The organism is Actinomadura sp. NPDC049382, from assembly GCF_040677125.1.
Classification (GTDB): Bacteria; Actinomycetota; Actinomycetes; order Streptosporangiales; family Streptosporangiaceae; genus Spirillospora; species Spirillospora geliboluensis.
In genome coordinates, this window is the sequence record NZ_JBFARO010000055.1 from 1 (window position 1) to 51,430 (window position 51,430).

At 73.3% G+C, this 51,430-nt stretch carries 50 protein-coding genes; 37 read left to right on the forward strand and 13 right to left on the reverse strand.

Features of this window, described 5'->3' with window-relative positions:
* Positions 1 to 331: 331 nt before the first annotated feature.
* Together AB0K34_RS27290 and AB0K34_RS27295 are read left to right on the forward strand one after the other, a co-directional pair.
* Positions 332 to 958, forward strand: a complete 627-nt coding sequence (locus AB0K34_RS27290; protein ID WP_364551724.1) for an HIT domain-containing protein — start codon at positions 332 to 334, stop codon at positions 956 to 958.
* A gap of 14 nt (positions 959 to 972) precedes the next feature.
* Entirely contained in the window at positions 973 to 1,377 is a 405-nt protein-coding gene (locus AB0K34_RS27295; protein WP_364551726.1) for a DUF393 domain-containing protein, read from the forward strand.
* A gap of 23 nt (positions 1,378 to 1,400) precedes the next feature.
* Here the strand turns inward: AB0K34_RS27295 and AB0K34_RS27300 are convergent, their stop codons facing one another.
* The 3 genes from AB0K34_RS27300 to AB0K34_RS27310 form a co-directional block, all read right to left on the reverse strand.
* Entirely contained in the window at positions 1,401 to 2,342 is a 942-nt protein-coding gene (locus tag AB0K34_RS27300; RefSeq protein WP_364551728.1) for a hypothetical protein, read from the reverse strand.
* Positions 2,339 to 2,794, reverse strand: coding sequence for a hypothetical protein (locus AB0K34_RS27305; RefSeq protein WP_138635821.1), 456 nt, complete (start codon positions 2,792 to 2,794; stop codon positions 2,339 to 2,341). Before AB0K34_RS27305 ends, AB0K34_RS27300 begins: the two co-directional genes overlap by 4 nt.
* 93 nt (positions 2,795 to 2,887) lie before the next feature.
* Positions 2,888 to 5,056, reverse strand: a complete 2,169-nt coding sequence (locus AB0K34_RS27310; RefSeq protein WP_364551731.1) for an elongation factor G-like protein EF-G2 — start codon at positions 5,054 to 5,056, stop codon at positions 2,888 to 2,890.
* Positions 5,057 to 5,383: 327 nt separating this feature from the next.
* Between AB0K34_RS27310 and pgsA the strand changes: the two genes are divergently transcribed.
* From pgsA to AB0K34_RS27395, 17 genes are all read left to right on the forward strand, one after another.
* On the forward strand, positions 5,384 to 6,043 hold the full coding sequence (gene pgsA / locus AB0K34_RS27315) for a phosphatidylinositol phosphate synthase (protein WP_138635823.1): 660 nt from the start codon (positions 5,384 to 5,386) through the stop codon (positions 6,041 to 6,043).
* Positions 6,040 to 6,987, forward strand: a complete 948-nt coding sequence (locus tag AB0K34_RS27320; protein WP_364551734.1) for a phosphatidylinositol mannoside acyltransferase — start codon at positions 6,040 to 6,042, stop codon at positions 6,985 to 6,987. Before pgsA ends, AB0K34_RS27320 begins: the two co-directional genes overlap by 4 nt.
* A gap of 10 nt (positions 6,988 to 6,997) precedes the next feature.
* Positions 6,998 to 8,158: a glycosyltransferase family 4 protein gene (locus AB0K34_RS27325; protein ID WP_364551737.1), complete on the forward strand. Its 1,161-nt coding sequence runs from the start codon at positions 6,998 to 7,000 to the stop codon at positions 8,156 to 8,158.
* Between the two features lie 11 nt (positions 8,159 to 8,169).
* The gene (locus tag AB0K34_RS27330; RefSeq protein WP_138635826.1) at positions 8,170 to 8,712 is read left to right on the forward strand and encodes a LemA family protein; all 543 of its coding nucleotides are present in this window, start codon (positions 8,170 to 8,172) and stop codon (positions 8,710 to 8,712) included.
* A gap of 108 nt (positions 8,713 to 8,820) precedes the next feature.
* Positions 8,821 to 9,858, forward strand: a complete 1,038-nt coding sequence (locus AB0K34_RS27335; protein WP_364551740.1) for a DUF3048 domain-containing protein — start codon at positions 8,821 to 8,823, stop codon at positions 9,856 to 9,858.
* A 132-nt stretch (positions 9,859 to 9,990) separates the two neighbouring features.
* A complete protein-coding gene (gene pdxS / locus AB0K34_RS27340; protein WP_364551743.1) occupies positions 9,991 to 10,914 on the forward strand; it encodes a pyridoxal 5'-phosphate synthase lyase subunit PdxS in 924 nt (307 codons plus the stop codon).
* Between the two features lie 107 nt (positions 10,915 to 11,021).
* On the forward strand, positions 11,022 to 11,636 hold the full coding sequence (locus tag AB0K34_RS27345) for a hypothetical protein (RefSeq protein WP_138635829.1): 615 nt from the start codon (positions 11,022 to 11,024) through the stop codon (positions 11,634 to 11,636).
* 104 nt (positions 11,637 to 11,740) lie between these two features.
* Positions 11,741 to 12,358, forward strand: a complete 618-nt coding sequence (pdxT, locus tag AB0K34_RS27350; RefSeq protein ID WP_138635830.1) for a pyridoxal 5'-phosphate synthase glutaminase subunit PdxT — start codon at positions 11,741 to 11,743, stop codon at positions 12,356 to 12,358.
* Between the two features lie 3 nt (positions 12,359 to 12,361).
* Positions 12,362 to 13,117 carry a YebC/PmpR family DNA-binding transcriptional regulator gene (locus AB0K34_RS27355; RefSeq protein WP_138635831.1) on the forward strand — a complete coding sequence of 252 codons (756 nt, stop codon included), beginning with the start codon at positions 12,362 to 12,364 and terminating at the stop codon, positions 13,115 to 13,117.
* A gap of 178 nt (positions 13,118 to 13,295) precedes the next feature.
* Complete coding sequence (ruvC, locus tag AB0K34_RS27360; RefSeq protein ID WP_138635832.1) at positions 13,296 to 13,871, forward strand: crossover junction endodeoxyribonuclease RuvC; 576 nt, start codon at positions 13,296 to 13,298, stop codon at positions 13,869 to 13,871.
* Positions 13,868 to 14,470 carry a Holliday junction branch migration protein RuvA gene (gene ruvA / locus AB0K34_RS27365; protein ID WP_364551746.1) on the forward strand — a complete coding sequence of 201 codons (603 nt, stop codon included), beginning with the start codon at positions 13,868 to 13,870 and terminating at the stop codon, positions 14,468 to 14,470. The genes ruvC and ruvA overlap by 4 nt, the downstream gene beginning before the upstream one ends.
* Positions 14,470 to 15,588, forward strand: a complete 1,119-nt coding sequence (gene ruvB, locus AB0K34_RS27370) for a Holliday junction branch migration DNA helicase RuvB (RefSeq protein WP_364551778.1) — start codon at positions 14,470 to 14,472, stop codon at positions 15,586 to 15,588. Before ruvA ends, ruvB begins: the two co-directional genes overlap by 1 nt.
* A gap of 177 nt (positions 15,589 to 15,765) precedes the next feature.
* Positions 15,766 to 16,272 carry a preprotein translocase subunit YajC gene (gene yajC / locus AB0K34_RS27375; RefSeq protein ID WP_364551748.1) on the forward strand — a complete coding sequence of 169 codons (507 nt, stop codon included), beginning with the start codon at positions 15,766 to 15,768 and terminating at the stop codon, positions 16,270 to 16,272.
* A 42-nt stretch (positions 16,273 to 16,314) separates the two neighbouring features.
* Positions 16,315 to 18,108 (forward strand): protein translocase subunit SecD, encoded by a 1,794-nt coding sequence (secD, locus tag AB0K34_RS27380; protein WP_364551750.1) that lies wholly within the window; start codon positions 16,315 to 16,317, stop codon positions 18,106 to 18,108.
* Positions 18,109 to 18,111: 3 nt separating this feature from the next.
* Positions 18,112 to 19,299, forward strand: a complete 1,188-nt coding sequence (gene secF / locus AB0K34_RS27385) for a protein translocase subunit SecF (RefSeq protein ID WP_364551752.1) — start codon at positions 18,112 to 18,114, stop codon at positions 19,297 to 19,299.
* An 18-nt stretch (positions 19,300 to 19,317) separates the two neighbouring features.
* Positions 19,318 to 19,842: an adenine phosphoribosyltransferase gene (locus AB0K34_RS27390; RefSeq protein WP_138635836.1), complete on the forward strand. Its 525-nt coding sequence runs from the start codon at positions 19,318 to 19,320 to the stop codon at positions 19,840 to 19,842.
* 619 nt (positions 19,843 to 20,461) lie between these two features.
* A complete protein-coding gene (locus tag AB0K34_RS27395; protein ID WP_138642288.1) occupies positions 20,462 to 22,636 on the forward strand; it encodes a bifunctional (p)ppGpp synthetase/guanosine-3',5'-bis(diphosphate) 3'-pyrophosphohydrolase in 2,175 nt (724 codons plus the stop codon).
* Positions 22,637 to 22,697: 61 nt separating this feature from the next.
* Here the strand turns inward: AB0K34_RS27395 and aspS are convergent, their stop codons facing one another.
* From aspS to AB0K34_RS27410, 3 genes are read right to left on the reverse strand one after another with little or no spacing between them, the layout of a single operon-like run.
* Entirely contained in the window at positions 22,698 to 24,458 is a 1,761-nt protein-coding gene (gene aspS / locus AB0K34_RS27400) for an aspartate--tRNA ligase (RefSeq protein ID WP_364551754.1), read from the reverse strand.
* On the reverse strand, positions 24,455 to 25,735 hold the full coding sequence (gene hisS, locus AB0K34_RS27405) for a histidine--tRNA ligase (protein WP_364551756.1): 1,281 nt from the start codon (positions 25,733 to 25,735) through the stop codon (positions 24,455 to 24,457). The genes aspS and hisS overlap by 4 nt, the downstream gene beginning before the upstream one ends.
* Before the next feature lie 11 nt (positions 25,736 to 25,746).
* Positions 25,747 to 26,442: an MBL fold metallo-hydrolase gene (locus tag AB0K34_RS27410; RefSeq protein WP_138635413.1), complete on the reverse strand. Its 696-nt coding sequence runs from the start codon at positions 26,440 to 26,442 to the stop codon at positions 25,747 to 25,749.
* Positions 26,443 to 26,655: 213 nt separating this feature from the next.
* Here AB0K34_RS27410 and AB0K34_RS27415 point away from each other — a divergent pair, with 213 nt between their 5' ends.
* A complete protein-coding gene (locus AB0K34_RS27415) occupies positions 26,656 to 27,402 on the forward strand; it encodes a peptidylprolyl isomerase (RefSeq protein ID WP_364551759.1) in 747 nt (248 codons plus the stop codon).
* Positions 27,403 to 27,474: 72 nt separating this feature from the next.
* On the forward strand, positions 27,475 to 28,710 hold the full coding sequence (locus tag AB0K34_RS27420; RefSeq protein WP_364551761.1) for a DUF349 domain-containing protein: 1,236 nt from the start codon (positions 27,475 to 27,477) through the stop codon (positions 28,708 to 28,710).
* Between the two features lie 231 nt (positions 28,711 to 28,941).
* Here AB0K34_RS27420 and AB0K34_RS27425 read toward each other — a convergent pair whose 3' ends face one another.
* The 4 genes from AB0K34_RS27425 to AB0K34_RS27440 all read right to left on the reverse strand — a co-directional run bounded on the left by AB0K34_RS27425 (position 28,942) and on the right by AB0K34_RS27440 (position 31,319).
* On the reverse strand, positions 28,942 to 29,505 hold the full coding sequence (locus AB0K34_RS27425; RefSeq protein ID WP_364551763.1) for a TIGR03086 family metal-binding protein: 564 nt from the start codon (positions 29,503 to 29,505) through the stop codon (positions 28,942 to 28,944).
* Positions 29,506 to 29,570: 65 nt separating this feature from the next.
* Positions 29,571 to 30,197: a DUF305 domain-containing protein gene (locus AB0K34_RS27430; RefSeq protein ID WP_364551765.1), complete on the reverse strand. Its 627-nt coding sequence runs from the start codon at positions 30,195 to 30,197 to the stop codon at positions 29,571 to 29,573.
* Positions 30,194 to 30,811 carry a DUF3105 domain-containing protein gene (locus tag AB0K34_RS27435; protein ID WP_138635408.1) on the reverse strand — a complete coding sequence of 206 codons (618 nt, stop codon included), beginning with the start codon at positions 30,809 to 30,811 and terminating at the stop codon, positions 30,194 to 30,196. Before AB0K34_RS27435 ends, AB0K34_RS27430 begins: the two co-directional genes overlap by 4 nt.
* Before the next feature lie 103 nt (positions 30,812 to 30,914).
* Entirely contained in the window at positions 30,915 to 31,319 is a 405-nt protein-coding gene (locus tag AB0K34_RS27440; protein ID WP_138635407.1) for a hypothetical protein, read from the reverse strand.
* A gap of 179 nt (positions 31,320 to 31,498) precedes the next feature.
* On the opposite strand from AB0K34_RS27440, the gene AB0K34_RS27445 reads away from it, so the two are divergent.
* The 7 genes from AB0K34_RS27445 to AB0K34_RS27475 all read left to right on the forward strand — a co-directional run bounded on the left by AB0K34_RS27445 (position 31,499) and on the right by AB0K34_RS27475 (position 38,831).
* Entirely contained in the window at positions 31,499 to 32,827 is a 1,329-nt protein-coding gene (locus tag AB0K34_RS27445) for a replication-associated recombination protein A (protein ID WP_138635418.1), read from the forward strand.
* 103 nt (positions 32,828 to 32,930) lie between these two features.
* Positions 32,931 to 33,347, forward strand: a complete 417-nt coding sequence (locus AB0K34_RS27450) for a DUF948 domain-containing protein (protein ID WP_138635406.1) — start codon at positions 32,931 to 32,933, stop codon at positions 33,345 to 33,347.
* On the forward strand, positions 33,344 to 33,679 hold the full coding sequence (locus AB0K34_RS27455; protein WP_089327206.1) for a hypothetical protein: 336 nt from the start codon (positions 33,344 to 33,346) through the stop codon (positions 33,677 to 33,679). Before AB0K34_RS27450 ends, AB0K34_RS27455 begins: the two co-directional genes overlap by 4 nt.
* Before the next feature lie 2 nt (positions 33,680 to 33,681).
* Positions 33,682 to 36,351, forward strand: a complete 2,670-nt coding sequence (alaS, locus tag AB0K34_RS27460) for an alanine--tRNA ligase (protein ID WP_138635405.1) — start codon at positions 33,682 to 33,684, stop codon at positions 36,349 to 36,351.
* 40 nt (positions 36,352 to 36,391) lie between these two features.
* Positions 36,392 to 36,850 (forward strand): Holliday junction resolvase RuvX, encoded by a 459-nt coding sequence (ruvX, locus tag AB0K34_RS27465; RefSeq protein WP_138635404.1) that lies wholly within the window; start codon positions 36,392 to 36,394, stop codon positions 36,848 to 36,850.
* The gene (mltG, locus tag AB0K34_RS27470; RefSeq protein WP_138635403.1) at positions 36,847 to 38,016 is read left to right on the forward strand and encodes an endolytic transglycosylase MltG; all 1,170 of its coding nucleotides are present in this window, start codon (positions 36,847 to 36,849) and stop codon (positions 38,014 to 38,016) included. The genes ruvX and mltG overlap by 4 nt, the downstream gene beginning before the upstream one ends.
* Positions 37,989 to 38,831, forward strand: a complete 843-nt coding sequence (locus tag AB0K34_RS27475; protein ID WP_240807322.1) for a shikimate dehydrogenase — start codon at positions 37,989 to 37,991, stop codon at positions 38,829 to 38,831. The genes mltG and AB0K34_RS27475 overlap by 28 nt, the downstream gene beginning before the upstream one ends.
* 13 nt (positions 38,832 to 38,844) lie before the next feature.
* Here the strand turns inward: AB0K34_RS27475 and AB0K34_RS27480 are convergent, their stop codons facing one another.
* A complete protein-coding gene (locus tag AB0K34_RS27480; RefSeq protein WP_171068894.1) occupies positions 38,845 to 40,158 on the reverse strand; it encodes a prenyltransferase/squalene oxidase repeat-containing protein in 1,314 nt (437 codons plus the stop codon).
* A 230-nt stretch (positions 40,159 to 40,388) separates the two neighbouring features.
* Here AB0K34_RS27480 and AB0K34_RS27485 point away from each other — a divergent pair, with 230 nt between their 5' ends.
* Positions 40,389 to 41,108, forward strand: coding sequence for an HIT domain-containing protein (locus AB0K34_RS27485; RefSeq protein ID WP_138635401.1), 720 nt, complete (start codon positions 40,389 to 40,391; stop codon positions 41,106 to 41,108).
* Here the strand turns inward: AB0K34_RS27485 and AB0K34_RS27490 are convergent.
* The gene (locus tag AB0K34_RS27490; protein ID WP_364551768.1) at positions 41,084 to 42,022 is read right to left on the reverse strand and encodes a PfkB family carbohydrate kinase; all 939 of its coding nucleotides are present in this window, start codon (positions 42,020 to 42,022) and stop codon (positions 41,084 to 41,086) included. The two genes, AB0K34_RS27485 and AB0K34_RS27490, sit on opposite strands and share 25 nt — an antisense overlap.
* A gap of 7 nt (positions 42,023 to 42,029) precedes the next feature.
* Positions 42,030 to 42,524, reverse strand: a complete 495-nt coding sequence (locus AB0K34_RS27495) for an NUDIX hydrolase (protein ID WP_138635399.1) — start codon at positions 42,522 to 42,524, stop codon at positions 42,030 to 42,032.
* Between the two features lie 679 nt (positions 42,525 to 43,203).
* On the opposite strand from AB0K34_RS27495, the gene infC reads away from it, so the two are divergent.
* From infC to pheT, 8 genes are all read left to right on the forward strand, one after another.
* Positions 43,204 to 43,731, forward strand: coding sequence for a translation initiation factor IF-3 (gene infC / locus AB0K34_RS27500; RefSeq protein ID WP_364551780.1), 528 nt, complete (start codon positions 43,204 to 43,206; stop codon positions 43,729 to 43,731).
* A 180-nt stretch (positions 43,732 to 43,911) separates the two neighbouring features.
* Positions 43,912 to 44,106, forward strand: a complete 195-nt coding sequence (gene rpmI, locus AB0K34_RS27505) for a 50S ribosomal protein L35 (protein WP_067468638.1) — start codon at positions 43,912 to 43,914, stop codon at positions 44,104 to 44,106.
* A 70-nt stretch (positions 44,107 to 44,176) separates the two neighbouring features.
* The gene (rplT, locus tag AB0K34_RS27510; protein ID WP_089327197.1) at positions 44,177 to 44,554 is read left to right on the forward strand and encodes a 50S ribosomal protein L20; all 378 of its coding nucleotides are present in this window, start codon (positions 44,177 to 44,179) and stop codon (positions 44,552 to 44,554) included.
* Between the two features lie 34 nt (positions 44,555 to 44,588).
* Positions 44,589 to 45,404, forward strand: coding sequence for an RNA methyltransferase (locus AB0K34_RS27515; protein ID WP_138635398.1), 816 nt, complete (start codon positions 44,589 to 44,591; stop codon positions 45,402 to 45,404).
* Between the two features lie 307 nt (positions 45,405 to 45,711).
* Entirely contained in the window at positions 45,712 to 46,221 is a 510-nt protein-coding gene (locus tag AB0K34_RS27520) for an STAS domain-containing protein (protein ID WP_364551770.1), read from the forward strand.
* A 255-nt stretch (positions 46,222 to 46,476) separates the two neighbouring features.
* Positions 46,477 to 47,565 (forward strand): ATP-binding protein, encoded by a 1,089-nt coding sequence (locus AB0K34_RS27525; protein ID WP_240807318.1) that lies wholly within the window; start codon positions 46,477 to 46,479, stop codon positions 47,563 to 47,565.
* 134 nt (positions 47,566 to 47,699) lie between these two features.
* Positions 47,700 to 48,809 carry a phenylalanine--tRNA ligase subunit alpha gene (gene pheS, locus AB0K34_RS27530; protein WP_364551773.1) on the forward strand — a complete coding sequence of 370 codons (1,110 nt, stop codon included), beginning with the start codon at positions 47,700 to 47,702 and terminating at the stop codon, positions 48,807 to 48,809.
* Complete coding sequence (gene pheT / locus AB0K34_RS27535) at positions 48,809 to 51,301, forward strand: phenylalanine--tRNA ligase subunit beta (RefSeq protein WP_364551775.1); 2,493 nt, start codon at positions 48,809 to 48,811, stop codon at positions 51,299 to 51,301. The genes pheS and pheT overlap by 1 nt, the downstream gene beginning before the upstream one ends.
* Positions 51,302 to 51,430 lie beyond the last annotated feature (129 nt).

The window sequence follows — 51,430 nt, forward strand, 5'->3', positions numbered from 1 at the left end:
GCCCCGACCTGGGCCGTTCGTACGACGACACGAAGACCCGGTCGTCGGTGGGCCCTCGGGACGCCGGGCGGCGGCACGGTCGTCGCGCGGTCCGGCGCCCCCGGGAAGAACGGTTTCGCGCCGGGGTCCGGCCTCGACTCGCCGCCGCCGCTCTGCCGCCTGTCGAGCCCGGTCATGATCGCTCCCATGGTGAGTTGAGATGACCATGGTGTCGGAGTCACCGGCAAACGTCACGCGCGAACCCGTGCCCTGGAGGGGATCCCGGCTACAGCCCCGGCCGCTTCTCTCTCTATGCTGCTGGTCAGGCCGTGAACAAAAGGAGACCACCGCCTTGACCGCAGAGCCGGAGGAGTCCGTGGTGCAGCAGGGGCGCGAGGACGCGCCCGGGGCCGGCGCCGGGAATGCGCGCACGCCCCGCTTCGAGGAGGAGAGAGGCGGCGCGGGCACGCCCGACAACTTCCAGCGGCTCTGGACCCCGCACCGGATGGCCTACATCAAGGGGGAGGGCAAGCCGAGCGGCGCGGGCGCGGGCGACGGCTGCCCCTTCTGCGAGATCCCCCAGATGGACGACGACGAGGGCCTCGTCGTGGCCCGCGGCGAGTCGGTGTTCGCGGTGCTGAACCTCTACCCGTACAACTCCGGGCACCTGATGGTCGTCCCCTACCGGCACGTCGCCGACTACACCGAGCTGGAGGAGCCGGAGTACGTGGAGCTGGCGACGTACACCCAGCGCGCCCTCACCGCGCTGCGCAAGGCCAGCGGCGCGCAGGGCTTCAACGTCGGCATGAACCTCGGCCTCGTCGCGGGCGCCGGGATCGCGGCGCACCTGCACCAGCACGTCGTCCCGCGCTGGGGCGGCGACACCAACTTCATGCCGGTGGTCGGGCACACGCGGGTGCTGCCCCAGCTGCTGCGCGACACCCGCCAGATGCTCGCCGACGCCTGGCCCGTCCAATGACGGGCGCGGCTCCCATGGCGGGCGGGGTGGAACTGCCGGTGCTGGTGTTCGACGGCGACTGCGGGTTCTGCACGTCGTCGGCGCGGTTCCTGGAGCGGCGCGTGCCCGTCCGGGCGGCGGTCGTCGCCTGGCAGTTCGCCGACCTGGACGCGCTCGGCACGACGGCTGAGCGGGCCCAGTACGAGGTGCTGTGGGTCGAGCGGGCCGGACGGGTCAGCGGCGGCGCCGAGGCCATCGGGCGGATGCTGACGGCCGCCGGCGGCCTGTGGCGGGTGCCCGGCGTGCTCCTGCGGGTTCCGCCGGTGAGCTGGCTCGCGCACGGCGTGTACCGGCTCGTCGCGAACAACCGGCACCGGATGCCCGGCGGGACGGCGGCGTGCATGCTGCCCGCCGACCGGCGTCCCGGCGCCGGGACCTGACCCGGCGCCGGTGCGCCCCCGTCTCAGGCGGCGGGCTCCGCGGCGGGCTCGGCGGCGGGCCTGCCGCCGCCCAGGCGCTCGGGCAGCAGCCCGGTCAGCCGCTCCAGCGGCAGGAACGCCGCGAGCCAGATTGCGTGCGGCAGGAAGTGGATCGTCATCAGCGCGTAGGTGACGACGTGGAAGCCGGCGAAGAACAGCACGAGCGCGTACAGCGGCCGGCCCCGGACGAACAGCATCACCGGAGACAGCGCCTCTGCGAGGAACATGAACCACTGGCTGGCCTTCAGCATCACCGGGTAGTCGATGAAGCTGCGGCCGAGCGGCGTCCCGCGCCGGCTCAGCGCCCACTGGACGGTCGACCCGTTCGGCCACGCCGGGAACCCGCCGATGCGCACCTTCGCCCATGCGGACAGGAAGTACGCCGCGACCACCCCGATCTGGACGCACCGCACCGACCACGCCGACGCCTCGCAGCGCCGCGAGTCGCCGATGGCCGCGCGGCCGACGCTCGGCAGCACGAACAGCGCCACGACGAGCGCCAGGTGGTCGTGGTCGACCTTGCCGTACGACATGCTGATCGTGACCCACCACAGGTACCCGCACGCGGCGACGTAGCCGCTCGCGCGCGGCAGCACCCGCCCGGTCATGGCGACGAGCCCGGCCGCGATCGTCACCACCAGCAGCGTGTACATCGACCACGGCGTGGGCGCGGGCAGGTGCAGCAGGCGGGCGAGCAGCACCGGCTGGTACAGGTCGGCGGGCAGCCGCGCGTGCGACAGCGAACTGCTGGTCAGCAGCAGCATGTCGAACGGCAGGAACACGTAGCCGAGGACCCGCAGCCAGGCGATCCGGGCGCGCGGCACCGGCCCGAACCACCAGCGGTCCCACGGGGTGCGGGCCGGTTCGGGCGCGTCCCCGGCGGGCCGCACCGGCCGGGGCGCCTCCGGCGTCGCCGCGGCCGTCACCGGACGTCCCAGACGACGCGGTTCTGCCGCATGGTCGACACGACCTTGCCGCTCTTCAACTTCTTGATCTCCTGCACGACGTAGATCCGGGTGAGCCGGGGCTGCCCGGGGTGGAGCCTGCGCTGCCCGTCGGCGATGCCCTGCAGCAGCGACGGGTCGCGGACGATCCGCGACATCTGCCCTTCGATCTCGGCGCGCTTCATGCCCGTCCCGACGGCGTCGAAGGACAGCTTCACGTGCGCGCCGGCGGCGGTGTCGGCCTCCAGCCAGTAGGAGCTGATCGTGCCGCCGTCGTTCTTCACCGAGAACGCGAACTGCGTCATCGGGCCGAGCGGGAACGCGTCGTTGCTCCCGTACGCGCTGGTGTAGAACAGGGCGCCGACGACCACGGCGCCCGAGAGTGACCGCCAGAGCCGCGCGCGAGGCCCCAGCCGGAGGGCAGGAAGATCCACCCGGCAAGCCTAAAGCCCCGCCCGGCCAGTGCGGGCGGGGCTTTCGGCATGCGCGCGGGCCCGCGCGCGGCGCCCGAACGGGGCGCCGCGCCGCTAGTCGTCGCGGGACTCGGCGGCGACCTTGTCGGCCAGGTGGGCCGGGAGCGGCTCATAGCGCAGGAACGTGCGGTTGAACGTGCCGGTGCCCTGCGACATCGACCGCAGGTCGATCGCGTACCGGACGATCTCCAGCTGCGGCACCTCCGCCTTGATCATGGTGCGGCCGCCCGGCACCGCCTGGGAGCCGAGCACCCGGCCGCGCCGCGAGGTGAGGTCGGACATGATCGGCCCCACGTACTCGTCGGCGATCAGCACCTCCACCTCGTCGACCGGTTCCAGCAGCAGGATCGGCACCTGGCTCGCCGCGTCCTTCAGGGCCAGCGCCCCGGCGGCCTGGAACGCCATGTCGGACGAGTCGACCGAGTGCGCCTTGCCGTCGTGCAGGGTGACCTTGACGTCCACGAGCGGGTACCCGGCGGACACCCCGCGCGCCATCTGCTGCCGGACGCCCTTCTCGACCGACGGGATGAACTGCCGCGGCACCACCCCGCCGACGATCTTGTCGACGAACTCGAAGCCCTCACCGGACGGCAGCGGCTCCACGTCGATGTGGCAGATGCCGTACTGGCCGTGCCCGCCGCTCTGCTTGACGTGCCGGCCGAGCCCCCGGGCCGGCCCGCCGAACGTCTCGCGCAGCGGGACGCGCAGCTCCACCCGGTCGACCTCGACGCCGTACCGGGTCTTGAGCCGGTCGATGAGCACGTCGGCGTGGGCCTCGCCCATGCACCACAGCACCAGCTGCCGCGTCTCGGGGTTGTTCTCCAGGCGGAGCGTCGGGTCCTCGGCGACGAGCCGGCCGAGCGCCTGGCTGAGCTTGTCGTCGTCGGCCTTGGACTTGGCACGGATCGCCACCGGCAGCAGCGGGTCGGGCATCGACCAGGGCGCCATCAGCAGCGGCGCGCCGGGGTCGGAGAGGGTGTCGCCCGTCTCGGCGCGGCTCAGCTTCGCCACCGCGCAGATGTCGCCCGCCGAGCAGGACGCCGCGGTGCGCTGCGTCTTGCCGAGCGGGGAGGTGAGCGCGCCGACCCGCTCGTCGACGTCGTGGTCCTCGTGCCCGCGGTCGGCCATGCCGTGCCCGGACACGTGCACCGTCGTGTCGGGGCGCAGCGTCCCGGAGAACACCCGGACCAGCGAGATCCGGCCCACGTACGGGTCGGACGTGGTCTTGACGACCTCGGCGACCAGCGGGCCCTCCGGGTCGCAGGAGATCTCCTTCGGCGGCCCGCCGCTCACCGCCGTGACCGGGGGGATGCCGTGTTCGAGCGGGGAGGGGAACGCCTGGGTGACGACCTCCAGCAGCTCCAGCATCCCGATGACCGGGCCGGGGTGGTCGCCGTGCGGGACCGACGTCGCGAGGACGGGGTAGAAGCTGCCCCGCGCGACCGCGGTCTCCAGGTCCCCGATGAGCGCCTTGACGTCGATGTCCTCGCCGGACAGGTACCTGTCCATGAGGGTCTCGTCCTCGCTCTCCTGGATGATCCCCTCGATCAGCGACGCGCGCTGCTCGGCGATCTGCTCCAGGTACTCCGGGTCCGGATCGCACTCGGTGCGCCGCCCGGTGGAGTAGTCGAGGCAGCGCTGCGACAGCAGCCCGATCAGGCCCTTCAGCCCGCCGTCCCCGCCGGCCGCGGGGAAGTACAGCGGGGCGACGCCCTCACCGAAGACGTCCTGGCAGGTCATCACGACGTCGTCGAAGTCGCCGCGCTGCTGGTCGATCTTGGTGATGACGACCGCGCGGGGCATCCCCACCGCCGCGCACTCCTCCCACAGCATCCGGGTGAGGCCGTCGATGCCGTCCACCGCCGAGATCACGAACAGCGCCGCGTCGGCGGCGCGCAGCCCGGCCCGCAGGTCGCCGACGAAGTCGGCGTACCCCGGCGTGTCGATGAGGTTGACCTTCACGTCGCCGTGCATGAGCGGGGCGAGCGCCAGGTTCACCGAGCGCTGCTGGCGCACCTCGACCTCGTCGAAGTCGCTGACCGTCGTGCCGTCCTCGACCTTGCCCGCCCGCTGCACCGTGCCCGTCGCGGCGAGCAGCGCCTCCACGAGCGTGGTCTTGCCGGCTCCCGAATGGCCGACCAGCGCGACGTTGCGCACCCTGTCGCACCCGCCGGCCTCCGGTGCCCTGCCGGGGGCTCCCGGGTGGCCTCCCTTGTCCGCCATGACTACCTCCTCGGACGGGTCTCCGCGCGGAGGCCCGCGTGCGGCTTGGGCCCGGCCCGGCGGGCCCGGCCCCGACGTCCGAGTGCGGCGTCCGACCTCGTCCCATCGCGCGTGACCGACGTCACACCCGTACCACCACCCTTTCCCGTGATGGCCGGGACCACAAGGGGGGAACCGCAATCAACCGTCATCTGTCCGGGCCGCCCGGCCCCCAAACCCGGCGCCGACCACGTCTCCGCCCCGGCCGCACTACGATGGGCGCGCTGCGGAGGCCCGCCCCCGGCCGGAGCAGGGCCCGCACCCCGGAGACCACGAGAACGGACGGCGATGCTCAACAAGATCAGGCCCGCGCTGGGGCGCGTCCTCACCCCCGTCGGGCAGACGGTCGCGCGGACCGGAGTGTCGCCCAACGCCATCACCGTCATCGGCACGGTCGGCGTGGCCGCCGGCGCGCTCGTCCTCTTCCCGCGCGGGGAGTTCTTCTGGGGGACGATGGTCATCACCGCGTTCGTCCTGTTCGACATGCTGGACGGCGCGGTCGCCCGGGTCACCGGCAAGATCTCCAAGTTCGGCGCGTTCCTGGACTCCACCATGGACCGCGTCGCCGACGCCGCGATCTTCGCCGGGCTGATGATCGGCCTGTACCGGGACGGCCAGGAGCCGCTCGCCGGGGTCGCGCTGTACTGCCTCGTCGCCGGCGTCGTGGTGTCCTACGCCAAGGCCCGCGCCGAAGGGCTCGGCTACACCTGCAACGTGGGCATCGCCGAGCGCGCCGAGCGCCTCATCGTCGCGCTCGTCGCGGCCGGGTTCGACGGCCTCGGCGTCCCCTTCATCCTCGCCGTCGCCCTGTGGGCGCTCGCCGTGCTGAGCACCGTCACCGTCGGGCAGCGGTTCGCCACGGTGTACGTCCAGGCGAAGGACGCCCCGGCCGTGGACGGCGCCGAGAAGGAGAACGGCGCGGCGAAGACGCCGGAGCCGCGGCCGTGACCACGCCCCGCCGCCGCGGCGGCGCGCCGCCCTCGCTCCGCGACGAGGTGACCGACGCCGTCTACGCGCTGGGCTGGACGGTCGTCCGCAAGATGCCCGAGAGCATGGCCCGGCTGGCCTTCACCGCGATCGCCGACCGCACCTGGCACCGGTACGGGTCCGGGGTGCGGCAGCTGGAGAAGAACCTGTGCCGCGTCCTCGGCAAGGACGCCGTCGACGACGAGGTCCGCGTCCTCAGCAAGAAGGTGCTGCGCTCCTACCTGCGCTACTGGCTGGAGGTCTTCCGGCTGCCCGAGTACGACAAGGCCCGGATCCTCGGCCGGATGCGCGTCACCGGCGAGAAGAAGATCTTCACCAACCTCGACTCCGGGCGCGGCGTGATCCTCGCGCTGCCCCACATGGGCAACTACGAGCACGCGGGCGCGTGGCTCGTGCACTGCGGCTACCCGTTCACCACCGTCGCCGAGCGGCTGGAGCCGGCGTCGCTGTTCGACCGGTTCGTCGAGTTCCGCGAGAGCCTCGGAATGGAGGTCCTCGCCCACCGGGGCGCCTCCGCGTACGGGCGGATGGCGCAGCGGCTGCGCGCCGGGCGGCCGGTCTGCCTCGTCGTCGACCGCGACCTGACCGAGAGCGGCATCGACGTCGAGTTCTTCGGCGCCACCGCCCGGATGCCGGCCGTTTCCGCGGCGCTCGCGGTCCAGACCGGCGCCGCCCTCATTCCCGTGACACTCTGGTACGAGGGGGAGTACTGGGCGGCGCGCGTCCACGAGGAGATCCCCGTCCCGGACGCGGGCGCCAGACAGGAGAAGATCCAGGCCATGACCCAGGAGCTGGCGCGCGCCTTCGAGGAGGGCATCGCCGCGCACCCCGAGGACTGGCACATGCTGCAGAAGGTCTGGGTGGACGACCTGCCGGACCGCCGGGGAGCGGGCGGCGGGGGATGAGAGCCGGCCGATGAGGATCGGAATCGTCTGCCCGTACACCTGGAACGTCCCGGGCGGCGTGCAGCAGCACATCGGCGACCTCGCCGAGGCGCTGCTCGGGCTCGGCCACGACGTGTCGGTGATCACACCGGCCGACGACGACGCCGAGCTGCCGCCCTACGTCGTGTCCGCCGGGCGCGCCGTGCCCGTCCCCTACAACGGGTCCGTGGCGCGGCTGGCGTTCGGGTTCCTGTCCGCCGGGCGGGTCCGGCGGTGGATCCACGAGGGCGGGTTCGACGTCCTGCACGTCCACGAGCCCGCCGCGCCCTCCCTCGGGCTGCTCGCCTGCTGGGCCGCGGACGGGCCCATCGTCGGCACCTTCCACGCCTCCTACGAGAAGTCGCGGGCGCTGTCGGTCACCGCGCCGATCCTGCAGAGCGCGCTGGAGAAGATCACCGGCCGGATCGCGGTGTCGGAGGCGGCCCGCACCACCCTCGTCGAGCACCTCGGCGGCGACGCCGTGCTCATCCCCAACGGCGTCGCGACCGAGCGGTACGCGATGGCCGAGCCGCTGCCCGGCTGGCGCGGCCGCGCCGAGGCCCCGCACGGCGGCGACGACGGCGCGCTCGGGTTCCTCGGCCGGATGGACGAGCCCCGCAAGGGCCTGCAGGTGCTGCTGCGCGCCTTCGAGATCCTCGGCCGCCGCCGCCCCGGGCTGCGGCTGCTGCTCGCCGGGCCCGGCGACGCCGACGACGTGATCGCCCGGGTGTCGCCCGAGCTGCGCGACCGCGTCGCCGTGCTCGGCATGGTCAGCGAGGCCGACAAGGTCCGCGCCTACCACTCGGTGGACGTCTTCGTCGCGCCGAACCTCGGCGGCGAGAGCTTCGGCATCGTGCTCGCCGAGGCGATGTCGGCGGGGGCCCCGATCCTCGCCAGCGACATCGAGGCGTTCGACCGGGTGCTGCTCGGCGGCCGGGCCGGGGCGCTGTTCCCGGCCGGCGACCACGCGGCGCTCGCGGCGGCGGCCGGCGAGCTCCTCGACGACCCGGCGCGGCGCAAGCAGCTGTCCGCGGAGGCCCGCGCCGCCGTGCGCGCCTACGACTGGTCGGCCGTGGCGCGCGACGTGCTGCGGGTGTACGAGACCGTCACCGACGACGGCGCCGGGGTCGTCGAGTCCGGCCTCGGGCTGTAGGAGCGCACCCCATGTCCTACGACTGGATCATCGACGTCCTGTTCTGGATCGCCGTCGTCTTCCTGGTCGGCGTGTACGTGTCGTGGCGCGCCACGCGCCTCGACCGGCTGCACGTCCGGGTCGAGACCGCCCGCGCCGCGCTGGACGCCGCGCTCGTGCGGCGGGCCGCCGCCGCGCTGGAGCTGGCCGCGTCCCGGCTGCTGGACCCCGCCACCAGCCTCGTGCTGGCGACCGCCGCGCACGAGGCGCGCACCGCCGACGCCGAGCGCCGCGAGTTCGCCGAGAGCGACCTGTCCCGCGCGCTGCGCGCGGTCGTCGACCAGCCCGAGTTCGTCGGCACGATCAGCGCGCGGGGCGCGGGCGACGGCAAGGAGGTGCTGGACGAGCTGTCCTCCGCCGCCGCGAAGGTCGCCTACGCCCGCCGCTTCTACAACGACGCCGTCGCCCAGGCCAGGACCGCGCGCCGCAAGCTGCTCATCAGGGTGCTGCCGCTCGCCGGCCGCGCCGCGCTCCCCGACTTCTTCGAGATCGACGACGATCCGCCCGGAATCTGACCGTGCGACGTTGATCACACCGGGGCCCGGGATCCGTACCGCTGGACGGGCGGGCGCACCGGGCGGCGTTCGCTACCCTCTGGCAGACCGTCCAAGGAGGGGTACATCGTGCGATCCGCATGGACCGGCACCGCCTACGGCCGCACGGCCGCGGGGTTCGGCGCCCTCGTCCTCGGCGCCGGCCTGGCCGCCTGCTCCGGCTCGGAGAAGCCGCGGAGCGCGCCGCCGCCGCGGAGCACGGGGACGCCCGCGCCGCCGTCCGGGACGCCCGAGCCCGCCGTCCACCCGTTCAACGGCGGCACCAGGGGGCTGGCCAACCCCGTCCTCGCCGTCAAGATCGAGAACACCGCGCCGGCGCTGCCGCAGAGCGGGGTGAAGGACGCCGACATCGTCTACGTCGAGCAGGTGGAGGGCGGCGAGACCCGGCTGATGGCGGTCTACTCGTCCAAGCTGCCGAAGCGGGTCGGGCCGGTGCGCAGCGCCCGCATCTCCGACCTGCACATCCTGCCGCAGTTCGGCCGCCCCGCCTTCGCGTTCTCCGGCGTCCAGAGCAAGATGAAGAAGTACATCCGCAAGGCGCCGGTGTACGACCTCTCCCAGGAGAAGGCGGGCGGCGCCTACTCCCGCTCCAGCGCCAAGCGCATCCCCTACAACCTGTACGCCGACCCGAAGGACCTGCTCAAGCGGGCGCCGAAGGCCGCGAAGCCGCGCGACATCGGCTTCCGGTTCGGGGCCGCCCCCGAAGGCGGCGAGCCCACCCGGTCCTTCACCGCCCGCTGGCCCAGCGCGACGATGGGTTTCACCTGGTCGGCCCAGCAGAAGCGGTGGCTCGCCAGCTGGGGCGGCCGGCCCGACCGCGCCGCCGAGGGCGGCCGGCTCGGCGGCAAGACCGTCGTCGTCCAGTACGCCAAGACCACCCGCTCGAAGTTCCACGACTTCCTCGGCAGCTACACGCCGCTGATCCACACCACCGGGAGCGGGCGGGCGGTCGTCCTGCGCGACGGGAAGTCCTACAAGGCCAAGTGGTCGCGCCCGTCGGAGGACAAGGGCACCACCTTCACCACCGCCGACGGCAAGCCGATGACGTTCGCGCCGGGCCAGGTCTGGGTGCTGCTCGTCAACGACGGCAAGCCCTACACCCCCTGACCCCGCCGTCCGGGACGGGCCGTCGGTCACTCCGTAAGCGCGCGGGCGTGGCCGTTGACACTCTGCGGGGTCGAGAGGTCCCGCGAGCAGGCAATATCATGGAAAGTGATTTGTCGTCCGTCCACGTGAGGAATGCCCGTGTCCACTTCCACTCCCGCCACTGACAACGCCGCTCCCGAGACCGGGACCGCCCGCGTCAAGCGCGGCATGGCGGAGATGCTCAAGGGCGGCGTGATCATGGATGTCGTCACGCCCGACCAGGCGAAGATCGCCGAAGACGCGGGCGCGGTCGCCGTCATGGCCCTGGAGCGGGTGCCCGCCGACATCCGCGCCGAGGGCGGCATCTCCCGGATGAGCGACCCCGACATGATCGACGGGATCATCGGCGCGGTCTCCATCCCGGTCATGGCCAAGGCCCGCATCGGCCACTTCGTCGAGGCCCAGGTGCTGCAGGCCCTCGGCGTCGACTACATCGACGAGTCCGAGGTGCTCACCCCGGCCGACTACGACAACCACATCGACAAGTGGGCGTTCACCGTCCCGTTCGTGTGCGGCGCCACCAGCCTCGGCGAGGCCCTGCGCCGCATCACCGAGGGCGCGGCGATGATCCGCTCCAAGGGCGAGGCCGGCACCGGCGACGTCTCCAACGCCACCACCCACATGCGCAAGATCCGGCAGGAGATCCGCCGCCTGCAGAACCTGCCCGAGGACGAGCTGTACGTCGCCGCCAAGGAGCTCCAGGCCCCCTACGAGCTGGTCAAGGAGGTCGCGCAGGCCGGGAAGCTGCCGGTCGTGCTGTTCACCGCCGGCGGCATCGCCACCCCCGCCGACGCGGCCATGATGATGCAGCTCGGCGCCGAGGGCGTCTTCGTCGGCTCCGGGATCTTCAAGTCCGGCAACCCGGCCCAGCGCGCCGAGGCCATCGTGAAGGCCACCACCTTCCACGACGACCCCGACGTGATCGCCAAGGTCTCCCGCGGGCTCGGCGAGGCCATGGTCGGCATCAGCGCGGCCTCCCTCGGCGAGGACCAGAAGTTCGCGGGCCGCGGCTGGTGAGGTGACCGGGACCCGGGCTCCACACCGCGGCCTGACAGGGTTAACCTGGCGGCGTGGCCGGCGAGGGGCGCACCCCCGGGCGGTGTCCGGCCGCGGGAGGGGAGAGCATGGCTTGGTCGGTCGCGCTGGCGTGTGCGAGCGCGGGTGAGCCCACCGAGGTGTTCGGGCCGGGCCTCGAGCCCGACCCGGACGCCGCCGCGCGGATCGCCCGCCGGCTCTACCCCGCGGCCGTCCTGACCGAGACCGGTGACACGGTCCTGGACTTCGCGCTCTGGCCGTACGAGGACGAACTGTTCGTCGGCGCGTACGACCGGGCGCTGCTGCTGTGCGACCGGCGGCTGTTCTGCCTCGACGACGACGCCCGCCGGATCGCCGACACCGCCGCGGCGGCGCTGCCCGGGTCCCGCTGCGGCGTGCTCGTCCTGCACACGGTGATCCGCGGCTGCTGGTTCCGCTGGTACGAGTCCGGGACGCTGCTGCGCGACGTGTTCGTCACCGCCGAGGACGGCGTCGTCGTCGACCAGGGCGACCGGCTGCCCGCCGAGCGCCCGTTCTGGGCCGCCGTCGACGCGGGCGCGCCGGACGTCCCGCTGCCGTTCGACCCCGAGGAGTTCGGGCTCGCGCTCGCCGCGGAGCACATGTTCGGCCGCGGCATCGCCGACCGCGGCAAGGACGGCTTCCTGCCCCTCGAACTCCCGCTGCGCCGCTTCAAACTGGCCTGACCGCCGCGCCCGGAGCGCCCGCGCGGGGGGAAGATCGGGCAGGTCGCGCCGCGTTGTAAGGAACGTCTAGGGTTTGACGCGGCCCCTCACCCGGAAGGTTTCCCGTGACCACTGTGCCGACGATCGGTGTGCTCGCTCTGCAGGGGGACGTGCGCGAGCACGTCCGCGCCCTGGAGGCCGCGGGCGCGCGCACCCTGGCGGTGCGCCGCCCCGAGGAGCTGGAGCGCGTCGACGGCCTGGTCCTGCCCGGCGGCGAGTCCACCACGATGTGGCGGCTCGCGCGCTCGTTCGAGCTGCTCGACCCGCTGCGCAAGCGGATCGAGGGGGGACTGCCCGCCTACGGGTCCTGCGCCGGCATGATCATGCTGGCGGACCGGATCCGGGACGGCGCGGCCGGCCAGGAGACCGTCGGCGGCATCGACATGACCGTGCGGCGCAACGCGTTCGGCCGGCAGGTCGACTCCTTCGAGGCCGCGGTGCCGCTGACCGGCATGGGGGACACGCCGTACCACGCCGTTTTCATCCGCGCACCCTGGGTCGAGTCCGTCGGCGCCGCCGTCGAGATCCTCGGACGCGCCGAGAGCGGTCCGAACGCCGGTAGGATCGTCGCCGTTCGTCAGGGACGTCTCATGGCGACCTCGTTCCATCCGGAGTTGACAGGCGACTTCCGCGTGCACCACTACTTCGCCGATCTGGTGCGCCGGACGACAGAGGAGGAGTGACAGATGTCCGGCCATTCCAAGTGGGCGACGACCAAGCACAAGAAGGCGGCCCTCGACGCCAAGCGGGGCAAGCTCTTCGCGAAGCTGATCAAGAACATCGAGGTGGCGGCCCGCACCGGCGGCGGCGACCCCGACGCGAACCCCACCCTCTACGACGCCATCTACAAGGCGAAGAAGAACTCGGTCCCCAACGACAACATCGAGCGGGCCCGCAAGCGCGGCGCCGGCGAGGAGGCCGGCGGCGCCGACTGGCAGACGATCACCTACGAGGGCTACGCGCCCGGCGGCGTCGCCGTCCTGATCGAGTGCCTCACCGACAACCGCAACCGCGCCGCCTCCGAGGTCCGCGTCGCGCTCACCCGCAACGGCGGCTCCCTCGCCGACCCGGGCTCGGTGTCGTACATGTTCAACCGCAAGGGCGTCGTGATCGTCCCGAAGGCCGGCACCAGCGAGGACGACGTGATGATGGCCGTCCTCGACGCCGGCGCCGAGGAGGTCAACGACCTCGACGAGGAGAACTTCGAGGTCGTCAGCGAGGCCGGCGACCTCGTCGCCGTCCGCACCGCGCTGGTGGACGCCGGGATCGACTACGAGTCGGCGGAGAGCAAGTTCCTGCCGAGCGTCACCGTCCCGCTCGACGAGGACAACGCCAAGAAGGTGTTCCGCCTCCTCGACGCCCTGGAGGACTCCGACGACGTCCAGGACGTCTACGCCAACTTCGACGTGTCCGACGAGGTCATGGCGTCCATCGACGCCTGACGCCCGCGCGCCCCGGCTCTCGACGCCGCCGTGCCCCCCACCCGGGACGCGGCGGCGTCGCGCGTCCGCCCCGGATCCCGCCGCGGATCCGGGCGGGGACACGCCCGGGCGGCCCCTCCACGGGGAGCCCTCCGGATTGGTAGCGTTGGCGGCCGAACAGATGATCGAAGGAGCGGCCGTGCGGGTGATGGGGGTGGACCCCGGGCTCACCCGGTGCGGGGTGGGCGTCGTCGACGGCGCCCCGGGCAAGCGGCTCCGGCTGGTGCACGTGTCGGTCGTGCGGACCGCCCCCGACGAGGACCACGCCCTGCGCCTGATGGGCATCGAGGCGGGCATCGAGGCCCTGATGGAGGAGTTCCGGCCCGACGCCGTCGCCGTCGAGCGGGTGTTCTCCCAGCACAACGTCCGCACCGTGATGGGGACCGCGCAGGCCGCCGGCATCGCGATGCTGGCGGCGGCGCGCCGCGGGCTGCCCGTCGCGCTGCACACCCCGAGCGAGGCGAAGGCCGCCGTCACCGGCAACGGCCGCGCCGACAAGGCGCAGGTCACCCGGATGGTGACCCGGCTGCTGGCCCTGGAGACGGCCCCCAGCCCGGCGGACGCGGCCGACGCGCTCGCCCTCGCCATCTGCCACGTGTGGCGCGGGGGAGCGCAGCAGCGGCTCGCACAGGCCCGCCGGTCGCGCGTCGAGGAGGCGGCCCGGGCCGAGCGGGCGCGGCTCGCCGCCCGCAGCAGAGGAGGAAGTGTCCAGTGATCGCCTTCGTCAGCGGCCGGGTGGCCGCCGCCGGGCCCGACGGGGCGGTGATCGACGTGCACGGCGTCGGCCTGTCGGTGCAGTGCACGCCCGCGACCCTCGCCGGGCTGCGGGTCGGCGACCCGGCGCACGTGCCGACGTCCCTCGTCGTCCGCGAGGACTCCCTGACCCTGTTCGGGTTCGCCGACGACGACGAGCGCGGGGTGTTCGAGCTGCTGCAGACCGCCAGCGGCATCGGGCCGCGGCTCGCGCTGGCGATGCTCGCCGTGCACACCCCCGACGCGCTGCGCCGCGCCGTGGCCGCCGAGGACGTCACCGCCCTGACCAAGGTGCCCGGCATCGGCAAGAAGGGCGCCCAGCGCATCGTCCTGGAGCTGAAGGACCGCCTCGGCGGGCCCGTCGGCGGCCCCGGCGACGTCCGTGCGCCCGCCCGCGGCGAGGCGTGGCGCGACCAGGTCCAGATGGGCCTGGTCAACCTCGGCTGGTCGGCCAAGGACGCCGACGCCGCCGTGGACGCCGTCGCCGCGGACCTCGACGGCGGCGAGACCCCGCCGGTGGCCGCGCTGCTCAAGGCCGCGTTGAAGAAGCTCAGCAAATGATGGGCGGCAGCGAACCGGGGGGCGCGGGGGGTCGCCCCCAGCAGGGCGCAGGGCGTGAGGAGTTCGAGCGGCTGGTCTCGGCGGACGCCGACGGCATCGAGGAGCAGCGGATCGAGGCCGCGCTGCGGCCGAAGAAGCTGGACGACTTCGTCGGCCAGGAACGGGTCCGCGAGCAGCTGTCGCTGGTGCTGCACAGCGCGCTGCGGCGCGGCAGGACGCCCGACCACGTGCTGCTGTCGGGCGGTCCCGGCCTCGGCAAGACCACCCTCGCCATGATCATCGCGGCGGAGCTCGGGCAGCCGCTGCGGATCTCCTCCGGCCCCGCGATCGAGCGGGCCGGCGACCTCGCGGCGGTACTGTCCACCCTCGCCGAGGGCGAGGTCCTGTTCCTGGACGAGATCCACCGGCTGGCGCGGCCCGCCGAGGAGATGCTCTACATGGCGATGGAGGACTTCCGGGTCGACGTCGTCGTGGGCAAGGGGCCGGGCGCGACCGCGATCCCGCTCGACATCGCCCCGTTCACGCTGGTCGGCGCCACCACCCGGGCGGGCATGCTGCCCGGCCCGCTGCGCGACCGGTTCGGCTTCGTCGCGCACATGGACTTCTACGAGCCCGCCGAGCTGGAGGTCATCGTCCGGCGGTCGGCGAAGCTGCTCGACGTGGAGATCGCCGACGACGCCGCGGCCGAGGTCGCCGGACGGTCCCGCGGCACGCCCCGCATCGCCAACCGGCTGCTGCGCCGCGTCCGCGACTATGCCGAGGTCCGCGCCGACGGCGTCATCACCAAGGAATCAGCACGGGCGGCGCTCGCGTTGTACGAGGTGGACGAACGGGGACTGGACCGGCTCGACCGGTCCGTCCTGGAGTCGCTGATGCGCAAGTTCGGCGGCGGCCCGGTCGGGCTGTCCACCCTCGCCGTCTCGGTGGGGGAGGAGCCGGAGACCGTCGAGGTCGTCGCCGAGCCGTTCCTCGTCCGGCAGGGACTGCTGGCGCGGACGCCGCGCGGCCGGGTCGCCACGGCCGCCGCGTGGGCGCATCTGGGTCTCGCCCAGCCGCCGACGGCGCCGCTGGCGGGGACCCTCTTCGAGGTGGACGAGGACGCGGGCCGGCCGGAATAGTGATCATCCGGTAACGGCTTGGGAACTTCCCGGCGTCGCCGCTCGTCGCGTCGTTGCCGGGGTCTCGCGTACTCTCTAGACTCCGGGACTTGGTTCACCGTCTCCAGCCGGCGGTCCCGTGCGCGTGGCCGTTCCGGTCACAGGCTGGGCAATCGACATCGGAAGGATGCTCCCGTAATGGGCAGCGACATGATTCTCGCGGCGGAAAGCGGCGGCAGCGGGGCCTTCAATGTGCTCCTGCTGCTGGCCATTCCGCTTGTCTTCTACTTCCTGCTCATCCGCCCGCAGAGCAAGCGGCGCAAAGAGCAGATGCAGATGCAGAACGACATCCAGCCCGGCGCCCGCGTGCTGACGACCAGCGGCATGCGCGCCACCGTCGTCGACATCGACGACGACGGCCTCGTGCTGGAGATCGCCGACGGTGTCGAGGTGCGCTTCGTCAAGCAGGCGGTCATGCAGGTCCTGAAGGACGACGAGCCCGACGAGATCGACGACGAGCTCGACGAGGACGACGACGAGCAGGACGACGACGCGGTCGACCTGTCGAAGGACGGCGCCGAGGTCGACCTGTCCAAGGACGGCGACACCCGCGTCGAGGACACCGCGGCGGACGAGGACGGCGAGCCCGCGTCCGAGCCGAAGGGGAAAACGAAGGTCAAGGCGGCGGACAAGCCCTCCGCCTGACCTCTCCCACGGCGACGACAAAGACGGGAAGTACGACGACCAGTGGCTCCGTCCAGAAACGCTCCCAGTCCCGGGCGCACGCTCCTCGCGCTGTTCGCGGTCCTCGTCGTCCTCGCCGGCCTGGCGGTCTGGCAGGGGCGCACGACGCCCAAGCTCGGCCTCGACCTCGCCGGCGGGACGACCGTGACCCTCACGGCGAAGACCCCGAACGGCAAGAACCCCCCGGCGGCCCAGATGGACCAGGCCGTCAAGATCATGACGCAGCGCGTCAACGGTCTGGGGGTCTCCGACGCCGAGGTCGCGAAGCAGGGCAGCAACAACATCGTGGTGAACGTCCCCGGTGAGGGGCAGAGCCGCGTCGTCAGCCTGATCGGCACCACGGCGAAGCTGCAGTTCCGCCAGGTGTTCGCCAGTGCCGACGGGCGCCCGGCCACCGCGGCGAACCCGTCGCCGTCGCCGAGCCACACCGCCAAGGGGGGAGAGGGCGGCGACAAGAGCCCGTCGCCGTCCTCCTCGCCGTCCGGGAGCGCGTCGCCGTCCACGTCGGCGACCCCGCGCGGCCGGGCGCTGTCGGGGGCGCTGACCGCCCCGACGCCGAAGCCGTCGGACGGGGCGAGCCCGTCGGCGGCCCCGACGTCGCCGCTGGTCCCGCCGTCCGGGCAGCCGGCCCCCGCCGGCGACTACCCCGGCGTGACCGACAAGGCCGTGGTCAAGCAGTTCGAGGCCCTCGACTGCTACACCGGCGACCGGCACGCATCCGGCGCGAACGACCCGAAGCGCGCGTTCGTCGCCGCCTGTGACCAGGACGAGGAGAACGGCCAGGTCACCAAGTACATCCTCGGGCCCGTCCGGGTCCTCGGCGAGAACGTCGACTCCGCGAACGCGATGCCGCCGAACGGCCAGCAGGGCCAGGCGAGCTGGTCGGTCTCGCTGAAGTTCGACGGCAAGGGCGCCAAGGAGTTCGGCGCGGTCACCACCGACGCCTCCCGCGCCTACCAGGCGAACCCGTCCGCCCCGCAGGCGCAGGTCGCGATCGTGCTGGACGGCCAGGTCGTCTCGGCGCCCGCGATCCGGGAGGGCCCGATCACCGGCGGCACCGCCAGCATCGACGGGCCGCCCGAGAGCTTCGACCAGCAGTACGCGACCGACCTCGCCAACGTGCTGAAGTACGGCGCGCTGCCGCTGGAGTTCACGCAGAGCTCCATCGACGAGGTGTCGTCCACGCTGGGCTCCGACCAGCTCACCGGCGGCCTCATCGCCGGCGCGATCGGCCTCGGCCTGGTGGTGCTGTACTGCCTGTTCTACTACCGGGGCCTCGGCCTGGTCGCCGTGTCCAGCCTGGTCGTGGCGTCCGCCGTCACCTACCTGGCGGTGGTGATCCTCGGTGAGGGCATGGGCTTCCGGCTCTCCCTCCCGCACATCATCGGCCTGATCGTCTCGATCGGCATCACCGCCGACTCGTTCATCGTCTACTTCGAGCGGGTGCGGGACGAGCTGAGAGCGGGCCGCAAGCTGCGCTCGTCGGTCGAGACCGCCTGGAAGCGGGCGCGGCGCACCATCCTCGTCGCCGACGCCGTCACCTTCCTCGCCGCGCTGGTGCTGTACTTCCTCGCGGTCGGCGGCGTCGCCGGGTTCGCGTTCGCGATGGGCCTCACCACGCTGATCGACATCATCGTGGTCTTCTTCTTCACCAAGCCGATGGTCGCGCTGCTGTCGCGGACCAAGTTCTTCGGCCGCGGGCATCCGATGTCCGGGCTCGATCCGAGGCGGCTGCACCAGCCGACCCGGGACGCGGCCGCCGCCGGCACCGCCCGCAAGACGAGCCAGGAGGCCTGACCCATGGGACTGCGCGCGGCCACCTCGCGGATCTACCGGGGCGAGATCAGCGCCGACATCGTCGGCCGTCCGAAGATCTGGTACACGATCTCCGGGCTGCTGCTGGCGCTGTCGATCGCCGGCCTGCTCGTCCAGGGGCTGAACTTCGGCGTCGAGTTCAAGGGCGGCTCCGTCTTCACCTTCAAGGCGCCGAGCGCCTCGATCGAGCAGGTGCGCACCGCCGTCGGCGACGGCGGCGCCCACCAGGTGATCGTGCAGAAGGCCGGCGAGGACTGGCGGGTCACGACGGAGAGCATGAGCTCCTCGCACGTCACCGAGGTCAAGACGAGCATCACCGAGGAGCTCAAGGTCCCCGCCGCCAAGGTCAGCACCCAGGTCGTCGGCGCCTCGTGGGGCGGCGAGATCCAGAAGAAGGCCTGGCAGGCGCTGATCGTCTTCATGATCTTGATCATCGCCTACCTGTCGGTGGCGTTCGAGTGGCGGATGGCCGTGGCCGCGGTGGTCGCGCTGGTCCACGACCTCGTGATCACGGCCGGCATCTACGCCTGGTCCGGCTTCGAGGTCACCCCGGCGACGCTGCTCGGCTTCCTGACGATCCTCGGCTACTCGCTGTACGACGCGGTCGTGGTCTTCGACATGATCAAGGAGGTCACGAAACCGCTCGGCCCGACCTCCAAGACCACCTACAGCGAGGCCGCGAACCAGGCCCTCAGCAGCACGCTCGTCCGCTCGCTGAACACCTCGCTGGTGGCGATCCTGCCGGTCGGCGCGATCCTGTTCATCGGCACCACGCTGTTCGGCGCCGGGACGCTGAAGGACCTGTCGCTCGCGCTGTTCGTCGGCATGATCGTCGGGACGTACTCCTCGATCTGCGTGGCGACGCCGCTGCTCGTCCAGTTCAAGGAGCGCGAGCCGAAGTACCGCCAGATCCGGGAGAACATCGCCCGCCGCGAGCGGAACGCCTCCAAGCAGGTCAAGACCGCCAAGGTCACGGCCGGCGCGGGCGCGGCGGGCAAGCCCGACGCGGACGACGCTGGCGACGCGGGCGACCACGACGCGGGCGACCACGCCGACGCCTTCGGCGACCGGGACGACGTGCGCAGCACCGTCACGGTGCGCAAGGTCGTGCAGACCGGGTCGCGGCAGCAGCCCAAGCGCGGGACGCGGCAGCAGCGCCGCGGCGGCAAGTAGGCGGGGGAGTACCGGAACGTGGACCTCGAAAAGCTGATCCAGGAGCGGATCCGCGACATCCCCGACTACCCGAAGCCCGGGGTGATGTTCAAGGACATCACCCCGCTGCTGGCCGACCACGTCGCGTTCGCCGGCGTGGTCGACACGATCGTCAACCACCACGGCCGCGGCACCATCGACAAGATCGTCGGGATCGAGGCGCGCGGCTTCATCCTCGCCGCGCCCGTCGCCTACCACTTCGGCGCGGGGTTCGTCCCGGTGCGCAAGAAGGGAAAGCTGCCCGCGGCGACGCATGGCGAGACCTATGATCTCGAGTACGGGACCGAGACGATCGAGATCCACGCCGACGCGCTCGAGCCCGGCGACCGCGTACTGATCGTCGACGACGTCCTGGCCACCGGAGGGACGGCCCGGGCCGCCGCCGAACTCGTCCGCCGCGGCGGCGGGGACGTGGCCGGACTGTCGGTCCTGCTGGAGCTCTCGTTCCTGCGCGGGCGCGACAAGCTGGGGAATCTGGACGTCCATTCGCTGGTTACGGTCTAGTACGAAATGACCGCCGGATACACTGGCGCAATCAGGGTCCGGTGAGGACGGGCGCTCCTCGCGGGGTGTGCAGGGCGGCGCCCGGATGGACAGAGGAGGCTGGGTGCCCGGTGAGGCGGTATCGACCGGCGCGGTGAGCGACACGGCCGCGGCGCACACGGCGGCGGCGCGTTCGGCGCGGGAGACCGCGGGGGAGCGGGCCGTCAAGGCGGCCGGGGCCTCCACCGCGCCACCGCGGCGGCCCGACCACCGTCCGCCGCCGCAGCCGTCCGGACCCCCCGCCGAAGGCCCCCCGCCCACAGAGACCCCCGCCGCCGAGACTCCCGCGAGCGAGACACCGGCCACCGAGACATCGGCCGCTGAGAAACCGGCCGCTGAGAAACCGGCCGACCGGGCCGCCGCCGGTCCCCCCGCCGCCGACGATCCCCCGAAGGGGAGACCCGCCGCGCGGGCCCCCCGACCGCAGAGCCCCCCCGCCGAGGCCCCAGGATCCACGGAGGACGCCGATGGCGCGTCCAAGCCCGATGCCCCGTCCAGGCCCACGCCGGCCACGATCCCACCGTCCGCCGCCAGGGTGCGCCGCAGGCTCGCCAGGCTGGGCGCCCAGCGCGGCTCCGCTATGAACCCGGTACTCGAACCACTGATCAAGACGGTCCGCAACACCCATCCCAAGGCGGACCTGCGGCTCATCGAGCGCGCCTACGACGTCGCCGCGCACTACCACCGCAACCAGAAGCGCAAGAGCGGCGACCCGTACATCACGCACCCCCTCGCGGTCGCGACCATCCTCGCCGAGCTCGGCATGAACACCGAGACGCTCTGCGCGGCGCTGCTGCACGACACCGTCGAGGACACCCCCTACACCCTCGACCAGCTCAGCGCCGAGTTCGGCGACGAGATCGCCGCGCTGGTCGACGGCGTCACCAAGCTCGACAAGGTCAAGTACGGCGAGGCGGCCGAGGCCGAGACCGTCCGCAAGATGGTCGTGGCGATGTCCCGCGACATCCGCGTCCTGGTGATCAAGCTCGGCGACCGGCTGCACAACATGCGCACGCTGCGCTACATGCCGCGCCACAAGCAGGAGAAGAAGGCCCGCGAGACCCTGGAGGTGTTCGCGCCGCTCGCGCACCGCCTCGGGATGAACACGCTGAAGTGGGAGCTGGAGGACCTCGCGTTCGCCACGATGTACCCCAAGCGGTTCGACGAGATCGCCCGGCTGGTGTCCGAGCGCGCCCCGCGCCGCGACGTCTACCTGCAGGAAGTGATCGAGAACGTCTCCACCGACCTGCGCGACGCCCGGATCAAGGCGACCGTGACCGGCCGGCCGAAGCACTACTACTCGATCTACCAGAAGATGATCGCGCGGGACGTCTCCTTCGACGACATCTACGACCTGGTCGGCATCCGGGTCCTCGTCGACAGCGTCCGCGACTGCTACGCCGCCCTCGGCTCGATCCACGCGCGGTGGAACCCGGTCCCCGGCCGGTTCAAGGACTACATCGCGATGCCGAAGTTCAACATGTACCAGTCGCTGCACACCACGGTGATCGGCCCCGAGGGCAAGCCCGTCGAGCTGCAGATCCGCACCTGGGGCATGCACCGCCGCGCCGAGTACGGCGTCGCCGCGCACTGGAAGTACAAGGAGGAGACGGTCGGCGGCCGCAAGGCCGGCGACATGCAGTGGCTGCGCCAGCTCCTCGACTGGCAGAAGGAGACCGCCGACCCGGCCGAGTTCCTGGAGTCCCTGCGCTTCGACCTGTCGGTCTCCGAGGTGTTCGTGTTCACCCCGAAGGGCGACGTGATCGCGCTGCCGCAGGGCGCGACGCCCGTCGACTTCGCGTACGCGATCCACACCGAGGTCGGGCACCGATGTATCGGCGCCCGCGTCAACGGGCGGCTCGTCCCCCTCGAATCGGCCCTCGACAACGGCGACACCGTCGAGGTCTTCACCTCCAAGTCGCCGGACGCGGGCCCCTCCCGCGACTGGCTCGGGTTCGTCAAGAGCGCCCGCGCCCGCAACAAGATCAAGCACTGGTTCTCCAAGGAGCGCCGCGACACCGCGATCGAGTCCGGCAAGGACGCCATCGCCCGCGCGATGCGCAAGCAGAACATGCCGCTCCAGCGGATGATGTCCGGCGAGGCCCTGCTCGCCCTCGCCCGCGACATGCGCTACCCGGACGTCTCGTCCCTGTACGCCGCCGTCGGCGAGAGCCAGGTCTCCGCGCAGCACGTCGTCCAGCGGCTGGTCGACGCCCTCGGCGGCGTGGAGAGCGCCGAGGAGGACCTCGCCGAGATCGCCCTGCCGACCCGCCGCAAGCGGGGCCGCCCGGCGGGCGACCCCGGCGTCGTCGTCGCCGGCGACCCCGACGTGTGGGTGCGGCTGTCGCGCTGCTGCACCCCGGTGCCGGGCGACGACATCGTCGGCTTCGTCACCCGCGGCCACGGCGTGTCCGTGCACCGCGCCGACTGCGCCAACGTCGCCAGCCTGAAGACGCAGCCCGACCGGCTGATCGACGTCAAGTGGTCCCCGAGCGAGGACTCGGTCTTCCTCGTCGCCATCCAGGTCGAGGCGCTCGACCGGCCCCGGCTGCTGTCGGACGTGACCCGCGTCCTGTCCGACCAGCACGTCAACATCCTGTCGGCCTCGGTCACCACCACCCGCGACCGCGTGGCCGTCAGCCGCTTCACCTTCGAGATGGGCGACACCAAGCACCTCGGCCACGTGCTGAAGGCCGTCCGCTCCATCGACGGCGTCTACGACGTCTACCGGGTGACGAGCGGCGCCACGAGGTAGCGCCGGGAGCGAGCGAAAGGCGGCCGCCCACCGGCGGCCGCCTTTCGCGTGCGGGAGGGGCTCAGTCCTCGGCTGGCTCGTCCTCGGGGACGACGTCCACGCCGGCCTCGTCGCGCTGCTGGGGGGTGATCGGGGTCGGGGCGGCGGTCAGGGGGTCGTAGCCGGACGCGGCCTTCGGGAAGGCGATCACGTCGCGGATGGAGTCCTGGCCGGCGAGGAGCATGACCGTGCGGTCCCAGCCGAACGCGATGCCGCCGTGCGGGGGCGGGCCGAACTTGAACGCCTCCAGCAGGAAGCCGAACTTCGACTCCGCCTCCTCCTTGGAGAGGCCGAGCACGTCGAAGACCCGCTGCTGCATCTCGGCGCGGTGGATGCGGATGGAGCCGCCGCCGATCTCGTTGCCGTTCAGGACGAGGTCGTAGGCGTCGGCGAGGGCGCTGCCCGGGTCCTCGTGGAAGCTGTCGGCGTACTCCGGCTTCGGCGCGGTGAACGGGTGGTGGACGGACGTCCAGCCGATCTGCTCGCCCTTGTCGCCCTCGACGGGCTCGAAGATCGGGGCGTCCACGACCCAGACGAACTTCCAGGCGGACGCGTCGATCAGGTCGCGGCGGCGGCCGATCTCCAGGCGGGCCGCGCCGAGCAGCTCCTGGGTGGCGTGCCGCTTGCCGGCGCCGAAGAAGACCGCGTCGCCGGGGCCCGCGCCGGTCTTGGCGGCCAGGCCCTCCTTCTCGGCGTCGGACAGGTTCTTCGCGACCGGGCCGCCGAGGGTGCCGTCCTCCTGGACGAGCACGTAGGCCAGGCCGCGGGCGCCGCGGGCCTTCGCCCAGTCCTGCCAGCCGTCCAGCTCCTTGCGGGTCTGGGCGGCGCCGCCCGGCATCACGACCGCGCCGACGTACGGGGCCTGGAACACGCGGAACGACGTGCCGGCGAAGTACTCGGTCATGTCGGTCAGTTCCAGGCCGAAGCGCAGGTCGGGCTTGTCGGAGCCGTACCGGGCCATCGCGTCGGCGTAGGTGATGTGGGGGATCGGGCGGGGGACGTCGTAGCCGGCGATGTCCCGCCAGAGCCGGGCGATGAGGTCCTCGCCGACCTTGAGCACGTCGTCCTGGTCGGCGAACGACATCTCGATGTCGATCTGGGTGAACTCGGGCTGCCGGTCGGCGCGGAAGTCCTCGTCGCGGTAGCAGCGCGCGATCTGGTAGTAGCGCTCCAGCCCGCCGACCATCAGCAGCTGCTTGAACAGCTGCGGCGACTGCGGCAGCGCGTACCAGTGGCCGGGCTTGAGCCGGACGGGGACGAGGAAGTCGCGGGCGCCCTCGGGAGTCGACCGGGTGAGGGTCGGGGTCTCCACGTTGACGAAGCCGTGCTCGCGCATCACCTCGTGCACGAGGAACGACGCCTCCGAGCGGATCCGCATCGCGCGGGCGACGGCGTCGCGGCGCAGGTCGAGGTACCGGTACTTGAGCCGGATCTCCTCGTTGACGTTGACGTCGCCCTCGATGGGGAACGGCAGCGGCGCCGCGTCCGACAGCACCTCGATGTCGGTGGCGGCGACCTCGATGTCCCCGGTGGGCAGCTCGGGGTTCTCGTTGCCCGCCGGGCGGACGCGCACCTCGCCGACGACCTTCACGCAGAACTCCGAGCGCAGGTCGTGGGCGGCGTCCTCCTCGCGGAAGACGACCTGCGCGGTGCCGGACGCGTCGCGCAGGTCGATGAACGTGACGCCGCCGTGGTCGCGGCGGCGGCCGACCCAGCCGGCCAGCGTGACCTGCTGCCCGGCGTGCTCCTTGCGGAGCGTGCCAGCCTCGTGGGTGCGGATCATTGGGAGAGCCTCTCCTTCAGCGTCGTGATGAGGTCGGTGAGCGGGACGGCGGTCTGCTCGCCCTCGGCCAGGTCCTTGACCTGGGCGACGCCGTCCGCGATATCTCGCTCCCCGAGGATCACGGCGTAGCGGGCGCCGGAGCGGTCCGCGTCCTTCATGGCGCCCTTCAGCTTCTTGCCGTCGAACGCCATGTCGGCGGCGATCCCGGCGCGGCGCAGCTCGGCCACGAGCGCGAACATGCGGCGCTCGGCGGTGTCGCCGAGCGCGACGCCGAACGCCTCGCAGCGCGGCTTCGCGGCGAACGCCGCGCCCCGCCCCTCCTGCGACTCGGCCTCCAGCGCCAGGATGGTGCGGTCCAGGCCGAGGCCGAAGCCGATGCCGGGCAGCGGCGGGCCGCCGATGTCCTCGGAGAGACCGTCGTAGCGTCCGCCGCCGCCGATGCCGGACTGGGCGCCGAGCAGCGGGTGGTCGAACTCGTAGGTCGTCCGGGTGTAGTAGTCCAGGCCGCGGACGAGGGTGGGCGTGTCCTCCCAGGCGATGCCGAGGTCGGCGAGCAGCTCCCGGACCCGGTCGTGGTGGGCCTTGCACGCGGGGCACAGGTGGTCGGCCATCAGCGGCGCGCCGGCGAGCTGCTCGCGCACCCTGGGGCGCTTGTCGTCCAGCACCCGCAGCGGGTTGATCTCCACGCGGGCGCGGGTGTCCTCGTCCAGGTCGAGGCCGCGCAGGAACTCCTGCAGCAGGGCCCGGTAGGCGGGGCGGCACTCCTTGCAGCCCAGCGAGTTCAGCAGCAGCCGCACCCGGGTCAGCCCGAGGGACCGGTACCAGTTCGCCGCGATCGCGATGGTCTCCGCGTCGACCTGCGGGTCCTCGCTGCCGATCGCCTCCAGGTCGAGCTGGTAGAACTGCCGGTAGCGGCCCTGCTGCGGGCGCTCGGCGCGGAACGCGGCGCCCGTCGTCCACACCTTCACCGGCAGCGCGCCCTTGTGCAGGTTGTTCTCCAGGACGGCGCGCAGCACCGACGCGGTGAACTCGGGGCGCAGCGTCAGCGACCGGCCGCCCCGGTCCTCGAAGGTGTACATCTCCTTGGACACCACGTCGGTGGACTCGCCGACGCCGCGGCGGAACAGGTTGGTGTCCTCGAAGACGGCCAGCTCCAGGTAGCCGTATCCGGCCAGCCGCGCCTGCTCGGCGAACGCCTCCCGGATGGCGTAGAAGAGGTCCGCGCGCGGCGGGACGTATTCACTGACCCCCTTGGGGGCCCGGAAGCTCGAACTCATGGTCTCTCGGCTCAGAATCCCTTGTTGGGTCCGTCCGCGGGCGTCAGCTCCGACAGGAACGGATTCGTGGCGCGCTCGCGGCCGATTGTGGTCTGCTCACCGTGGCCGGGCAGCACGGCCGTGTCGTCGGGCATGCTCAGGCACACCCGCGACAGGCTGGCGAGGATCTCCTCGTAGGAGCCGCCCGGCAGGTCGGTGCGCCCGATCGACCCCGCGAACAGCAGGTCGCCGGTGAACATCACGTCCGGGATCCGCTCGGTCTTCGGGGTGCGGAACGTCACCGACCCGGGCGTATGGCCCGGCGCGTGGTCGACGGTGAAGCTCAGCCCGGCCAGCTCCAGCGCCGCCCCGTCCGCGAGCTCCCGCACGTCGTCCGGCTCGGTCAGCTCCAGGCCGCCGAACAGCTGCTGCCCGGCGCCCAGCGACAGGCCCTTCGCCGGGTCGGTCAGCAGGTCGCGGTCGTCCGGATGGACGTAGGCCGGGACGTCCTTGGCGCCGCAGACCGGCGCCACCGACCAGACGTGGTCGATATGGCCGTGCGTCAGCAGCACCGCGACGGGCTTGAGCCGGTGCTCGCGCAGGATCTCCTCGATCCCGGCCTCGGCGTCCTGCCCGGGGTCGATGATCACGCACTCCTCACCCGCGGCGGGCGCCACGACATAGCAGTTCGCGGCGAACGATCCAGCGGGGAACCCGGCGACGAGCACGGTCGTCCTTCCTTAGAACCATCTCGGGTGGGCGTGTCCGAGGGTACCGGCGGGGCCGCGGCCACCGCGAACGAGATGCGGCCGTCGCCGTGTCGCGTTCGGCGCCCGCCCCGGCGCGGGGCGGCGCTCCCTGAACGCGGAGGCGCGTTTACTCCCGGGTACCGCTACTATGCGCTGCACGTTCACCTGATCACACCGGAGGGGCGAGGCACCGTGGCGGGGAAGGACCGCAAGAAGCAGCTCGCGCGGCAACGGTACGAGCGCCAGCAGCAGCGCCAGGCGCAGGAGGCGGCGCGGGCGCGCCGGCTGAAGATCATCGGCTCGGTCGCCGCGGTGGCGGTCGTCGTCGCCGGCGTCGCGGTGTTCATGGTGCTCAGGGAGGACGAGTCGACCGCGGCCTCCCCGCGGTGCGTCTACAAGGGCGACACGCAGGGCAGCGTGCCGAAGGACGTCGGGCGCCCGCCGGGCGAGCCCGCGCATCCCGGCATCGTCCAGACCACGGTCAAGACGAGCCAGGGCGATGTGGAGATGCAGCTGTACGGCGACAAGGCGCCGTGCACGGTGAACTCCTTCGCGTTCCTGGCGCAGAAGAACTTCTACGACAAGACCGAGTGCCACCGCATGACCAGTGGCGGCCTCAACGTGCTGCAGTGCGGCGACCCGACGGCGTCGGGCAGCGGCGGGCCCGGCTACCGGTTCGCCAACGAGAACACCGACGGCGCCACCTACACCGAGGGCACCCTCGCGATGGCGCACTCGAGCCAGCCGGACTCCAACGGCAGCCAGTTCTTCATGGTCTACAAGGACTCGCAGCTCCCGCCGGACTACACGGTGTTCGGAAAGATCACCAAGGGGCTGGACGTGCTCAAGAAGATCGCCGAGGGCGGGTCGGACCCCAAGGGGGACGGCAAGCCCAAGAAGAAGGTCGAAATCCAGGACGTCACGATCGCCGGGAAATAGGCGAACGGGATACTAAGGTGTGGAGGGTCCGGAGAGCGTAAGTTGTCCGGACCCGCGATTCAGGAGGCAAGGGTGTCCAGCGCGACCGATCCCTGGGGCCGGGTGGACGAGGACGGCACCGTCTATGTCAGGACGGCCGACGGCGAGCGGGTCGTCGGGTCCTGGCAGGCCGGCGCGCCCGAAGAGGCCCTGGCCTACTTCAAGCGCAAGTACGACGCGCTCGTCACCGAGATCGGCCTGCTCGAGCAGCGGGTCCGCACCACCGACCTGCAGCCCGCCCAGGCGCAGCAGAGCATCGACCGGCTCCGCGAGGCCGTCGCCGAGGCGCACGCCGTCGGCGACCTCGACGCCCTCGCCCGGCGCCTCGACGGCCTGACCGACCAGGTCGGCCGGCGCCGCGAGGAGGTCAAGGCCCAGCGCGAGCAGCACCGCCACGAGGCCCGCGAGGTCAAGGAGCGGATCGTCGCCGAGGCCGAGCGCATCGCCGCCGAGGAGACGCACTGGAAGAACGGCGGCGAACGCCTCCGCCAGCTCGTCGAGGAGTGGAAGGCCGCCGACCGCATCGACCGGCCCACCGAGACCGCCCTGTGGAAGCGGCTGTCGTCGGCCCGCAACGCCTTCACCAAGCGCCGCAAGGCCTACTTCGCCACCCTCGACGACCAGCGCGAGGAGGCCCGCCGCGAGAAGGAGCGCCTCGTCGCCGAGGCCGAGGCGATGGCCGGCTCCACCGACTGGGGCGAGACCGCCGCCGCCTACCGCGACCTGATGCGCCGCTGGAAGCTGGCCGGGCGCGCCTCCCGCGACGCCGAAGAGGACCTGTGGGCCCGCTTCAAAGGCGCGCAGGACACCTTCTTCCAGGCCCGCAGCGCCGCGTTCGCCGAACGCGACGCCGAGTTCCGCGGCAACGCCGAGGAGAAGGAGAAGATCCTCGCCGAGGCCGAGCGGCTGCTGCCCGTCAAGGACGTCCGGCAGGCCCGGCAGGCGCTGCGCGCGATCCAGGAGCGCTGGGAGGCCGCCGGCATGGTCCCGCGCGACCAGCGCGACCGCCTCGAAGGCCGCCTCCGCAAGATCGAGGACACGATCCGCTCCGCCGAAGAGAACGAGTGGCGCCGCACCAACCCCGAGGCCCGCGCCCGCGCCGAAGCCACCGTCGGCCAGCTGCGCAGCTCCATCGAGCAGCTCGAGAAGCGCCTCGGCAAGGCCCGCGACGCCGGCCGCGACAAGGACGTCAAAGAGGCCGAGGAAGCCCTCAACGCCCGCCGAGCCTGGCTGGAAGAGGCAGAACGCACCCTGGCGGAATTCTCGTAGTCACCCAGGGGGCTGTGTTTGCCCAGGGGGGCGACCCCCTGGAACCCCCGTTGCGGCCGAGAGGCCGTTTCCCGATCCGCTGGCGCGTCTCGTGAAACAGCCTCTCGGCCGGCGGGTCGTGCGGCCTCCGGGCGCTAGGGCGCCCTCCGGCCGCCCGACCCGTGACCGGTAACTGAGGCTCGTCCTGCCGGGGCTGGGGTTCGTCCTGCCGGGGTTGAGGTGGGGGCTGGTTCAGGTTGTTCGGCCCAGGAAGGCGAGCATTCTTGTTTGTTCGTCGGCGCCTTGTCGGGCTCCTAGGGGTGGGGCCAGGTGGCCTTCGGCGCGTAGGGGGGCCGCTACCACCTGGGCCGTGGCGAAGGCGTGGTGGACCAGGTCCGGGTCCAGGCGGGACGGTTGGGCGGTGGCCTTCGCCAGGTCCCAGGCGTGCACCAGCGGCTCCAGGATGTAGCCCTCCAGGTAGTCGGCCAGCGGCAGGTCGCCGAGGCCGCCGAACGGGATGGGGCGGCGCAGGGCGTCGGGGGTGAGGGCCGCGGCGCACTCCTTGCGGGCCGTCCGCCAGCTCATCAGGACGTCGCCCGGGACGAAGCGCGCCGGGTCCCGGTGGACGTCGGGCTCGGGCTCGCCGCCGGCCAGCGCCCGGATCAGGTGCTGGCCGCCGGTCACATGGCCGGCGACGTCCCGCGCCGTCCACCCCGCGCAGGGCGACGGCGCGTCCCAGCCGTCGCGGGACACGCCGGCGACGAGGCCCTCGAACAGGTCGAGGGCCCGGTGGTAGCCGCTGAGGTTGTGAGCCATGGTGGTCAGTGACCCGCGATCCGGCCGCGCTGTCAAGCGCTATCGGCAAGCTCGCGGGTCACGGTTCACGCGGTGGCGGCGCCCCGCTCCCGGAGCATCGCGTTCATCAGCGTGATCTCCGACCGCTGGCCCTCCACCATGGTGCGGGCGAGGCGCCGGACCCGGTCGTGCCCGGTGCGGGCCAGCACCGCCTCCGCCATGTCGACCCCGCCGCGGTGGTGGGCGATCATCAGCCGCAGGAACCCGACCTCGGCGTCCTTGCCCGACGCCTTCTCCAAGTCGGCGAGCTGCTCGCGGGTGGCCATCCCCGGCATCGCGGACGCGCCGCCCCGGTGCCCGCCGTGCCCGGACATCCACCGCATCGCGCCGGACGGGTCGGCCTTCGGCAGCTCCCACTCGTCCAGCCAGGCCGTCATCATGCCGATCTGCGCCTGCTGGGTGGTGATGATGTCGTAGGCCAGCAGCTTCACGTCGGCGTCGCCGGTGCGGTCCCTGACGATGAACGACATCCGCACCGCCTGCGCGTGGTGGGCGCTCATGTCGCGGGCGAAGCCGGCCTCGGGGCCGTCCGTGCCGGGCCGGTCCGAGCGGGCGACGGCCAGCGCCACCAGGACGGCGCCGACGGCCAGGACGAGCACCGCGAGGACGGCGGTGGCCCGCCGCCCGCGCGGTGCCGCGGTGCCCTCGCTCACGCGGCGTCCTTGGCGCCGTTGCAGGCCGCGCCCGGCTCCGGCGTCTGCGGGCCCTTGACGTAGGCGCGCAGGAACTGGTCCACCCGCGCGTCGGAGGCGTCGTCCAGCTTGAGCTGGTAGCCCCAGGCGGTGAGCTTGACCGGCGCGTCCTGGGACGGGTACGGGCTCAGCATCGTGTAGTCGGTGCCGGAGACCTTGGCCTTGAGCGCGTCGAGCTGGTCGGCGGCGAGGCCGGGCCGGTAGGTGATCCAGACGGCGCCGTGCTCCAGGGAGTGCACGGCGTTCTCGTTCTGCAGCGGCGCGTCGTAGACGCGGCCGTCGCAGTTCTGCCACATGGGGTTGTGGTCGCCGCCCATCGGCGGGGCGTCGTCGTACTTGACGGCGCCGTTGGTGTGGTCGCGGCCGAGGTCGTCCTTGGACACCACGCCCGCGATGGACGAGTCCGCGGACGACGACCTCGTCTGCATGAACGTGAAGCCGATCGCGACCACCGCCACCAGGCCGATGACGGTGAAGAAGGCGATGCCGCCCCACGGGACCTCGCGCTGCGTCAGCGCGTTCTTCTTGCGGGCCTTCTGGTTGCGTGCGTTCTTGACACGGGCGCTCTTGGACATGAGAGCGGTCCTCTCAGGGGTGCTGTGGATCCGTACAGGGATGCGGGACAGCGCCGCATCGCGACGGCGATACGGCGTTGCGTGCGGCCTTACGGCCGGCTCGTCACAGCCGGAGCACCTGGAGGACGGGTGGGAACGCGGCGGCGGACGCCGCACCGGACGGCGGCGCGAGCGCCCAGCCGGCCCGCGCGGGCAGGCGGGACAAGGGCCGGCGCAACCCGATGGCGAGCGCGAGCAACATGAGGGTGAACAGGACCGCCATGCACAGGCAGAGGTCCAGCGGCAGCGCGGGGGCCTTGACGGGCGCGCTGAGCGCCGCGGTGGCGTGGATCGAGTCCCCGGCGGCCGCCGCCGTGCCGACGGGCACGGTCACGGCGTGCTCGGTGCACACGCGGAGCGGCGGGCCGTGGCCGCCCAGCCCGTAGCTGAACACCAGCCCGGCCACGACGAACAGCGCCACGAGCAGCCCAGCCGTCCCGTGGCGACTCCGAGGGGCCGTACCGGACACCGTCACGCTCCTGAAATGCGCCTTCCGGGCTGTTCCAACGCCGGAGCCTACCGCCGGGTTCCCCGTCCCGGCCTGTCCGTGCCCCGAGATAGTGTCGGAGCGTGACCAGCAGGGCGGAATCGGGCGAGCCGGAGGGCCTTTTCGACGCGCCGGGGCGTGAGCCGTCCGGCCCCGCAGCGATGCCCGCGCCGCCCGCTCCCGCCGCGCCGGGCGCACCGGGCGCGGAGCAGCCGCTCGCGGTGCGGATGCGGCCCCGCGGCCTCGACGAGGTCGTCGGGCAGGGCCACCTGCTCGGCCCCGGCACCCCGATCCGGCAGCTCGTCGACCGGGACGTGCCGATGTCGCTCGTCCTGTGGGGCCCGCCGGGGACGGGCAAGACGACGCTCGCCACGGTCGTCAGCCATGTCACCTCCCGCCGGTTCGTGGAGATCTCCGCGGTCAGCGACGGGGTCAAGCGGGTCCGCGCCGAGATCGACCTGGCCCGCCGCGAGCTCGGCATGGCGGGGCGGCAGACGGTCCTGTTCGTCGACGAGGTCCACCGGTTCAACAAGGCCCAGCAGGACGCCCTGCTCCCCGCCGTGGAGAACCGGTGGGTGTCCTTCATCGGCGCCACCACCGAGAACCCGTTCTTCTCCGTCATCAGCCCGCTGCTGTCGCGCTCGCTGCTGCTCACGCTGGAGCCGCTCGGCGACGACGACCTGCGCGAGGTGATCCGCCGGGCGCTCACCGAGGAGCGCGGCCTCGGCGGCGCGGTCACCCTCGACCCCGCCGCCGAGGACCACCTCGTCCGGCTCGCCGGCGGCGACGCCCGCCGCACCCTGACCTACCTGGAGGCGGCGTCGCTCGTCGTCGACGACGGCGGCGTCATCGACGCGGACGTGCTGGAGCGCGCCGTCGACCGGGCCGCCGTCCGCTACGACCGCGAGGGCGACCAGCACTACGACGTCATCAGCGCGTTCATCAAGAGCATCCGCGGCAGCGACGTCGACGCGGCGCTGCACTACCTCGCCCGCATGATCGAGGCCGGGGAGGACCCGCGGTTCATCGCCCGGCGGCTCATCGTGCACGCCAGCGAGGACGTCGGGATGGCCGACCCGACCGCGCTGCAGACCGCGGTCGCCGCCGCGCAGGCGGTGGAGTTCGTCGGCCTGCCCGAGGCGCGCATCAACCTCGCCCAGGCGGTCATCCACCTGTCCCTGGCGCCGAAGTCCAACGCGGTGATCACGGCGGTGGACGAGGCGCTCGGCGACGTCCGCAAGGGGCTCGCGGGGCCCGTCCCCGGGCATCTGCGCGACGCCCACTACAAGGGCGCCGCGAAGGTCGGGAGCGGGAAGGGCTACAAGTACGCCCACAATCACCCCGGCGGTGTGGTCCGGCAGCAGTACGCGCCCGACTCCGTGGACGGACGGGAGTACTATCGCCCGACCAGGCACGGCGCCGAGTCGCGCTTCACCGAGGTCCTCGCGCGGATCCGCTCGGTGCTGCGCGGCGCCGGGGACCGGCACTGATCGTTCCCGCGGGTCCGGTGATACCGCCACAAGGCCGTGCCGACCGGTAAGGTCTGTCACGCCGTTACCGGCCCGAACCGAATTCGCACGAACGGAAAGCCCGATGCTCACTGGTGGACAGCTGGCAGGTCTCATCGTGGCCGTGTTCTGGGCGGTGCTCGTCGCGTTCATCTCGCTGACCCTGCTGAAGCTCTCCCGGCTCCTCGGCGAGGCCGGCGACGTGGTCCGCGAGCTCGGCGACCAGGCGGCCCCGCTGATGGACGACATGGCCCGGACGGTCAAGCGCGCCAACGAGCAGCTCGGCCGCACCGACGTCATCACCAAGCAGGTCGCCGGCGTCACCCAGAACGTCTCCGCCGTCACCACCGTCATGACGTCCGTGGTGGGCGGGCCGCTGGTGAAGGCCGCGGCCTTCTCCTACGGCGTCCGCAAGGCCCTGAGGAACGGCGACGGCGACGGGCGCGCCGCGTCCGGCCGGCCGCAGCTTCAGGCCCGCTCCACGGGGAAGGGACGCCGATGAGACGGCTGTTCTGGCTCTCCGTCGGCGCCGGTGCCGGCGTCTACGTCACCCACCGCGTCAAGCGGCGCGTGGAGCGGGTCGCGCGGAGCCTGTCCCCCGAGGGGGTCGCGATGCGCGCGGTGGCGACCGGTAAGGGCACCGGGGAGCGGTTGAGGCATTTCGCCGCCGACGTCCGTACCGAGATGCGGGCCCGCGAGGAGGAGCTGCGCGAGGCCGTCCGCATGGACCAGGCTCCGCCGGACGCCGAGGTTCCCGGGCTGCGGGGCTCCCCGCCCCGCCGGGTGCTGAAGGCGCGATACACGATCATCGACGACGACAAGGATGGCCACTGATCATGGAGTCGGCAGAGGTCGCACGCCGCTTCCTCAGGTTCTTCGAGGAGCGCGGGCACACGGTGGTGCCCTCGGCCAGCCTGGTCGCCGAGGACCCGACCCTGCTGCTGGTGAACGCCGGCATGGTGCCGTTCAAGCCGTACTTCCTCGGCCAGCGCACCCCGCCGTCGGTGCGGATGACCAGCGCGCAGAAGTGCGTGCGGACGCCCGACATCGAGGAGGTCGGCAAGACCACCCGGCACGCCACGTTCTTCCAGATGCTGGGCAACTTCTCGATCGGCGACTACTTCAAGGAGCAGGCGATCCCGTTCGCCTGGGAGCTGCTGACCCGCTCGCGCGAGGACGGCGGCTTCGGGTTCCCCGAAGAGAAGCTGTGGGTCACCGTCTTCCAGGACGACGACGAGGCGCAGGGCATCTGGCACGACAAGGTCGGCGTCCCCCTCGACCGCATCCAGCGGCGCGGCATGGAGGACAACTTCTGGTCGATGGGCGTGCCCGGCCCGTGCGGGCCCTGCTCGGAGATCTACTACGACCGCGGCCCCGAGTACGGCCGCGAGGGCGGCCCCGTCGCCGACGAGGACCGCTACCTGGAGGTCTGGAACCTCGTCTTCATGCAGTACGAGCGGGGCCCCGGGGAGAGCAAGACCGACTTCCCGATCCTCGGCGACCTGCCCGCCAAGAACATCGACACGGGCATGGGCCTGGAGCGCATGGCGGCGATCCTGCAGGGCGTCGACAACATCTACGAGACCGACACGCTGTGGCGGGTCCTCGACCGCGCCGCGGAGCTGACCGGCGCCAAGTACGGCCGCGACCACCGCGCCGACGTGTCGCTGCGCGTCGTCGCCGACCACGTCCGCAGCGGCACGATGATGGTCGCCGACGGCATCCGCCCCGGCAACGAGGGCCGCGGCTACGTGCTGCGCCGCATCCTGCGCCGCTCCATCCGCAACCTGCGGCTGCTCGGCGGGCAGGACGCCGGCCTCATGCACGAGCTGACCGCCGTCGCGATCGGCGCGATGGGCGAGCAGTACCCGGAGCTGGTGCGCACCGCCGCCAACATCCACACCGTCATCGACGCCGAGGAGGACTCCTTCCTCCAGACGCTCCGCACCGGCACCGCCATCTTCGACACGGCGGTGGAGGAGACCAAGCGGTCCGGCGGCGCGACGCTGGCGGGCGAGCAGGCGTTCAAGCTCCACGACACCTACGGCTTCCCGATCGACCTCACCCTGGAGATGGCGTCCGAGCAGGGCCTCCAGGTCGACGAGGACGGCTTCCGCCGGCTCATGCAGGAGCAGCGGGACCGCGCGAAGAAGGACGCCCGCGACAAGAAGACCGGCAACCTCGACGTCTCCGTGCTGGACGAGCTGCTCACCGGCGCCGGCGGCAAGGTCGACTTCACCGGCTACGGCAGCCTCGCCGGCGACGCCCGCCTCGTCGGGCTGCTGGTCAACGGCGCGAACGCGCCCGCCGCCGGCGAGGGCACCGAGGTGGAGGTCGTCCTCGACCGCACCCCGTTCTACGCCGAGGGCGGCGGCCAGCTCGCCGACCACGGCCTGATCCGGCTCGGCAACGGCGCCGTCATCGAGGTGACGGACGTGCAGTCGCCCCTCGCCGGGCTGATCGTGCACCGCGGGCGGGTCCGCAGCGGCGAGGCGCAGGCCGGCGACACCGCCTACGCCGAGGTCGACGTGGAGCGGCGCCGCGCGATCTCCCGCTCGCACACCGCGACCCACCTGGTGCACGCCGGGTTCCGCCGCGCGCTCGGCGAGTCCGCGGCGCAGGCCGGCTCGGAGAACTCGCCCGGCCGGTTCCGGTTCGACTTCACCGCCTCCGGCGCCGTCCCGCCGAGCGTGCTGCGCGACGTCGAGGACGAGGTCAACGAGGTGCTGGTCGGCGACCTGGACGTCCGGGCGTTCCACACCTCGATCGACGAGGCCCGCGCGATGGGCGCGCTCGCGCTGTTCGGCGAGAAGTACGGCGACGAGGTCCGCGTGGTCGAGGTCGGCGACTACTCCCGCGAGCTGTGCGGCGGCACCCATGTCGCGCGCTCCGGTCAGCTCGGCCTGATCAAGGTGCTGGGCGAGTCGTCGATCGGCGCCGGCGTCCGCCGGGTCGAGGCGCTCGTCGGCATCGACGCGTTCCGGTTCCTGGCCCGCGAGAGCGTGCTCGTCGCGCAGCTCGCCGAGCAGCTGAAGGCGCGCAAGGAGGAGCTCCCCGAGCGGATCTCCGGCGTCGTCACCCGGCTGCGGGACGCCGAGAAGGAGCTGGAGAAGCTCCGCTCCCAGCAGGTCCTCGCGATCGCCGGGTCGCTCGCCGACGGCGCCGCGGACGTGAACGGCATCGCGTTCGTCGGGCACCGCGCCCCGGACGGCACGGGCGCCGACGACCTGCGCAAGCTCGCCGTCGACGTGCGGGGCAGGCTGACGGCCCGGCCCGCGGTCGTGATGGTCACCGGCGTGCCGAAGGACCGCCCGGTCGTGGTCGTCGCCGTCACCGAGGGGGCGCGCGAGCGCGGCCTCAAGGCGGGCGCGCTGGTCGGCCTCGCCGCCAAGGCCCTCGGCGGCGGGGGCGGCGGCAAGGACGACCTGGCGCAGGGCGGCGGCGCGAACCCCGCCGCCGTCGGCGACGCGCTCGCCGCGGTCGAACGAGCAGTAGGGGCCGCGTGAGCCCGGCACCACGGGGCATGATGCGACCGGAGCCGGCGCCATGAGGCAGGGCGTGCGGCTCGGGGTCGATGTGGGGAGCGTGCGGGTGGGGGTCGCCAAGTGCGACCCCGGGGGAATCCTCGCCTCCCCGCTGGAGACCGTGAAGAGCGGGAAGGGCGACGTCGACCGGCTCGTGGCGCTCGCCGCCGAGTACGAGGCGATCGAGGTCGTCGTCGGCCTGCCGACGTCGCTGTCGGGCCGGGAGGGCCCGGCGGCGGTGTCGGCGCGCAAGTTCGCGTCGCGGCTCGCCGACCGCCTCCCCCCGGGGGCGGTCCGGCTGCACGACGAGCGGCTCACCACCGTCACCGCCGAGAGCGGGCTGCGGGCCGGCGGCGTGCACGGCCAGGCGCGCCGCAAGGTCGTCGACCAGGCCGCCGCGGCGGTGCTGCTGCAGGCCGCGCTCGACGCGGAACGGTTGACGGGCAACCCCCCAGGGGAGATCGTCCGGGGGAGCTCATGAACGACTTGGACCTGTTCTCAGACCCGCACCGCGATCCGTACGGGGACGGCCGGCCGCCGCAGCGGCGCGGCCGGCGTGACCAGCGGCGCGTCCGCACGCGGCAGAAGCGGCGCCGCCGCAACGGCCGCGCCGCGGCCCTGTTCGCGATGGCGTTCCTGGTGGCGGTGTTCGGCACCGGAGGCGTCCTCGGGTACGCGTGGCTCGACAACAAGCAGAACCCGCCGGACTACGACGGCCAGGGCACCGGCAAGGTCACGGTCCAGATCAAGGAGGGCGCCAGCGGCTCGGTGATCGGCGCGACGCTGGAGGAGCACAGCGTGGTCAAGAGCGCCCGCGCGTTCGTGAAGGTCTACACCAAGGAGACGCGGGCCTCCAGCATCCAGCCGGGCTTCTACCAGATGCGGCGGAAGATGTCGTCGGCCGCGGCGATGTCGCTGCTGCTGAACCCGAAGTCGCGGGCCGGGAACCAGATCACGATCCCGGAGGGCAAGCGGGCCATCGAGACCTACGAGCTGCTGGCGAAGAAGACCGGGATCACCGTCAAGGAGTTCCAGGCGGCCGCGAAGAAGGGCAAGGCGCTCGGGCTGCCGTCGTACGCCAGGGGCAAGGTGGAGGGCTACCTGTTCCCGGGCCGCTACGACCTCGACCCGAACGGCTCGGCCGAGCAGATCCTCAAGCAGATGATCGCGCGGTTCAACGAGGAGGCGCGCAGCAGCGACCTCGTCGCCAAGGCCCGCGAGGCGAAGCTGAACCCGGCGACGGTCATCACGCTCGCCAGCCTCGTCCAGGCCGAGGGCGGCAAGCCCAGCGACCTGCCCAAGATCTCCCGGGTGATCTACAACCGGGTGGAGAAGGGCATGAAGCTGCAGTTCGACACCACGGTGCTGTACGCGCTGAACGAGCGGCGGCTGACGGTCACCGAGAAGGACCTGGAGATCGCCTCCCCCTACAACACCTATCTGCACGCCGGCCTGCCGCCCGGCCCGATCTCCAACCCCGGGCCGGACGCGATCGACGCGGCGCTGAACCCCGAGGACGGGACGTGGCTGTTCTTCATCGCCACCGACCCGACCAACAAGATCACCAAGTTCGCCACGACGGAGGCCGAGCGGGTGAAGATCGAGGAGGAGTTCCGGGAGTGGCAGCGCAAGAACCCGGGCCAGTGACCCGCGCCGCGGTGCTGGGGTCGCCGGTCGCGCATTCGCTGTCCCCGGTGCTGCACCGCGCGGCGTACGCGGCGATGGGCCTGGACGGCTGGACCTACGAGGCGGTCGAGTGCGGCGAGGACGGCCTCGCCGCACTGCTGGACGGCCTCGGCCCCGAATGGGCGGGCCTGTCGCTGACCATGCCGCTCAAGCGGGTCGCGCTCGACCTCGCCGACACGGTGACCGACCTCGCGGCGCGGGTCGGCGGCGCGAACACGCTCGTCCTGCGGGACGGGCGGCGCCACGCCGACAACACCGACGTGCACGGCATCGAGACCGCGCTGACCGAGGCGGGCGTGAAGGCCCCGCCGTCGGCGCTGGTGCTGGGCGGCGGCGCGACCGCGGCGTCCGCGCTGGCCGCGCTCGCCCGGCTCGGCACGGCGGAGGCGGTGCTCGCGGCGCGGACCCCCGAGCGCGCCGCCGGCGCCGCCGAGGTGGGGGAGCGGTTCGGCCTCGCGGTCCGGGTCGTGCCGCTGGACCGGGTCGCCGCGCACCTGCCGGCCGACCTGGTGGTGTCGACGCTCCCGGGGCGCGCGGCCGACGCGCTCGCCGAGCCCGTCGCCGGGTCCTGCGCGGCGCTGTTCGACGTGGTGTACGCGCCGTGGCCCACGGCGCTCGCGGCGGCCGTGGAGCGGGCCGGCGGGACGGTCGTGGGCGGCTTCGCGATGCTGCTGCACCAGGCCGTCCGGCAGGTGGAGCTGATGACGGGCCGCGCGGACGTCCCGGTGGCGGCGATGCGCGCCGCCGGGGAGGCCGAGCTGGCCCGCCGCGCCTGACGCCGCCCGCCGCTCACGGCGGTGCGGGCGGCGGGCCGCGCGGGGTGCGGCGCCGCTTCACCGACTCGTCGACGCCGGTGAGGACGACCGGCAGGATCACGCTCAGCCAGAAGTCCTTCCAGCCCCACAGGCCCGCGGTGACGCCGAGCGCGCTGGCCGCGCACACGAGGCTCAGCAGGAACGCCGCCCAGTGCCGCCGGGCGAGGCCCACCGGGTCGACGAGGCGGCGCCGCGGCAGCAGCTCGGCCAGCGCCCGCTCCCGCGCGTGCGACCGCTGCACGACGGTCGCGTCCGGCAGCCAGTGCAGGAGGTCGGCGGCCCCGGCGAGCGGGACGCGGCGCAGCGCGATCAGCGTCTCCAGCCGCCACCACAGCGTCCACAGCGACGTGCGCCCGCCGCCCGGGTGGCCGTTGCGGCGCGGGTCGGCGAACTCGCTGCGCGCCAGCGTCCGGAACGCCCGGGCGACGACGGGCCCGTGCGGGCCGCGCGGGTCCTTCAGCAGCGCGGTGAGCGCGATGGGCAGCCCGTAGTGCCACAGGGCCAGCCGCCAGACCGGGTCGGAGTCCGCGCCATGCTCGGCGGGGCCCGCGCCGAAGCCGTGCGGGGAGACGTCGTAGGTCTCGATCCAGGTGTGGTCGTCGTCGGGGTCGAGGTGCTCCAGCAGCCAGTCGTAGGCGTCCAGCAGCCGCTCGGTCCGCAGTTCGGGGCGCGCCTCGGCCAGGGTCACCAGCGCGAACGCGGTGTGGGTGACGGTGGGCGGGGAGTCGGGGGTCGGCCCCCAGCCGGGACGGTGCGCGGTCCGGTCGGCGGTCAGCCACTCCACGCCCCGGTCGACCGCCGGGTCGTAGGGGTTGAGCTGGCTGAGCGCGCGCAGCGCCAGGCAGGTCAGCCACACCCGGGACGGGCAGCCGCGCAGCGAGCCCCAGCCGCCGTCGGGGTTCTGGTTGCGCAGCAGCCACCGGTAGGCGCGCCGGGTGTCGGGGGCGTCCTCGCGCAGGTCGCAGCGGGCGCGGGCGAGGAACCGGGCGATCCAGCCGGTCGCCTCCACGACCGGCATGCCGAGGCTGGTCTTGGTGGCCCAGCCGCCGTCGCGCAGCGCGTCGCGGGAGCGGGTCTGCCGGGCGGCGAGGAAGGCGAGGCCGGCGTCGAAGTGCTCGAAGGGGCGTCCCGCCTCGGTGAAGGCCAGCAGCCCGAGCGCCGTCGCGGTGGTGCCGGGCTCGGGCCGCGCCAGTTCGTGGTACCAGCCGCCGCCTGAGCCGAGCGCGGGCGCGTAGGTGTCGCGCAGCACGTCGAGCGATTCGTTCAGCCGGGTCTCGAGGACGGCCATGTCGATGAGCGGGGCGCCGGCGCGGAGGGCAGGCCGGAAAGGCGGGGGTGTCTGGTTCACTCTTTTTCGATGTTGTATGTTGTTCTTTTTCCTTTTTGTTCCCGTAAGGGCAGGCTTTGTACCCCGCGGGTGCCAGGTATGTGGCCCCGGCCGCACAGATCGCCCGGGCCGGGCGGCGGGCACGCTGGAGGGAGAGCGGATGCCCCCGTCCCCCTGGTGCTGGAGGAGGCTTGGCCGAGCCGACGGCGTGGCGCGAGCCCGGTCACGACTGCGTCCTGTGCCCGCCCCTGCGGTTCCGCTTCAACGGCATGGCCGATCTGCCGGGCGAGACCGGTGTGATCGCCCGCGACCGCGACTTCCTGCTCATCCCGGACGTGGCGCCCCTCGCCGAGGGCCACGTCCTGCTGGTGACCCGCGACCACTACGCCTCTGCGGGGGAGTTCCGCCCGCGGATGTGGGAGCGGGCGCTGCGGTGGCGCGACCGCGTCGCCGGGCTCTACCGCTCCGCCTACGGCAGCGCTGAACTGGTGCTGTTCGAGCACGGGCCCGCGACCCCGCAGGGCGGAGGCGCGTGCATCGACCACGCGCACTGGCACCTGCTGCCGGGGACGCCCGGCGTCCGCGCCGTGGTCGAGGGATGGGGCCGCCCCGGGACGCCCGCCGACCGGGCCGTCCTCCGGGCCCGCCTCCGCGCCGGCCGCTCCTACCTGCTGATCGAGGAGGCCGGCGCCATGACCGTCCACCCGGGGGACGGCGCCGAGAGCCAGCTCCTGCGCCGGGCCGCGACGGTCGCCCTCACGGCCGCCGGGACGGACGAAGCCTGGCGCTGGCAGGAGACGTTCGGCCTCCCCGCCAGCAGGCGGCGCTTCCTGCGCACCCTCACGGCGCTGCGCGCCGCCCACAAGGGGCTCCCGCCGGGCGGTGATCACCCGCCCGAAAGCCACCAGTAGAGCTCGCACGCGGCCAGCCGGTCCCCGAAACCCGCGCGCTCCACGCCGTCCCGGTATCCGGTGGGGTACTCCATCAGCAGCCGGCCCCGCCGGTAGGCGAGCACGTGTTCCAAGGACGTAGGCCCGAACCGCAGCAGCCATAGCGGCCGCCCCGGCACGGCACCGTCCAGCACGGGCAGCAGCCCGCGCGGTGCCTCCCCACCCGCCGGCGGCGGCTGCCCGAGCAGGCGCGCCAGCGTGTGCGCCTCGGAGAAGACCAGGTCGGCGCGGGCCAGCGCCGGCAGCACGTCCGCCGCGGGCAGGCGCGCGTCGATGTCATGCGGGACGAGGTCGAAGGCGACCCGCGTCCCCGCCGCGCCCGCGATGCGCGCCGCCTCCTCCAGCGCCGCGCGCGAGACCGGGGACAGCACCGAGTAGCCGTCGAGCGCCAGCACGTCCGCGGCCGCGATCGCGGGGGCCGCCGCCGCGACCTCCGCCGCGGTGAGGCGGCGTCCGGGCGGCTCGTCCTGGACGACCAGGAGCCGCACGCCCGGCCGGTCGCCGCGCGGCCGGTCGCGCAGCATCACCGACACGCCGTTCGGCGCGCCCTCCTCGACCCGCAGGTGGTCGGCAGCGCCGATGCTCCGCAGCTCCCGCCGGACGACCGGGGTGTACGCGTCGTCGCCGATCTTCGCCAGCACCCCCACCCGGCGGAAATGGCGGACGGCGCACCGCGCGAGGTTGACCGCCGTCCCCGCGACCACCGCGCGCGCCGGGGCGTAGCAGAGCCGGTCGGCCCGCAGGCCGGCGAACCGGACGTCCGGCAGCGACGCGCGGACCTCGATGCCCGCGTCGCCGATCACGAGCAGCGCGAACCGGCGCTCGGCCGCGCCGTCCAGGCCCGGCCACTCGGCGGGTGAACGCGGCGGGACCACGCGGCCGTCAGCGGGCCGCCGCCAGGAACGCCCGCATCACCGGGCGCAGGCTCGGGATGAGGTCGTACCCGCCGATCTCCGCCAGCGGCACCCAGGCGCAGCCGTCCAGGTGGTCGCCCGCGTCCTGGTTGCCGAGGGTCGCGTCCAGCGTCACCGGCCGGCAGCGGCGCGCCGCCGCGACCACCCGCACCCGCGCGCCGCGCGGCCCGCCGCGGTCGGGCATGAACCACTGCCACAGATGGAACGGCGGCCCCGGATCGATCTTGAGGCCGACCTCCTCCCAGACCTCCCGCCGGATGTGGTCGTCGAGATCGAGGTCGGCGGCCACCTCCAGGCGTCCGCCGGGCACCTCCCAGCGGCCCGGCTGGAACGGGTCGGACGCGGACTTGCGGACCAGCAGCAGCCGCCCGCCGGACACGATGAACGCCTTCTGCGCGAACTGCAGCGCGATGGGCGCCAGCGAGGTGAGGGGGCCGGCGGCGCCGGCGTCGACCGGGGGCATCGCGGGAACAACCTCCCTGGTGCGGGCCCCACGGGGCCGTCTCCGCTCCACCGTAACAACGACCGCTCCGCGGGCCGAGACGCCCGCCGGGCCACAACACCCTCACCTCCCCGCCCGCCCCCACCGTTCGGGACCGCGCACGCGGCGAGGCCGGCCGGGGAATGGCCGGGGCCTCGACGCTGTTGAGGAGGGTGTCGTACCTCACCAAGGCGTACTCACCGGGGCCCCGAACCCGCCGGGGCGGCGGGAGCGGAAACGCCCGCCGGGAGCGGGCGAGGCTTGCTCCGGGCGGCCCCCGGAGGTGGTATTCTTGGTGGTCGACCGGCCCAGTGCGCGCGATCCGAGCGATGGTGCGCGCCGGGCGCTCAAGCGGAGGCCACCTCCCACCTGACCGGCCGAGGCTGCGGACCGTGCACGCCGCCCACCTGGGCGGCTTCGCCGAAGCCCGCGGTACCCATCTGGGGCACCCCAGACCCAAGGCCGGTGGGTTCTCGGTCCGGCGAACGGGCACCGCGTGCCCGTCGCGCCGTCGTCCCCGGACGGTCCGTCCGTCCAGGGAGACCGAAGGTGGCCCCGTGCGTGAGTCGTGCGGGGCTTTTCTCGTGGAAGCCTCGGGGTACGACCGGTCCAACGAACTTGAGAACGGCCCCAAGGAGGTCCCATCAGCGCCGAACCGCGTATCAACGACCGCATTCGCGTGCCCGAGGTCCGGCTCGTCGGCCCGAACGGCGAACAGGTGGGCATAGTGCCCATCGCCAAGGCCCTTGAACTCGCGCGTGAGTCGGACCTCGACCTCGTCGAGGTGGCGCCCACCGCGCGTCCGCCCGTCGCGAAGCTCATGGACTACGGCAAGTTCAAGTACGAGTCCGCGATGAAGGCGCGTGAGGCGCGGAAGAACCAGGCGCACACGGTCATCAAGGAGATCAAGCTCCGCCCGAAGATCGACCCGCACGACTACGAGACCAAGAAGGGTCACGTGGTGCGGTTCCTGAAGGCCGGGGACAAGGTGAAGGTCACGATCATGTTCCGTGGTCGTGAGCAGTCCCGCCCCGAGCTCGGGTACCGGCTCCTGCAGCGGCTCGCCGACGACGTCGAGGACCTCGGCTTCGTCGAGTCGCGCCCCAAGCAGGACGGCCGGAATATGATCATGGTGATCGGTCCGCACAAGAAGAAGGCGGCCCGCGGGCAGGAGACCGAGACCGCCTGACGGCCGCCCGGGACCGGCCCAGCGGCGGCCCCGACACCGCGACCTCGCGGCTGAGCGGGGTCGCGGCGCACGTACATTGAAGCCTGACCCGGCGCCCCACGGAGCCCCGTGCGGAGCGCCGATCAGGCGCGCCCCCGTGCGGGAGCACGGGGGCCGGGAACGAGGGAGACGACGGCGACCATGCCGAAGACGAAGACCCACAGTGGTGCCAAGAAGCGCTTCAAGCTGACCGGCTCCGGCAAGGTGATGCGCCGCCGCGCCAACAAGAACCACCTGCTCGAGCACAAGCCCACCAAGCGGACGCGCCGCCTGTCCGGCCCGGCCGTGGTGGCCGACGCCGACGCCAAGAACATCAAGAAGCTGCTGCGCAAGTAGCACTCGACCAGGAACATCAGCGACCGGCCGAGGCCAAGTACGGCCCGGCCCCCCACGAAGGAGTCAGAACGTGGCACGCGTCAAGCGGGGAGTCAACGCCGCCAAGAAGCGTCGGGTCGTCCTGGAGCGGTCGAGCGGCTACCGCGGTCAGCGTTCGCGCCTGTACCGCAAGGCCAAGGAGCAGCAGCTCCACTCGATGACCTACGCCTTCCGGGACCGCAAGGACCGCAAGGGCCAGTTCCGCCGGCTGTGGATCCAGCGGATCAACGCCGCGGCCCGCGCCAACGGCATCACCTACAACCGGTTCATCCAGGGCCTGAAGGCCGCGGAGGTCGAGGTCGACCGCCGCATGCTCGCCGAGCTGGCCGTCAACGACGCCGCGGCGTTCGCGGCGCTCGTCCAGGTCGCCAAGGACGCCCTCCCCACCGAGGGTTCGGAGGCGGCCTGAGCCGGGCGACCGGCATACGGGCGAGTACGGCGACATGGCGGGCCGCGAGCTGACCTCCCTCCGATCACCACGGGTGAAGTCCGCTCGGCGGCTCGCCAAGCGAGCCTTCCGGCGCCGCGAGAACCGGTTCCTCGCCGAGGGGCCGCAGGCGGTCCGGGAGGCGCTGGAGATCCCCGGCGGCCTCGCCGAGCTGTTCACCACCGCCGAGGCGGAGGCCCGCCACCCCGAGTTGGTCGCCGCCGCCGAGCGCGCCGGTGCGCCGGTGCTGCGGGTCAGCGGCGAGGTCATGGCGGAGCTTGCGCAGACCGTGACCCCGCAGGGGCTGCTCGCGGTCTGCGAGTTCGTCGACGTCCCGCTCGCCACGGCCCTGCAGGCCCGGCCACGGCTGGTGACCGTCCTCGCGCACGTCCGCGACCCCGGCAACGCGGGCACGGTGCTGCGCACCGCCGACGCGGCCGGGTCGGAGGCGGTCGTGTTCACCGACGCGTCCGTCGACCCCTACAACGGCAAGTGCGTGCGGGCCTCGGCGGGCAGCCTGTTCCACCTGCCGGTCGTCACCGGCCCGCGGTTCGACACGCTGATCCCCGAGCTGAAGGGCGCGGGGCTGAGCGTCCTCGCCGCCGACGGCGCGGGCGACCGCACCCTCGACGACGCGATCGACGCGGGGCTGCTCGCGCGCCCCACGGCGTGGGTGTTCGGGAACGAGGCCTGGGGCCTGCCCGACGAGATCCTCCGGCACGTGGACGAGGTCGTGCGCGTGCCCATCTACGGCCGTGCCGAGAGCCTGAACCTGGCGACGGCCGCGGCCGTATGCCTCTACGCCTCGGCGCGCGCCCAGCGCGACATGTGACGCCTCCGCACCTTTCCGGCCCGTACGGGCGGGAGGTCGCGGCGGTTCACTGCATTCTGTGATCGGATGGCCGCAAGCGGTCGCGTTCGGCGCCGCTGTCCGGCCGGTGAGCTGGGAGGATGGACCGCGCATGCGCGGCGGGCGGGGGCCCGCCGCGGCCGTGCGGCTCGTCCGCAGGTAGGAGGCGGGGTGGGGACCGGCGGGGGATTACGCCGTCCCGGGCCCGTGCCTACCGTGTTGATCAGTGCGTTGACCAGGGCGTTGACCAGGGGCGGCGAGGACGCCGTGCAGAGTGGGGGCGAACGTGATGACCGAGGGGACCAGACCCGCCGGGAGGGCGGGCCGGCGCGCGCCGGAGGTGCGGTGCCGGGCGGGCGCGGTCGCTGGCCGCGCCCCGGGCGGGGCGCCCGCCGCGGCCGGCTCCGCGCCCTCCGCCGGGGCCGCCGGGCTGCGCATCGAGGTCGCCCGGGTCCGCGGTGACACGGTCGTCGTGACCGTGGCCGGGGAGATCGACCTGCGCACCGCGGGCGCGCTGCGCGACGGGCTCGTCGAGCTGCACGGCCGGCTGCCCGGCACGGGCCCGCGCCGGCTGGTGGCCGACTTCAGCGCTGTCCCGTTCTGCGACGCGGCCGGGCTCGGCGCGCTGGTCGCCGCGCATAACCAGATCGCGGCGGACGGCGGCGAGATCGCGCTGACCGGCGTCCGGCCCGCCCAGCTGCGGCTGCTCCGCATCACCGGGCTGCACCGGCTGTTCGCGATCAGCGCCGGGGGCGACGTCGCCTGCGCCGGCTACGGTCCGTCGGCGGGGTCCCGCTGACGGACCCGGGCCCGGGTTCCGGTCAGGACCCCGGGTCAGGAACCCGGCCCGGCCGCCGCGGGAGGGGCGCCGGTCCGGGCTGGTGAGGCCGCCCGCGGGCGGGGCGGCACCCCGCCCGGGAGGCTACAGATGCCTTGCCGCCGGGCGGTTTCCGGGTCCCGCAAGATGGCCGACTCCGGCTAGAGTCTCTTTTCGACAGGCCGCGTTCTCAACGGTGTTCTGGAGGCCGCTGTGGGCGGAGAGGAGTCCCCTCTCGTGGCCGCGCGCGTGCCCGGGCGAGGGAACGCGGCGGGCACCGAGTGGGACGCCGCGGACGACCTGCCCGACGGGCTGCTGGTCGCCGGCCGGGACGCCCGCGTGATGGTGTTCAACGCCGCCGCCGCGCGGATCACCGGTGTCCGCGCCGAGTCCGCCGTCGGCCGCGACTTCCGCGACGTCCTGCCGCTGCACGACGCCGAGGGGCGCGACTGGTGGAAGTGCCTGGCCCCCTACGAGGGCCTGCGCACCCGCACCCGCCACCCCGAGCGCGTGCTGTTCCTGCCCGGCGGCACCGAGGTCCTGGTGACGGCCGCCTACCGGCGCGACGAGCGGGGCCGGGTGGAACGGTTCACCGTCTCGCTGCGCGACGCCGTGCACCGCGCCCGCCAGGAGCGCGACCGCGCCGACCTCGTCTCCACCGTGGCGCACGAGCTGCGCTCCCCGCTGACCAGCGTGAAGGGCTTCACCGCGACGCTGCTGGCCAAGTGGCACCGGTTCAACGACGACCAGAAGCGCGTCATGCTGGAGACGGTCAACGCCGACGCCGACCGCGTCACCCGGCTGATCACCGAGCTGCTGGACGTGTCCCGCATCGAGGCGGGCCGGCTGGAGATGCGCCGCCAGGTCGTCGACCTGCCCGAGGAGGTCCGCAAGGTCATCGCGGGCCGGGTCGCGGCCGGCGACCCGGAGGACCGGTTCCGGTTCGAGGCGCGCGGCGCGCTGCCCGAGATGTGGCTCGATCCCGACAAGATGGACCAGATCCTCGGCAACCTTGTGGAAAACGCGGTGCGGCACGGAGCGGGTACCGTCACAATCGTGGTGGAGCCGGACGCGCATGGGGAGGGAGCCGCCGTGTCGGTACGCGACGAGGGCGAGGGCATCCCGCCCGAGGCCGCCCAGCGCGTCTTCCGGCAGTTCTGGCGCGGCCCCGGCGGCAACCGCCGCGGCGGCACCGGCCTCGGGCTCTACATCGTCAAGGGCCTGGTCGAGGCGCACGGCGGCGTGATCACCGTGCGGCGGGCGCCCGGCGGCGGCGCCGAGTTCCGATTTACCGTGCCCGCAGGGGCCCCCGACTACGCCGGCTGAGCGGCGCGCCGCCGCCACGGCACGGCACCGGGCCCCTGGTCGGGCCAGCGCGTCACGCGCACGCTTTCCGGATCCCCACCGCCCGCGCACTAGACTGCGGGCGTCCCACGCCGACCGGAGTCGATCACACCACCATGTCTGCACCCAACAAGTCCTATGACCCCGTCGAGGTGTCCGCGCTGCAGCCCGAGGAGCTGGAGCGGGCCCGCACGGAGGCGCTCGCGGCGATCGCCGCGGCCGCCGACCTCGACGCGCTGAAGCAGGTCCGCCTGGCGCACGCCGGCGACCGTTCCCCGCTGGCCCTCGCCAACCGCGAGATCGGCGCGCTGCCGCCCGCCGCCCGCGCCGACGCCGGCAAGCGCATCGGCGCCGCCCGCGGCGCGGTGTCCAAGGCGCTGAAGGAGCGCCAGGCGGAGCTGGAGGAGGAGCGCGACCAGCGCGTCCTCGTCGAGGAGACCGTCGACGTCACCCTCCCGTGGGACCGGGCCCCGCGCGGCGCCCGCCACCCGCTGACCACGATGCAGGAGCGGATGGCCGACGTCTTCGTCTCCATGGGCTTCGAGGTCTCCGAAGGCCCCGAGGTCGAGGCGGAGTGGTACAACTTCGACGCGCTCAACTTCCTGCCCGACCACCCGGCCCGCACCATGCAGGACACGTTCTTCGTGGAGTCGGAGGGGTCCGGCCTGGTGATGCGCACGCACACCTCGCCGATGCAGATCCGGTCGCTGCTGTCGCGGGAGCTGCCGGTGTACGTGGTCGCACCGGGCCGCACGTTCCGCACCGACGAGCTGGACGCCACCCACAGCCCCGTCTTCCACCAGCTGGAGGGGCTCGCGGTCGACGAGGGCCTGACCATGGCCGACCTGCGCGGCGGTATCGACGCGTTCGTCACCGGGATGTTCGGCGCGGGGCTGAAGACCCGGTTCCGGCCGTCGTACTTCCCGTTCACCGAGCCGTCCGCCGAGGTGGACATGCAGTGCTTCGTGTGCCGCGGCGCGTCCGCGGAGCCGGGCGGCGACCCGTGCCGGACGTGCAGCTCGGAGGGCTGGATCGAGCTGGGCGGCTGCGGCATGGTCAACCCGCGGGTGCTGGTGGCGTGCGGCGTCGACGCGGGCCGCTACAGCGGCTGGGCGTTCGGGCTGGGCGTCGAGCGGACGCTGATGTTCCGCCACGGCGTGGAGGACATGTACGACATGGTGGAGGGCGACGTCCGGTTCACCCTCCCGTTCGGGATGGAGATCTGATGCGGGCCCCGCTTTCCTGGCTGCGCGAGTACGTCGAGCTGCCCGCCGGCGTCACGGGCCGCGCCCTCGCCGCGGAGCTGATCGCGGCGGGCCTGGAGGTCGAGACCGTCGAGCAGGCCGGCGCCGACATCGTCGGCCCGCTCGTCGTCGGCGAGGTGCTGGCGTTCGAGGACTTGACCGGCTTCAAGAAGCCGATCCGCTACTGCCAGGTGGACGTCGGCGACGCCAACGGCACCGGCGAGCCGCAGAACATCGTGTGCGGCGCGACCAACTTCGCGGCCGGCGACCGCGTCGTGGTGATCCTGCCCGGCGGGGTGCTGCCCGGCGGGTTCGAGATCGGCGCCCGCAAGACCTACGGGCACCTGTCCGAGGGCATGATCTGCTCGGTCACCGAGCTCGGCATCGGCGACGACCACAGCGGCATCCTCGTCCTGCCGCCGGACGCGCCGGTCGGCGCGGACGCGGTGGAGCTGCTCGGGCTGCGCGACGACGTCCTCGACATCGCCGTCACGCCCGACCGCGGCTACGCCCTGTCGATCCGCGGCATCGCCCGCGAGGCCGCCACCGCCTACGGCGTCCCCTTCAAGGACCCGGCCGACGTGGAGCTCCCCGCCGAGGACGGACCGGGCGACGGCGGGGGGGCGTACCCGGCGAGCATCGGTGATCCGTCCGCGTGCGACCGGTTCGTGCTGCGGGAGGTGCGCGGGTTCGACCCGGACGCCGAGACCCCGATGTGGATGCGGGTCCGCCTGCACCGCGCCGGGATGCGGCCGGTGTCGCTCGCCGTCGACATCACCAACTACCTGATGCTGGAGCTCGGCCAGCCGCTGCACGCCTTCGACCGGAGCAAGCTCACCGGCCCGATCGTGGTGCGGCGCGCCGCCCCCGGCGAGAAGCTGGAGACGCTCGACCACGTCCAGCGGACCCTCGACCCCGACGACATCCTCATCACCGACGAGTCGGGGCCGATCTCGATGGCCGGCACGATGGGCGGGCTCGCCACCGAGATCGACGACCGGTCGTCCGACATGGTCATCGAGGCCGCGCACTTCGACGCGATGGGCACCGCCCGGATGAGCCGCCGGCACCGGCTGCACAGCGAGGCGTCGCACCGCTTCGAGCGCGGCGTCGACCGCGAGCTGCCGCTGTACGCCTCCTACCGGGCGGTCCGGCTGCTCGCCGAGCTCGGCGGCGCGGAGGTCGTGCCGGGGGTGACGCACGCGGAGGCCCCGGTCGAGCGCGTCGAGATCACGATGCCGGCCGGGCACCCCGACGAGGTCGCGGGCGTCTCCTACGGGCGGGACGCGGTCGTCCGCAGGCTGGAGCAGGTCGGCTGCGCGGTCGCCGGCGAGGACGTGCTGACGGTGACGCCGCCGTCGTGGCGCCCCGACCTGACGGATCCCGCCGATCTCGCCGAGGAGGTCATCCGCCTCGAAGGCTACGAGGACATCCCGGCGCGGGCGCCGCGCCCGGCCGCCGGGCAGGGCCTGACCCCGCACCAGCGGGTGCGCCGCCGCGTCGGCCGCGCCCTCGCCGGCGCGGGCTACGTGGAGGCGCTGGCCTTCCCGTTCATCGCCGAGAAGGACCTGGACGGCCTCCAGCTCCCGGCCGACGACGCGCGGCGGCGGACGCTGCGGCTCGCCAACCCGATGTCGGAGCAGGAGCCGCTGCTGCGCACCACGCTGTTGCCGGGCCTGCTGAAGGCGCTGGCGCTCAACGTGGGGCGCGGCTTCGGCGACACCGCCCTGTTCGAGCTGGGCGTGGTGTTCCGGCCCCGTCCGGACGCCCCGGACCGCGCGCCGCGCCTCGCGGTCGACCGCGGCCCGACGGCCGAGGAGATCGCCGGGCTGGAGGCCGCGCTGCCCGACCAGCCGCACCGGGTGGCGGTCGTGCTGTCCGGCGACCGGGAGCCGGCCGGCTGGTGGGGCGAGGGCCGCCCGGCGCTGTGGGCGGACGCGATCGAGGCCGCCCGCACGGTGGCCCGCGAGGTCGGGGTGGAGCTGACGGCGAAGGCCGACCAGCACGCGCCCTGGCACCCGGGCCGCTGCGCCGCGCTGTACGCGGGCGACACCCTGGTCGGCCACGCCGGCGAGCTGCACCCGCGCGTCACCAAGGCGTACGGGCTGCCGGCGCGGTCGTGCGCGATGGAGCTGGAGCTGCGCCGCCTGGGCGAGCCGGTCTCCGTTCGCGCGCCGCACGTGTCGTCCTACCCGGTCGCGACGCAGGACGTCGCGCTGGTCGTCGACGCCGGGGTGCCCGCCGCCGACGTCGAGTCGGCGCTGCGCGACGGCGCCGGCGACCTGCTGGAGGCGATCCGGCTGTTCGACGTCTACACCGGCGAGCAGGCGGGGGAGGGCCGCAAGTCGCTGGCGTACTCGCTGCGGTTCCGCGCCCCGGACCGCACGCTGACCGCCGAGGAGGCGTCGCAGGCCCGCGACTCCGCCGTGGCGGCGGCGTCCGAGCGCACCGGAGCCGTGCTGCGCGGCGCCTGACGCGTCCGGCCGTGGGGGGGGGGCCCGCCCCCCGGCGGCGGGCGCGCGCGCCCGCCCCGCCCCCCACGGGGGCGGGAGCGCGGCGGCGCCCGACGGCACCCCCACCCCACCCCAACCAACCCCCCCCCC

Bases quoted from the DNA above. Each gene is read 5' to 3' on its own strand.
- AB0K34_RS27495 (WP_138635399.1), bottom strand. From the start codon at position 42,524: ATGCCCCCGGTCGACGCCGGCGCCGCCGGCCCCCTCACCTCGCTGGCG.
- hisS (WP_364551756.1), bottom strand. From the start codon at position 25,735: ATGAGTTCGAGCTTCCGGGCCCCCAAGGGGGTCAGTGAATACGTCCCG.
- pdxS (WP_364551743.1), top strand. From the start codon at position 9,991: ATGCCCGTGTCCACTTCCACTCCCGCCACTGACAACGCCGCTCCCGAG.
- yajC (WP_364551748.1), top strand. From the start codon at position 15,766: ATGGGCAGCGACATGATTCTCGCGGCGGAAAGCGGCGGCAGCGGGGCC.
- AB0K34_RS27310 (WP_364551731.1), bottom strand. From the start codon at position 5,056: ATGGCGGACAAGGGAGGCCACCCGGGAGCCCCCGGCAGGGCACCGGAG.
- AB0K34_RS27520 (WP_364551770.1), top strand. From the start codon at position 45,712: ATGACCGAGGGGACCAGACCCGCCGGGAGGGCGGGCCGGCGCGCGCCG.
- AB0K34_RS27435 (WP_138635408.1), bottom strand. From the start codon at position 30,811: ATGTCCAAGAGCGCCCGTGTCAAGAACGCACGCAACCAGAAGGCCCGC.
- alaS (WP_138635405.1), top strand. From the start codon at position 33,682: ATGGAGTCGGCAGAGGTCGCACGCCGCTTCCTCAGGTTCTTCGAGGAG.
- AB0K34_RS27345 (WP_138635829.1), top strand. From the start codon at position 11,022: ATGGCTTGGTCGGTCGCGCTGGCGTGTGCGAGCGCGGGTGAGCCCACC.
- secF (WP_364551752.1), top strand. From the start codon at position 18,112: ATGGGACTGCGCGCGGCCACCTCGCGGATCTACCGGGGCGAGATCAGC.
- ruvB (WP_364551778.1), top strand. From the start codon at position 14,470: ATGGGCGGCAGCGAACCGGGGGGCGCGGGGGGTCGCCCCCAGCAGGGC.
- AB0K34_RS27515 (WP_138635398.1), top strand. From the start codon at position 44,589: ATGGCGGGCCGCGAGCTGACCTCCCTCCGATCACCACGGGTGAAGTCC.
- mltG (WP_138635403.1), top strand. From the start codon at position 36,847: ATGAACGACTTGGACCTGTTCTCAGACCCGCACCGCGATCCGTACGGG.
- aspS (WP_364551754.1), bottom strand. From the start codon at position 24,458: ATGATCCGCACCCACGAGGCTGGCACGCTCCGCAAGGAGCACGCCGGG.
- AB0K34_RS27425 (WP_364551763.1), bottom strand. From the start codon at position 29,505: ATGGCTCACAACCTCAGCGGCTACCACCGGGCCCTCGACCTGTTCGAG.
- AB0K34_RS27450 (WP_138635406.1), top strand. From the start codon at position 32,931: ATGCTCACTGGTGGACAGCTGGCAGGTCTCATCGTGGCCGTGTTCTGG.
- pheT (WP_364551775.1), top strand. From the start codon at position 48,809: ATGCGGGCCCCGCTTTCCTGGCTGCGCGAGTACGTCGAGCTGCCCGCC.
- AB0K34_RS27295 (WP_364551726.1), top strand. From the start codon at position 973: ATGGCGGGCGGGGTGGAACTGCCGGTGCTGGTGTTCGACGGCGACTGC.
- AB0K34_RS27355 (WP_138635831.1), top strand. From the start codon at position 12,362: ATGTCCGGCCATTCCAAGTGGGCGACGACCAAGCACAAGAAGGCGGCC.
- AB0K34_RS27480 (WP_171068894.1), bottom strand. From the start codon at position 40,158: ATGGCCGTCCTCGAGACCCGGCTGAACGAATCGCTCGACGTGCTGCGC.
- AB0K34_RS27325 (WP_364551737.1), top strand. From the start codon at position 6,998: ATGAGGATCGGAATCGTCTGCCCGTACACCTGGAACGTCCCGGGCGGC.
- AB0K34_RS27395 (WP_138642288.1), top strand. From the start codon at position 20,462: ATGAACCCGGTACTCGAACCACTGATCAAGACGGTCCGCAACACCCAT.
- ruvX (WP_138635404.1), top strand. From the start codon at position 36,392: ATGAGGCAGGGCGTGCGGCTCGGGGTCGATGTGGGGAGCGTGCGGGTG.
- rpmI (WP_067468638.1), top strand. From the start codon at position 43,912: ATGCCGAAGACGAAGACCCACAGTGGTGCCAAGAAGCGCTTCAAGCTG.
- AB0K34_RS27445 (WP_138635418.1), top strand. From the start codon at position 31,499: ATGCCCGCGCCGCCCGCTCCCGCCGCGCCGGGCGCACCGGGCGCGGAG.
- pgsA (WP_138635823.1), top strand. From the start codon at position 5,384: ATGCTCAACAAGATCAGGCCCGCGCTGGGGCGCGTCCTCACCCCCGTC.
- AB0K34_RS27330 (WP_138635826.1), top strand. From the start codon at position 8,170: ATGTCCTACGACTGGATCATCGACGTCCTGTTCTGGATCGCCGTCGTC.
- pheS (WP_364551773.1), top strand. From the start codon at position 47,700: ATGTCTGCACCCAACAAGTCCTATGACCCCGTCGAGGTGTCCGCGCTG.
- AB0K34_RS27455 (WP_089327206.1), top strand. From the start codon at position 33,344: ATGAGACGGCTGTTCTGGCTCTCCGTCGGCGCCGGTGCCGGCGTCTAC.